52 protein-coding genes and 3 pseudogenes (1 of these 55 cut by a window edge) are annotated in these 57136 nt (G+C 59.7%); 31 read left to right on the forward strand and 24 right to left on the reverse strand.

Annotated features, from left to right (window positions below):
- The first annotated feature begins 106 nt into the window (after window positions 1-106).
- Window positions 107-481 carry a hypothetical protein gene (locus V1T76_RS27740; protein WP_330563911.1) on the forward strand — a complete coding sequence of 125 codons (375 nt, stop codon included), beginning with the start codon at window positions 107-109 and terminating at the stop codon, window positions 479-481.
- A 306-nt stretch (window positions 482-787) separates the two neighbouring features.
- On the opposite strand, the gene V1T76_RS27745 is transcribed toward V1T76_RS27740, so the two are convergent.
- The 3 genes from V1T76_RS27745 to V1T76_RS27755 form a co-directional block, all read right to left on the reverse strand.
- On the reverse strand, window positions 788-1585 hold the full coding sequence (locus tag V1T76_RS27745; protein ID WP_330563912.1) for an extracellular solute-binding protein: 798 nt from the start codon (window positions 1583-1585) through the stop codon (window positions 788-790).
- A 150-nt stretch (window positions 1586-1735) separates the two neighbouring features.
- A complete protein-coding gene (locus V1T76_RS27750) occupies window positions 1736-2500 on the reverse strand; it encodes an anti-sigma factor family protein (RefSeq protein ID WP_330563913.1) in 765 nt (254 codons plus the stop codon).
- The gene (locus V1T76_RS27755; protein WP_330563914.1) at window positions 2497-3006 is read right to left on the reverse strand and encodes an RNA polymerase sigma factor; all 510 of its coding nucleotides are present in this window, start codon (window positions 3004-3006) and stop codon (window positions 2497-2499) included. The genes V1T76_RS27750 and V1T76_RS27755 overlap by 4 nt, the downstream gene beginning before the upstream one ends.
- Before the next feature lie 171 nt (window positions 3007-3177).
- Here V1T76_RS27755 and V1T76_RS27760 point away from each other — a divergent pair, with 171 nt between their 5' ends.
- From V1T76_RS27760 to V1T76_RS27810, 11 genes are all read left to right on the forward strand, one after another.
- Window positions 3178-3609: a nuclear transport factor 2 family protein gene (locus V1T76_RS27760; RefSeq protein ID WP_330563915.1), complete on the forward strand. Its 432-nt coding sequence runs from the start codon at window positions 3178-3180 to the stop codon at window positions 3607-3609.
- Between the two features lie 464 nt (window positions 3610-4073).
- The gene (locus V1T76_RS27765; RefSeq protein ID WP_006938407.1) at window positions 4074-5684 is read left to right on the forward strand and encodes a cytochrome ubiquinol oxidase subunit I; all 1611 of its coding nucleotides are present in this window, start codon (window positions 4074-4076) and stop codon (window positions 5682-5684) included.
- 5 nt (window positions 5685-5689) lie between these two features.
- Window positions 5690-6853 (forward strand): cytochrome d ubiquinol oxidase subunit II, encoded by a 1164-nt coding sequence (cydB, locus tag V1T76_RS27770; RefSeq protein ID WP_330563916.1) that lies wholly within the window; start codon window positions 5690-5692, stop codon window positions 6851-6853.
- A gap of 16 nt (window positions 6854-6869) precedes the next feature.
- A complete protein-coding gene (gene cydX, locus V1T76_RS27775; protein WP_330563917.1) occupies window positions 6870-7007 on the forward strand; it encodes a cytochrome bd-I oxidase subunit CydX in 138 nt (45 codons plus the stop codon).
- 210 nt (window positions 7008-7217) lie between these two features.
- Entirely contained in the window at window positions 7218-7766 is a 549-nt protein-coding gene (locus V1T76_RS27780; RefSeq protein WP_330563918.1) for a YeeE/YedE thiosulfate transporter family protein, read from the forward strand.
- Window positions 7767-7769: 3 nt separating this feature from the next.
- A complete protein-coding gene (locus V1T76_RS27785) occupies window positions 7770-8357 on the forward strand; it encodes a YeeE/YedE thiosulfate transporter family protein (RefSeq protein ID WP_330563919.1) in 588 nt (195 codons plus the stop codon).
- Between the two features lie 103 nt (window positions 8358-8460).
- A complete protein-coding gene (locus V1T76_RS27790; protein WP_330563920.1) occupies window positions 8461-9762 on the forward strand; it encodes an NAD(P)/FAD-dependent oxidoreductase in 1302 nt (433 codons plus the stop codon).
- Window positions 9763-9773: 11 nt separating this feature from the next.
- A complete protein-coding gene (locus V1T76_RS27795) occupies window positions 9774-10187 on the forward strand; it encodes a DUF5368 domain-containing protein (protein ID WP_330563921.1) in 414 nt (137 codons plus the stop codon).
- Window positions 10188-10199: 12 nt separating this feature from the next.
- Window positions 10200-10337, forward strand: coding sequence for a hypothetical protein (locus V1T76_RS27800; RefSeq protein ID WP_330563922.1), 138 nt, complete (start codon window positions 10200-10202; stop codon window positions 10335-10337).
- Window positions 10338-10355: 18 nt separating this feature from the next.
- Window positions 10356-11321, forward strand: coding sequence for an SLAC1 anion channel family protein (locus tag V1T76_RS27805; protein WP_330563923.1), 966 nt, complete (start codon window positions 10356-10358; stop codon window positions 11319-11321).
- A 17-nt stretch (window positions 11322-11338) separates the two neighbouring features.
- The gene (locus tag V1T76_RS27810) at window positions 11339-11782 is read left to right on the forward strand and encodes a hypothetical protein (protein ID WP_330563924.1); all 444 of its coding nucleotides are present in this window, start codon (window positions 11339-11341) and stop codon (window positions 11780-11782) included.
- Window positions 11783-11809: 27 nt separating this feature from the next.
- Here V1T76_RS27810 and V1T76_RS27815 read toward each other — a convergent pair whose 3' ends face one another.
- The gene (locus tag V1T76_RS27815) at window positions 11810-12724 is read right to left on the reverse strand and encodes a hydrogen peroxide-inducible genes activator (RefSeq protein ID WP_330563925.1); all 915 of its coding nucleotides are present in this window, start codon (window positions 12722-12724) and stop codon (window positions 11810-11812) included.
- 101 nt (window positions 12725-12825) lie between these two features.
- Here V1T76_RS27815 and V1T76_RS27820 point away from each other — a divergent pair, with 101 nt between their 5' ends.
- The 6 genes and pseudogenes from V1T76_RS27820 to V1T76_RS27845 all read left to right on the forward strand — a co-directional run bounded on the left by V1T76_RS27820 (window position 12826) and on the right by V1T76_RS27845 (window position 19032).
- Window positions 12826-13488 carry a peroxiredoxin gene (locus tag V1T76_RS27820; RefSeq protein WP_330563926.1) on the forward strand — a complete coding sequence of 221 codons (663 nt, stop codon included), beginning with the start codon at window positions 12826-12828 and terminating at the stop codon, window positions 13486-13488.
- An 85-nt stretch (window positions 13489-13573) separates the two neighbouring features.
- Window positions 13574-14245: a Crp/Fnr family transcriptional regulator gene (locus tag V1T76_RS27825; protein WP_330563927.1), complete on the forward strand. Its 672-nt coding sequence runs from the start codon at window positions 13574-13576 to the stop codon at window positions 14243-14245.
- A 103-nt stretch (window positions 14246-14348) separates the two neighbouring features.
- Window positions 14349-14558: a YgaP family membrane protein gene (locus V1T76_RS27830; RefSeq protein ID WP_330563928.1), complete on the forward strand. Its 210-nt coding sequence runs from the start codon at window positions 14349-14351 to the stop codon at window positions 14556-14558.
- Between the two features lie 188 nt (window positions 14559-14746).
- A pseudogene (locus V1T76_RS27835) lies at window positions 14747-15702 on the forward strand (IS3 family transposase); the annotation flags it as partial.
- A 296-nt stretch (window positions 15703-15998) separates the two neighbouring features.
- Window positions 15999-17975 (forward strand): C1 family peptidase, encoded by a 1977-nt coding sequence (locus tag V1T76_RS27840; protein WP_330563929.1) that lies wholly within the window; start codon window positions 15999-16001, stop codon window positions 17973-17975.
- Window positions 17976-17982: 7 nt separating this feature from the next.
- Window positions 17983-19032: a trypsin-like peptidase domain-containing protein gene (locus V1T76_RS27845; protein WP_330563930.1), complete on the forward strand. Its 1050-nt coding sequence runs from the start codon at window positions 17983-17985 to the stop codon at window positions 19030-19032.
- Window positions 19033-19035: 3 nt separating this feature from the next.
- Here V1T76_RS27845 and V1T76_RS27850 read toward each other — a convergent pair whose 3' ends face one another.
- The 6 genes and pseudogenes from V1T76_RS27850 to V1T76_RS27870 all read right to left on the reverse strand — a co-directional run bounded on the left by V1T76_RS27850 (window position 19036) and on the right by V1T76_RS27870 (window position 31840).
- Entirely contained in the window at window positions 19036-20388 is a 1353-nt protein-coding gene (locus V1T76_RS27850) for a hypothetical protein (protein ID WP_330563931.1), read from the reverse strand.
- Window positions 20322-20867, reverse strand: coding sequence for an SCO family protein (locus tag V1T76_RS27855; RefSeq protein ID WP_330563932.1), 546 nt, complete (start codon window positions 20865-20867; stop codon window positions 20322-20324). The genes V1T76_RS27850 and V1T76_RS27855 overlap by 67 nt, the downstream gene beginning before the upstream one ends.
- Window positions 20867-22645, reverse strand: coding sequence for a hypothetical protein (locus V1T76_RS27860; protein WP_330563933.1), 1779 nt, complete (start codon window positions 22643-22645; stop codon window positions 20867-20869). The genes V1T76_RS27855 and V1T76_RS27860 overlap by 1 nt, the downstream gene beginning before the upstream one ends.
- Window positions 22642-30528, reverse strand: coding sequence for a hypothetical protein (locus V1T76_RS27865; RefSeq protein WP_330563934.1), 7887 nt, complete (start codon window positions 30526-30528; stop codon window positions 22642-22644). The genes V1T76_RS27860 and V1T76_RS27865 overlap by 4 nt, the downstream gene beginning before the upstream one ends.
- Before the next feature lie 402 nt (window positions 30529-30930).
- Window positions 30931-31278 (reverse strand): annotated as a pseudogene (locus tag V1T76_RS29075) (IS6 family transposase); the annotation flags it as partial.
- Window positions 31279-31288: 10 nt separating this feature from the next.
- The gene (locus V1T76_RS27870; protein WP_330563935.1) at window positions 31289-31840 is read right to left on the reverse strand and encodes a hypothetical protein; all 552 of its coding nucleotides are present in this window, start codon (window positions 31838-31840) and stop codon (window positions 31289-31291) included.
- A 138-nt stretch (window positions 31841-31978) separates the two neighbouring features.
- Here V1T76_RS27870 and V1T76_RS27875 point away from each other — a divergent pair, with 138 nt between their 5' ends.
- The 3 genes from V1T76_RS27875 to V1T76_RS27885 are packed head-to-tail and all read left to right on the forward strand — an operon-like array spanning window position 31979 to window position 34058.
- A complete protein-coding gene (locus V1T76_RS27875) occupies window positions 31979-32410 on the forward strand; it encodes a hypothetical protein (protein WP_330563936.1) in 432 nt (143 codons plus the stop codon).
- A 25-nt stretch (window positions 32411-32435) separates the two neighbouring features.
- Window positions 32436-32789 (forward strand): YciI family protein, encoded by a 354-nt coding sequence (locus tag V1T76_RS27880; RefSeq protein ID WP_330563937.1) that lies wholly within the window; start codon window positions 32436-32438, stop codon window positions 32787-32789.
- Window positions 32790-32792: 3 nt separating this feature from the next.
- Window positions 32793-34058: an RNA polymerase sigma factor gene (locus V1T76_RS27885; RefSeq protein WP_330563938.1), complete on the forward strand. Its 1266-nt coding sequence runs from the start codon at window positions 32793-32795 to the stop codon at window positions 34056-34058.
- 30 nt (window positions 34059-34088) lie between these two features.
- On the opposite strand, the gene V1T76_RS27890 is transcribed toward V1T76_RS27885, so the two are convergent.
- Together V1T76_RS27890 and V1T76_RS27895 are read right to left on the reverse strand one after the other, a co-directional pair.
- On the reverse strand, window positions 34089-34586 hold the full coding sequence (locus V1T76_RS27890) for an SRPBCC family protein (RefSeq protein WP_330563939.1): 498 nt from the start codon (window positions 34584-34586) through the stop codon (window positions 34089-34091).
- Window positions 34583-34942 (reverse strand): ArsR/SmtB family transcription factor, encoded by a 360-nt coding sequence (locus tag V1T76_RS27895; RefSeq protein WP_330563940.1) that lies wholly within the window; start codon window positions 34940-34942, stop codon window positions 34583-34585. The genes V1T76_RS27890 and V1T76_RS27895 overlap by 4 nt, the downstream gene beginning before the upstream one ends.
- 174 nt (window positions 34943-35116) lie before the next feature.
- Here V1T76_RS27895 and V1T76_RS27900 point away from each other — a divergent pair, with 174 nt between their 5' ends.
- The 8 genes and pseudogenes from V1T76_RS27900 to V1T76_RS27935 all read left to right on the forward strand — a co-directional run bounded on the left by V1T76_RS27900 (window position 35117) and on the right by V1T76_RS27935 (window position 40022).
- The gene (locus V1T76_RS27900; RefSeq protein ID WP_330563941.1) at window positions 35117-35491 is read left to right on the forward strand and encodes a VOC family protein; all 375 of its coding nucleotides are present in this window, start codon (window positions 35117-35119) and stop codon (window positions 35489-35491) included.
- 68 nt (window positions 35492-35559) lie between these two features.
- A complete protein-coding gene (locus tag V1T76_RS27905) occupies window positions 35560-35991 on the forward strand; it encodes a hypothetical protein (RefSeq protein ID WP_330563942.1) in 432 nt (143 codons plus the stop codon).
- Window positions 35978-36319, forward strand: a complete 342-nt coding sequence (locus V1T76_RS27910; RefSeq protein ID WP_330563943.1) for a TfoX/Sxy family protein — start codon at window positions 35978-35980, stop codon at window positions 36317-36319. The genes V1T76_RS27905 and V1T76_RS27910 overlap by 14 nt, the downstream gene beginning before the upstream one ends.
- A 136-nt stretch (window positions 36320-36455) precedes the next feature.
- The gene (locus tag V1T76_RS27915; protein WP_330563944.1) at window positions 36456-36740 is read left to right on the forward strand and encodes a DUF2461 family protein; all 285 of its coding nucleotides are present in this window, start codon (window positions 36456-36458) and stop codon (window positions 36738-36740) included.
- 320 nt (window positions 36741-37060) lie between these two features.
- Window positions 37061-37480, forward strand: coding sequence for a helix-turn-helix domain-containing protein (locus V1T76_RS27920; protein WP_330563945.1), 420 nt, complete (start codon window positions 37061-37063; stop codon window positions 37478-37480).
- Window positions 37477-38337, forward strand: a complete 861-nt coding sequence (locus tag V1T76_RS27925; RefSeq protein ID WP_330563946.1) for an alpha/beta fold hydrolase — start codon at window positions 37477-37479, stop codon at window positions 38335-38337. The genes V1T76_RS27920 and V1T76_RS27925 overlap by 4 nt, the downstream gene beginning before the upstream one ends.
- Window positions 38338-38550: 213 nt before the next feature.
- Window positions 38551-38976: a hypothetical protein gene (locus V1T76_RS27930; protein WP_330563947.1), complete on the forward strand. Its 426-nt coding sequence runs from the start codon at window positions 38551-38553 to the stop codon at window positions 38974-38976.
- A gap of 279 nt (window positions 38977-39255) precedes the next feature.
- A pseudogene (locus tag V1T76_RS27935) lies at window positions 39256-40022 on the forward strand (IS6 family transposase).
- 117 nt (window positions 40023-40139) lie between these two features.
- Here the strand turns inward: V1T76_RS27935 and V1T76_RS27940 are convergent.
- From V1T76_RS27940 to V1T76_RS27950, 3 genes are read right to left on the reverse strand one after another with little or no spacing between them, the layout of a single operon-like run.
- Entirely contained in the window at window positions 40140-42335 is a 2196-nt protein-coding gene (locus V1T76_RS27940; RefSeq protein ID WP_330563948.1) for a xanthine dehydrogenase family protein molybdopterin-binding subunit, read from the reverse strand.
- Complete coding sequence (locus tag V1T76_RS27945; protein ID WP_330563949.1) at window positions 42332-43306, reverse strand: FAD binding domain-containing protein; 975 nt, start codon at window positions 43304-43306, stop codon at window positions 42332-42334. Before V1T76_RS27945 ends, V1T76_RS27940 begins: the two co-directional genes overlap by 4 nt.
- Window positions 43303-43812, reverse strand: a complete 510-nt coding sequence (locus tag V1T76_RS27950) for a 2Fe-2S iron-sulfur cluster-binding protein (RefSeq protein ID WP_330563950.1) — start codon at window positions 43810-43812, stop codon at window positions 43303-43305. The genes V1T76_RS27945 and V1T76_RS27950 overlap by 4 nt, the downstream gene beginning before the upstream one ends.
- Window positions 43813-44195: 383 nt before the next feature.
- Here V1T76_RS27950 and V1T76_RS27955 point away from each other — a divergent pair, with 383 nt between their 5' ends.
- Entirely contained in the window at window positions 44196-45257 is a 1062-nt protein-coding gene (locus V1T76_RS27955; RefSeq protein WP_330563951.1) for an endonuclease/exonuclease/phosphatase family protein, read from the forward strand.
- Window positions 45258-45332: 75 nt separating this feature from the next.
- Here V1T76_RS27955 and V1T76_RS27960 read toward each other — a convergent pair whose 3' ends face one another.
- The 8 genes from V1T76_RS27960 to V1T76_RS27995 form a co-directional block, all read right to left on the reverse strand.
- Window positions 45333-47102: a BatD family protein gene (locus V1T76_RS27960; RefSeq protein WP_330563952.1), complete on the reverse strand. Its 1770-nt coding sequence runs from the start codon at window positions 47100-47102 to the stop codon at window positions 45333-45335.
- 14 nt (window positions 47103-47116) lie between these two features.
- Window positions 47117-49351 (reverse strand): VWA domain-containing protein, encoded by a 2235-nt coding sequence (locus V1T76_RS27965; protein WP_330563953.1) that lies wholly within the window; start codon window positions 49349-49351, stop codon window positions 47117-47119.
- A gap of 1 nt (window position 49352) precedes the next feature.
- On the reverse strand, window positions 49353-50372 hold the full coding sequence (locus tag V1T76_RS27970) for a vWA domain-containing protein (RefSeq protein ID WP_330563954.1): 1020 nt from the start codon (window positions 50370-50372) through the stop codon (window positions 49353-49355).
- Window positions 50369-50833, reverse strand: coding sequence for a DUF4381 domain-containing protein (locus V1T76_RS27975; RefSeq protein WP_148584051.1), 465 nt, complete (start codon window positions 50831-50833; stop codon window positions 50369-50371). The genes V1T76_RS27970 and V1T76_RS27975 overlap by 4 nt, the downstream gene beginning before the upstream one ends.
- Window positions 50830-51750: a DUF58 domain-containing protein gene (locus V1T76_RS27980; RefSeq protein ID WP_330563955.1), complete on the reverse strand. Its 921-nt coding sequence runs from the start codon at window positions 51748-51750 to the stop codon at window positions 50830-50832. Before V1T76_RS27980 ends, V1T76_RS27975 begins: the two co-directional genes overlap by 4 nt.
- A gap of 17 nt (window positions 51751-51767) precedes the next feature.
- On the reverse strand, window positions 51768-52757 hold the full coding sequence (locus V1T76_RS27985) for an AAA family ATPase (protein WP_442970198.1): 990 nt from the start codon (window positions 52755-52757) through the stop codon (window positions 51768-51770).
- A gap of 284 nt (window positions 52758-53041) precedes the next feature.
- The gene (locus tag V1T76_RS27990; RefSeq protein ID WP_330563956.1) at window positions 53042-54433 is read right to left on the reverse strand and encodes a sensor histidine kinase; all 1392 of its coding nucleotides are present in this window, start codon (window positions 54431-54433) and stop codon (window positions 53042-53044) included.
- Complete coding sequence (locus V1T76_RS27995) at window positions 54420-55097, reverse strand: response regulator transcription factor (RefSeq protein ID WP_330563957.1); 678 nt, start codon at window positions 55095-55097, stop codon at window positions 54420-54422. The genes V1T76_RS27990 and V1T76_RS27995 overlap by 14 nt, the downstream gene beginning before the upstream one ends.
- Before the next feature lie 270 nt (window positions 55098-55367).
- On the opposite strand from V1T76_RS27995, the gene V1T76_RS28000 reads away from it, so the two are divergent.
- Window positions 55368-55640, forward strand: a complete 273-nt coding sequence (locus V1T76_RS28000) for a hypothetical protein (protein ID WP_330563958.1) — start codon at window positions 55368-55370, stop codon at window positions 55638-55640.
- A gap of 136 nt (window positions 55641-55776) precedes the next feature.
- Here the strand turns inward: V1T76_RS28000 and V1T76_RS28005 are convergent, their stop codons facing one another.
- On the reverse strand, window positions 55777-57136 hold the 3' portion of the coding sequence (locus V1T76_RS28005; RefSeq protein ID WP_330563959.1) for a gamma-glutamyltransferase family protein. It continues 233 nt past the right edge of the window; the window shows 1360 of its 1593 coding nt (coding positions 234-1593); its start codon lies beyond the right edge, outside the window; it ends in the stop codon at window positions 55777-55779.

Here is a 57136-nt window from a genome sequence, read left to right on the forward strand (position 1 = left end):
TAAAGTCATCCTTCGACTGGCGTTTCAGTTTTCAACGATTGCACTGAGAATCATGGCCCGGAACCCCATTTAAAGGAGCGCCCTTTCAACAGCCAAATCTCACGGCGTGGTTAACTCGACAAACTTTGCGACACGCCACGCCGCACTGCATTGCGACAGTCTGGGGCTTGACCTGATGGAGGAGGCCGGGGCGCTTGTTCCGCTGGCAAAGCATGTGCATCTTCACGACAGCTTCGGCCGCACCGGCAACATTCCCGTTCATACCCAGCAGGAAGCGCTTGGCCTCGGTGTTGGTGATCTTCATCTGCCGATCGGCTGGGGCAACCTGCCGTTTGACGAGATTGTCTGCCTGGACAGGTTTCCGAAAGACGCAATCTTCAACATCGAACTCAACAAGCACCGCTGGCACGCGATCGAGGAGACCGTTGTTGCGGCCCGGCGCATCGCAAAACTTGCTTTCGAGCAGTCACGCCCGAATTGAACTTATGACTCACTGATCGGCAGGGTAATTTTGATTTCTGTGCACCGGGAACTCGGCATGATCTCAATCGTCCCGCCATGCCGCAGAACGCGATCTCCTGAACGATTGCAAGCCCGAGGCGGCTGCCGGAACCAGGTTCGATCTGCCGAAACGCCTGAAGGCGACATCCGCCAGTTCCGGAGGCAGCCATCAAAGGAGCCCGGAGGTTCATATCCAGTCCCTTACCCGCCTGGTGCGCAGGACCTCTCCGCACCACATCGGGGCACGGGAGCGCGGAGAGGTAACCGGTTGACGGAAAGCGCTGGGTTAGCGCTTCCAGCCTTCTGTCTTCATCAGAGCTTCGGCTTCCGGCGTTACGAGAAATTCGAGAAAGGCCTTTGCTTCCGGATCAGCCTTGGGGGAGAGCACGACATTGACGTCACGCCAGATACGGCGGTTATCGTCCAGATCGACATAGCTCAGGACGTCCGGGTTGTTGATCGGCCAGTTTGGCCAGGTAATCCAGGCATCGGCCTCCAGGTTCTTGAACGCCCTGAAGCTGGCGCCGGAACCCTTTTCGAACGCGACGATGTTCGCACGGAAGGCGGAGATTTCACCGAGAGTGCCTGTCCGGCCGGCAACGTCTTCCCAGACGCCGGTGCCGGAGGTGTTGGCGACGCCAGCACCTTCTGTCACGACGATTTTCATCCCGTCCTTGAGCAGGTCTTCGAAGCCCTCGATCTTTTTGGGATTACCGGCCCGCACCGCGATGATAGCGGGCCGCACGTAGATCGGCTGTACTCCGTCGGACGCAAAACTGCCGTAGGTTTGCAGGAACGCGGTCATCGACTGTTCGGACGTTCCCCACAAAATGTCGGCATCCGCTTGGGCTTTCGCAGACCAAGTAGTTTCCGGACCAGCTGTGATCACGACCTTGTTTCCGGTCTTCTCTTCCCAGGCCGTTGCGACTTTCTGGAAGGCCGTGTGCGGGCCGCCAGCGCCGTAGAGCTTGACGATGCCGTCTGCCGGCTTGTGTTCGATGGACGGATCGGCGAGCGTGCCTTCCTGAGCGTGAACGGGGCTGACGCAAGCCAGCAGCGCGAGGACGCGGATCGTGTTCTTCATGTCGGAGTTCCTGATTTCCGGTTGGTTTGAGGCGCAGGGCGCCGGAGGCGGCATTTCACCGCCTCCGCTGCGGACTACGCCTCCGGGCCGTCAGGTCTTCCCGCTGGAGGTGTCACGAACGCGCGAGGTCTCCTTAAAGCGCGGTCACGCTCAGTTCGACTGTTGCAACGGGTCGAACTGGGTCTGAATCAGGTGGGCGAGATTCAGGAGCTCGGGCCGGGGCATGTCACCAGTCACTGCATAGGTGAACTCGGTGTCGCTCCAGAAAAACGCCTGCTCGGTGCCGGATTTCACGAACTGGAACTTCGGTTCGCCGTCGACCCCGCGGCGCAGATAGACCGTTACCCGCTTACCGTTTTCATCGTCATACATGAGCTGCGCCGCCGGATCGATTCCGCTCGGCAGCAACCGTCCGCCCATCAGCGTCAGCCCGGCAACCCGCAGATCGGGAATGCGAAGCGGATGGTTCAGCCGATTGCCGAGCCAGGTCGCCAGATGCCGCTGGTCGCTGGCGGCAACCTCGACAGGATGGGCAACCTCGACGGTAAAGGTGCGATGTGCCGTAAGGGCATCGGTCAGGAAGGGTTGCTGTCCAGGCTGGCCCGCGTCCGGTTTCATGGACCAGCCTGCGAAGACACCCACGAGCAAGGCCGCCGCGATGGAGGCGGCGATGCCGGTGCGTGGCAGCCATCTGCCCCGAGACGGTGCATCCAGGCTTGGCGGCTCGGCCTTCACGCGGGAATAGGCCGTCCTGAGACTGACCGCGATCTGCCGGTCCGCTTCGACGCAGGCGGCTGCCTCCGGATTTTCCTTGAGATAGGCCTCGACCTCGCGCCTGCGTTCGGCCGACAGCTCGTTATCGACATATCGGACGAGGTCCTCCTCCGCGATGGGAGGCACCGCCTGGGAATTCATGTCACGCTCCTTAGATGGGGACGCTCGGAGGCGCGGGGGGCTTCTCTCAGTCTGGCACGGGCGCGGCTGATGCGCGACATAATGGTTCCTTCGGCAACATTCAGGATCTCGGCGGCTTCTGCATAGGTAAAGCCTTCGACCCCGACCAGGAACAGGGCCTCGCGCTGGTCCTCCGGCAGGGCCAGCATGCGAATGAGAAGATGCTTGAGTTCGGCGCTGTCCTGCTGCGAGGCCGGCGCTTGAAGCTGGTCTTCCAGATCGTCCAGCCCAATGTGGTTAGAATGCCGCCGTAGCCGCCGCCAACGGCTGACGTGAAGGTTGCGCATCATGCGGAAGAGCCATGGTCGCAGCGGAACGGACGGCCGGCGCAGGCTCCACTTGCGCAAGGCTCGTTCCAGGCAATCCTGGACAAGGTCTTCCGCCTCGGTCTGGTCGCAGGTCAGCGTCACCGCGTAGCGATGCAGGGCCGGCGACTCCCTGAGCAGGCGTTGTGTATGGTCGGGCAAGAGCTCTTCCTCGTAGACACTACTGACACCAACGCTCGCGCTGTCCGAATTATTCCATCGGCGGCCAAAAAGAAATTCCCGCTTCATCGGGAAGGAAATCTCCACCGGCGGCGTAGTCACCACCGGATGCGGCAGATCGCATCTCGTATAGTGAACGAATGGAGACCTCAAATGAAGCTGATCAGTAAATTTGCCGCAACCGCTTTTACCGGCACGGTCCTTTTTGCATCCGCAGCCCTGGCCGGTCCGGGAGAAGACCTTGCACGCGCCCATTTCAACAACATTGCCAGCGGCAAGGTCGATGCCCTGAAAGCATCTTATTCCGACAAGGCGGTCCTGGATTGGGTCGGTGGCCCGCTGGACGGTGTCTATACCGGTGCTGCCAGCATCGGCACGGTCTGGACCAAGTTCACAGGTGCACAGGGCAAGCTGAAAGTCGATGTCTCGAATGTCCAGGAAAACGCCAACCCGGCCGGTGTGACCGTTACCGCAAATGTGCGCTTTTCCGGCAAGAACACCATCCCGGTCCGCTACGTCCTGACCTATCGGGGCGGTAAGCTGGCAAGTGAAATCTGGCAGATCGACCCCAAGCTCGCGAAGTAAGCCGGTATCAACCTGCCTGCTGTTCCCGCTGGCAAGGGAGGGAGAACCGGCGCGCAAGCATCCTGCGTTCACAAGAACGCAGGATGTCTTTTTTTACCGAGACAAGTCCAGTGGAAACGCTATCCAAGTTTGTTTCCGGAAGTTTGCTTTGCTCTTCCCTGCCGGCTCGCTGTTTCGGCCGTTGAGATTGATACGCCCGCTGCAAGGCTCTTATTGACCGTCATTTCAACTGCCAGTCCGTTGTCAGGAGAAATCCTGGTGTCGCGAGACCGATTGCTATTACGTTCAGAAAAGCAGCTCACAGGGCGCTTGGCACCTGTTCCTGTTCATCAACACCCGATGCGCGGGAGTTTGGTGACCAAATCACCAAACTCCCGCGCATCGGGTGTTAGGGATCCTCAAATGTGTCCTGTGCTCGTTGATTTTCCGAAAAGCACAGGTCCGCAAACTGAGGAGCACACGACATGGAGCTCGATATTGTCGAGCTGTCACGCCTGCAATTCGCGATGACGGCGTTGTACCACTTCCTCTTCGTGCCGCTGACACTGGGGCTGTCGATCCTGGTCGCGATCATGGAGACCGTTTATGTAATGACCGGCCGGCCGATCTGGCGGCAGATGACGAAATTCTGGGGAACGTTGTTTGGCATCAACTTCGTTCTGGGCGTCGCAACCGGCATTACCATGGAATTCCAGTTTGGCATGAACTGGAGCTACTATAGCCACTATGTTGGAGACATTTTCGGAGCACCCCTCGCAATCGAGGGGCTCATGGCCTTTTTCCTGGAAGCTACCTTCGTCGGGCTCTTCTTCTTCGGTTGGGACAAACTCTCCAGGGTCGGGCATCTGACAGTCACCTGGCTGGTCGCGATCGGCTCCAACTTCTCAGCGCTGTGGATCCTCATTGCCAATGGCTGGATGCAGAACCCGGTTGGGGCGCAGTTCAATCCGGACACGATGCGCATGGAGATGACTTCGTTTTTCGAAGTGGTCTTCAACGAGGTTGCCCAGGCAAAATTCGTCCACACCGTCTCGGCTGGCTACGTCACCGCCTCGGTCTTCGTGCTCGGCGTGTCCGCCTGGTACCTGCTCAAGGGCAGGCACATGCCGATGGCGCGCCGATCGATCACCGTTGCTGCCTCCTTCGGCCTGGCATCGGCTCTTTCCGTCGTCGTGCTGGGGGATGAATCCGGTTATTCGGCCAGTCACACACAGCGCATGAAGCTCGCCGCAATGGAAGGCATGTGGGAGACCCATGAGGCTCCGGCTCCCTTCAATCTGATCGGGCTACCCGACCAGGAGGCGCGTGAAACACATTATGCCATTGAGATCCCCTGGGTCATGGGGCTCATCGGCACCCGTTCGCTCACGGAAACAATTCCCGGCATAAATGACCTCGTCGCCGAAGCCGAGACGCGGATCGAGAGCGGTATTGCCGCCTATGACGCGCTCATGACCATTCGTGAGCAAAGATCAGAAACAGCCCCGCAAGTGCGCGATACCTTCGAGGAAAACTCCGGCAACCTGGGTTTTGCGTTCCTTCTGCTTCGCTATATGGACGATCCGAGGGACGCTACGCCCGAGGATATTGCCCGGGCAGCCGAAGACACCATTCCCGGCGTTGCGCCGCTGTTCTGGTCCTTCCGCGTCATGGTCGGTCTTGGCTTCGCCTTTATCGGGGTGATGATCTACTTCTTCTGGCGTTCCTCTTTCTGCCAGCAAAGCTATCCCCGTTGGGCGCTCCGGCTCGCCGTGGCGATCATTCCGGCGCCCTGGATTGCAGCAGAACTCGGTTGGTTCGTTGCCGAGTTTGGCCGTCAGCCCTGGACAGTGGACGGCATTCTGCCGACGGCCCTCTCCGTCAGCCACCTGAGCATTCAGGACGTATTGCTCACCCTCACGGGGTTTGTGACCTTCTACACGATCCTCTTCGTGGTCGAGATGAGCCTGATGCTGAAATACATCCGCAAGGGCCCTTATCAGGACGTCGAGGAGACGGAAATCTGGAACGCCCGCCACGAACACCGCTTGCGTACCCATGACGGCCAGGTGCCGTTTGCAACCCCTGCGGAGTGACTGTCATGATCCTCTATGAACTTCTTCCCTACGACACTCTTCGCCTTATCTGGTGGCTGCTTTTGGGTGTCCTGCTGATTGGTTTCGCCCTTACGGACGGCTTCGACATGGGCGTGGGAGCGCTGCTTCCCTTTGTCGGTAGAACGGATGTTGAACGGCGCATCGTTATCAACACCGTCGGTCCCGTCTGGGAAGGAAACCAGGTCTGGTTCATTCTCGGCGGTGGCGCGATTTTTGCCGCATGGCCACCGCTTTATGCGGTCAGCTTTTCCGGTTTCTATCTGGCGATGTTCGCTGTTCTAGCGGCGCTCATATTGCGCCCCGTAGCATTCAAGTACCGATCCAAACGTGAAAGCGTCATCTGGCGAAACAGCTGGGACTGGGCTTTGTTCGTCGGCGGTGCGGTGCCGGCCCTGATCTTCGGGGTCGCAGTTGGAAACGTCCTTCAAGGCGTGCCGTTCGAACTGACGCCGGACCTCTTCTCTCGCTACGAGGGCAGTTACTACGGCAAGTTTCTGGGCCTCCTCAACCCCTTTGCATTGCTCACGGGCGTTGTATCCATTGCCATGTTGACGACCCACGGTGCAGCCTGGCTGTCGCTGAAGGCGGAGGGCGTGGTCGCCGAGCGCGCGCGAAGCATCGGTGTGGTAACGGGATTGATGACGATTATCGGTTTCGCGGTGTCGGGGCTATGGTTGTACTTGGTGATCGAAGGGTATGCCCTCACAGGTGACATCGTGACGGACGGGCCGTCGAACCCGCTCTACTCCGAAGTTCAGCGAACCTCTACATGGCTGTCCGCCTATGTGGCCAGACCATGGATCATCATTGCTCCCCTACTCGGTTTCGCGGGCATGACGATGGCTGTGCTCGGCCTGCGCAAAGGCCGCGAAGTCTCTACTCTGCTGTGGTCCAAACTCGGCATTTTTGGAGCAATCTCGACGGTAGGTCTAACAATGTTTCCGTTTATCTTGCCGTCATCTCTCCACCCGAACTCTTCGCTGACGGTCTGGGACAGTTCGTCCTCTCACCAGACACTTTTCATCATGCTGGTGGTCACGGTGATCTTCATGCCGTTGATCCTGGCCTACACCGCATGGGTCTACAAAGTGCTCTGGGGCAAGGTCACCGAAGCGGACGTTACCGGAAACTCGGACACCGTCTACTGAGATAAGGAGCAAAACCATGTGGTACTTCGCCTGGCTTCTGGGTCTGCCGCTCGCCGCGATATTTGCGGTGATGAACGCGATGTGGCTCGAACTGCAGCGGGATCGTGTCCTCGCCGACGAGCACGAGGAACGACCGCCCGCCGTTCAGGGATAAAGGTGATGAGGCCGGCCATGGAACCGGCCTTTACCCGCTGCCGCGCACCCCAGCCTTCAATGCGGAGAGCCGGAAGAAAGGAATCTCCTGTCCGTTGGTGACCAAGTCACCGAGTGATGCCGCCATGACATGCTAGGAAATCGGGAACTGCCGGTGAAATGCGAAATGTTTCGCATGGTCTGCCGGCCCGATACCAAAGGAGATGTCGAAATGACCTGGGACTGGAGACTAGGTGGCGTCCTGCTCGGTGCGGTCTTCTTTGCCGCAGTGCTTCTTGTGAAGCCCATCGGTGTCAGCACGCAGTTCGTGATCCTTGATGCAATCGTTGCGGATGTTGTTACGCCCGATTTCATCACCAAGACCGCAGACGGTTACACATCGACGAATGCCTACATGGCCAAGTCGAACGGCAAATATGCCGGTAATGCCGCAAACCCGTTGAACTACAGTTTTGTTTTTGTGCTGGCCATGGCGGCGGGCGCCTTCGTCTCAACGTTGCTCAAGGGCGGCATCGGACAACAGGAGCGCCGTCTGCCTGCCGTCTGGCGGGCCAACTTTGGCGACACACCGTGGAAGCACTACGCGGTGGCCTTTGCCGGAGGCTTTGTCGTGCTTTACGGCGCGCGTCTTGCCGGTGGCTGCACCTCCGGACACATGATGAGCGGCATGATGCAGACGTCCCTGTCCGGTTACATCTTCGCCCTCGGCGCCTTTCTCGCAGCCGTTCCTACAGCCCTCTTCATGTACAGGGAGGATTGACCGATGACCCTCGTGCTCGCCATTGCAATCGGTGCCGCGTTCGGCTTCGTCCTGGACCGGATCGGGGCCACCAACCCCAATGTCATCATCGGGATGCTGACATTACGGCGCCTGAACCTGATGAAAACCATCCTTCTGGCCATCGGAACCGGTTCGATCCTGATGTTCGGCGGCCAGATGCTCGGGCTTGTCGATGTCGGCCACATGTCGGTCAAGGCGGCCTATGCAGGCGTCTTTATCGGCGGACTGCTGCTCGGTGTCGGCTGGGCCGCTGCCGGCTACTGTCCGGGCACGGCCATCGGCGCCGCTGCTGCCGGTCGAAGAGGTGCATTGATCTACCTCGTCGGTGGTCTGTTCGGAGCCGCCGCATACATGGCGACCTATCCGATGTGGAAGGCCTCCGGACTGCTTGATGACATCGCAGGCGGCAAGGTCACGCTAGGCGCCGTACCCGGCTCTGCCTATGAGGGCATCTGGACCGTTCAGGGAGATCTTCTGGGTATTGCACTGGGGGCAGTCTTTGTTGCCGTCGCGTTCGCCTTGCCGCAGCGCCTGACGGGAGATGCGACAGGCAGGCTTCCGGCTGAATAACTCGGGTGCCACATGGCCACCCCGGAATCATTCCAGCTCTGCAGGGAATGGCAACAACACGAGAAGGTGCTGATTTCAGCATCTTCAAAAGGGAGGGAAAACGATGAACCGGAGAGATTTTCTGTCGCTTGCCGCCATCTCGGGTGGGTTGGCAGTCGCACCGCTGGCCGGCAGTGGAGCAGCCGCCAAACCGATTGCGACAAAGGCTCGTGTTGTCATAGTCGGGGCCGGGGCCGCTGGCACCGCCCTCGCCAATCGCCTGGTGCGACGATTGGACGGTGCAAGCATTACAATCATCGATCCAAGGACCACCCATCTCTATCAACCCGGGTTGTCGCTCGTGGCGACGGGGCTGAAGCCTGCGGATTACGTCACATCTGACGTGGCCCATTGGCTGCCGGACAACATCGTGTGGATGGGCGAACGGGTGGCCGCCGTCGACGGCGAGGCAAAAACCGTCTCTACCGAGACCGGAACCGTTATCGACTACGACTGGCTTATCCTTGCACCAGGCCTCGTGCTTGACTACGGCGCCATTGAGGGGTTCTCCGCAGATCTTGTCGGTGAGAATGGCATCGGCGCTCTCTATGGCGGGCCGGTCGAAGCCGAGCGCACCTGGAAGGCAGCGCAACGTTTCACGGAAGAAGGAGGCACAGGCATCTTCACGCGACCTGCGACAGAAATGAAATGTGCTGGCGCTCCCCTGAAGCACACGTTCCTGATCGATGACCTTGCCCGCCGCGCGGGAACCGCGGGCAAGATGAATATGATTTATGCCGCGCCGCAATCCTCCCTGTTCGGCGTGCCGATCGTGGCGGAAAAAGTCCGCATGCTGTTCGAGGACCGCGACGTCGACACGCTGCTCACCAGCACGCTGACTGCGATCGACCCCGGAGCAAGGCGCGCCGTATTTGCGACTGAAACCGGACAGCAAGAGATCGACTACGACTACATCCACATCATTCCGCCGCAACGGGCACCGGACTTCATCAGGAACTCCGGGCTTTCGTGGGCCGACCGGTGGACAGACCAGGGCTGGGTCGAAGTCGATCAGGCAACCTTGCGCCATCTGAGATACCCCGAAATCTTTGCTCTTGGTGACGTGGCCGGCGTGCCGAAGGGAAAGACGGCCGCGAGCGTGAAGTGGCAGGTGCCGGTGGTGGAGGATCATCTCATCGCCGCCATTGAGGGCCGCGAGGGAACCGAGACCTACAACGGATATACCTCGTGTCCGCTTATCACCCGGATCGGCCGGGCGATGCTGGTGGAGTTCGACTACCGGGACAACCTCGTTCCCTCGTTCCCGGGCATTATTGCCCCGCTTGAAGAGCTCTGGATTAGCTGGCTGATGAAGGAAGTCGCGCTCAAGGCAACCTACAACGCCATGCTCCGCGGACAGGCCTGAGGAGAACGACCATGAAAGAGCTAACTCTTCAGAGCCTGATCGCGGTGTTCGAGGAAATTTTCGGCCGCGGCCTGTTTTGGACCCTGCTTGCCCTCGCTGCAGCGGTAACACTCACCTACTTCTACGTGCTGATCCGTGACCGTTCGGTAAGCTGGAAAAAGTTTCTGCTCGCGCAGCTTTCCATGCCCTTTGGCGCGGTTGCATCGGTCTGGTTCGTATTGACCATGACCAATTCCCGCCTGTCCGACTTTGGCGGACCAGTGGATTTGATCGTGTTCCTTTTTGTGGCTGTGATCGGAGCGGTTGGCATGGCCATCCTCGTCTACACGCTCGAGGCCCTGATCGGGACTGAGCGGACACGTCAGCGCGGGTCTCAAGGTACGCGTGCCGAGACAAGGCATCGTCACCCGGTCTCATCAAATTGAAGGGCGATCATCATGTTGAACGGCAAAATCGCGCTGGACGAAGAATGTCACAAGGGATGGCTCGAACGTCAGCGCGACCTGATCGAACGACCTGGCAAGAAAATCTACTACGCCAAGCTGGCCAGTTTTGGCGAAGACCATTCCGAATAACCGCAGGATTGAAAAACCATGACCGTTGATACCGGACTGGCAGCGCTGCCGTCACGACTGGAACATTTTCCGATCAGCATCTTCGGCGTCACGATGGGGCTATTCGGTCTGGCTCTGGCGTTGCACGCCTGCGGCGTTGCCGGGGCTTCCTCCGCCGTTGGCTGGTCCGCTTTTGCGGTTATGGTGTTTCTTGCGGCGATGTATCTGCTCAAGGCGCTGCGCCACCCGGAATCCGTTGCCGCGGAGTGGCACCATCCGGTAAGGCTCGCCTTTTTTCCGGCGACCGCAATCTCGCTGCTGCTTTTTGCGACTTTCCTGCGTGACCAGAACCCCGCAGCAGCTAATATCGTCTGGATTATCGGAGCGTCGGCACAGGCAGTCTTCACGCTTGTCGTGGTAACGACCTGGATCTCCCATCGCTCCTTCGGCCCAGGTCAGCTCTCTCCGGCCTGGTTCATACCGGCGGTGGGCAACGTTGTTGTTCCGCTCGCCGGTGTCCCGTTGGGCCATTTAGAGGCGAGCTGGTACTTCTTCTCGGTCGGCATCGTTTTCTGGATCGTCTTGCTGACACTTGTCTTCAACCGGCTCATCTTTCACGATCCGCTTCCCGGCAAACTGCGTCCGACACTGGTGATCCTGATCGCTCCGCCCGCTGTTGCCTTTCTCGCCTGGATTCAACTGTCGGACGGCGCCGTGGATGCACCGGCCCGGCTGCTGCTGAACATCGGTTACTTCTTTACCGCGCTTGTTGCGATCCAGGTCCCTGCGCTGTTGCGGCTTCCGTTTGCACTGCCGTTCTGGGCCCTGTCATTCCCACTGGCCGCAATGACCACAGCCAGCTTCCGCTTTGCTGCACTTGATGGCTCCGCACCACACCGCGTGATCGGCTGGACCTTGCTGGCGCTTCTCATTCTCACCATCGCAGCGCTGACCGTCCGAACTATCCGCGCTGTCGTGGCGCGGCAGATCTGCCTACCTGAATGAACCTGAAAGGAAGCCCCATGAAGTTCCTGACCCGTGCTCTCTCAGTCGCGGTAATCTGCGCCGCAACCGTAACCACCGTCACAGCGCAGGAAGCGAACAAACTCGTGACCGTTGTGACCTCGGCCGAACCTCAGACCCAGTTGATGGCCATGGTGCTGACGATGCAGGCGGCGCAAAAGGGTGCCGAAACGCACATCCTGCTCTGCGGACCGGCGGGGGATATCGCATTGCGCGACGCTCCGGAGAGCGCAACCTCCGGCCAGCCTCCGCGTGATATGAGCCCCCAGGGGCTTATGCAGGCAATCCGTCAGAAAACCGGGGCCTCGGTCGAGGTTTGCGCGATTTACCTGCCTGGACGCGGTGAAGACCCATCGGTCCTGCTTGAAGGTATCGGCGTGGCAAAGCCCGACGAAATTGCGGCACGGCTATTGGCAGACGGTACGCGCGTGCTCAGCTTTTGACGCAGGTTTGACCGGAGGCGCCGGCCGTCACCTTGAAGCGGCCTCTTGCAGATGGTCCCTGGCTTCGCGCAGGTGAGCACCTATCCGGCCATAAAGATCACTCTGTGCCGAGGACTTGCGCCAGGCCAGAGCCACCCGGCGCGGACACGCGTCGGGCAGCTCGGACAGGCTCAGAGCGTGCCCCTTTGCAACTCCGGCGTCCAGGGCAAGCTGCGGCAAGAGGGTGATGCCAAGACCTTCATCCACCATTGCGACAAGCGTTGGCAGGCTTGTGGCGGCAAAACTCTGGTCTTCATTGAGCCGAACTTCCGGGAAACTGGACAGCGCGTGGCGCTGAAGGCAATGCCCGCGTTCGAGAAGAAGCAGCTGCCGTCCGGACAAGTCCTCCCCTGCGAGCGATTTCCGGTTCGCCAGGGGGTGACACAACGGGACGGCAAGACGATAGCCGTCGGCAAAAAGCTCCTCGGAGTCAATCTGAGACGGCAGGTCATATGGCAGTGCGATCAGTATGAGGTCGAGCCGTCCGTCAACCAGTCCCGCGATGAGAGCATCAGTCAATTCCTCACGCAAATAAAGCTTCATATCCGGATATGCCGCGCGGAGCAGTGGCATGGCTCTCGGAATGAGAAACGGGCCAATGGTCGGGATCGCTCCCAGCCGAAGCTGCACGGTCCCGGCCGCAATCTCCCGGTCGGCGCGGTCTTCGAAGTCTTTCACACGGGCGAGCACATCTCGTGCACGATCCGCAAGATCTTCGCCGACCAGGGTCATCATGACCGAATGCTTGGTCCGTTCCGCCACCTGCACACCCAGCCTGTCTTCAAGTTCTTTCAAGCCGTTCGAAAGCGTGGATTGCGTGACATGACACAGTTCAGCCGCGCGGGAGAAATTTCTCGTTTCTGCAAGTGCCGTGAGAAACCGAAGCTGTCTGAGAGTGGTCATCTACTGATCGTTTTTTTGAATTACAAAGGACCATTAAATCAATTTCCAATATAACGAGCAAGTGCATACTTTTGGCAGGCAACCACTCAAGGAGCCTATCGATGACTGCTGAAAACCCTGCCTCAAACGATCGTAATGTCGGCCTGCCACGCCTTAACGAACCGGCTCCCGACTTCTGCGCACTGACCACTCACGGAACGAAATCCCTCTCGGATTATCGTGGCAAATGGCTGATCCTTTTCTCGCACCCGGCCGACTTCACCCCGGTGTGCACGACTGAATTCACCGCCTTCGCTCGCCGGGCTGAAGACTTCGCCAGGCTCGATACAGAGCTACTTGGCCTTTCCATCGACAGTCACTACGCTCACATCGCATGGGTTCGCTCGATCAAGGAGACCTTCGACGTCACCATTCCGTTCCCGATCATTGCCGATCTGGATATGAAGGTGGCACAGGCATTCGGCATGATCCAACCCGGCGCATCCGACACACAAGCGGTTCGGGCGACCTTCATAATCGATCCAGAAGGCATTCTGCGGGCTATGGTCTATTACCCCATGACCAACGGCCGCTCCGTCGATGAATTCTTCCGCCTGATCCAGGCCCTTCAGACTTCGGACACGCACAAGGTGGCGACGCCCGAAAACTGGAGGCCCGGCGAGGATGTTATCGTGCCGACACCCCAGACGACAGATGCGGCAGATGCGCGAATGAACGAAGGCTTTCAGACCAAGGACTGGTATTTTTCGACGCGCGCAATCTGACGACCCGCATGCAAAACTGGTATTCGAGTCGCACGGCGGTAGAACCGCCGTGCAACCTGCCTTTATTGGAATGGGAGCGCGCTTCATGAATCACCTGGCAGACAACTGGATTGACCGGTTTCAGGGCCTGAGGGGGCTTCCCGCAGACATTCGTGCGGATCTGAAAAACGGAAGCAGGATCGTCTCGGTTCCGGCCGGCACCCGGGTCTTCGAACCCGGCCAGTCCGCAGACAATCTACTCTTGCTGCTGGAAGGTACGGTGCGTGTGCAGCATCACTCGGCGACCGGACGTGACGTGCTGCTTTACCGGGTTCATGCCGGCGAAAGCTGCGTGCTGACCACCGCCTGCATGCTGGCATTCGAGAACTATTCCGCCGAAGGCATTGCAGAAACAGAGGTGACGGCAGCAGCAATTCCGCGAAAGGTCTTCGACGAGCTCGTAGCACGTTCGTCCATATTCAGAGAGTTTGTTTTCACAGCATACTCCCGCCGGATCACCGACCTTTTCACCCTGATCGACGACATCGTGTTTCAACGCATGGATGTTCGTCTCGCCTCCCGTCTCCTGGAGCTTGCCAGTGCCGACGGCTATGTCCACGCAACCCATGCTGCCCTCGCTTCTGAACTGGGTACGGCACGCGAGGTGATCTCCCGAACGCTCTCGGAGTTTCATCGCCGCGGGTGGATCGAACAGTTGCGCGGCGAAATACGCCTGCTCGGACGGGAGGGACTGGAACAACTTGTCCGCTCTGTTTGAACCAGGCACAGGAACAGGGTTTGCGGACGGTGACCAAGTCACACAAAACCGGCTGCTGGGCATGCGATAGTTCGCTTCCTCGGATTCCATCAAGGAGCAGCACATGAAAAGAAATATGGGAACCATTGATCGCGGCATTCGCGTGTTTGTCGCAATCATTCTCTTGGGCATTACCTTCGGATCGGCGTTCGCCTCAAGCGGCGTCTTGCATTGGTTGTTGATCGCGGTTGCTCTTGTTTTCCTTCTCACAGCCGCAGTTGGAAATTGCCCTCTCTACAGCCTCATGGGCATCAGGACCTGCAAAGCGAGCTGAGTCATTGGGCCTGCCGTCTACATCATCAAGCCCAGCCCAATGAGTTCTCCGGCAGACACGTCAACGCGATTGATCGTTCGCTCTACACGATCGACCGGCTGGGGCGATGCTCCAGCCGTGGCCACGCACTGAATTGCCCCTAGATTTGTAGACGCCTTCTTCCCTAAGTTTGAGGCAAGGAGGCAATGATGGACACGAGCAATTTCAGTGACGAGTTCAAACGGGACGCGGTAGCGCAGATCACCGAGCGCAGTTACCCCGTTTCGGAAGTTTCGAAGCGTTTGTGAGTGAGCGCGCATTCCCTTTATGCTTGGAAGAAGAAATTCTCAAAGCCGGATGATCCGGACGAAGCCGATCAGGTTGCGGAGATACGCCTACTGAAGCAGGAACTGGCTCGCGTCACCGAGGAGCGCGACATCCAAAAAAAGGCAACCGCGTACTTCGCCCATAAAACTTAAGGGGGAGCAAAGTGAGGTAGGCCTTTGTCGCCGAGCATCGCCCGCTGTTTTCGGTGCGCGTGATGTGCCGTTGCCTGCGCATCCATCCAAGCGGTTTTTATTCCTGACTCAAGAACCGCTCAGCAAAAGGGCCCGGGAAGATATTCGCCAGACCGAGTTGCTGAACAGGGCCTGGAACGAGAGCGGCAAGGTCTACGGCTATCGCAAGCTTCATGACGATCTGCTCGATCAGGGGGAGACGTGCAGCCTGAACCGTGTCGCGCGTCTTTCCAGGCTGGCCGGGATCAAGGCTAGATCGGATACAGGCGCCGACCGGGCAGCTATTGTCGCAAACCGTCATTGGTCGTCGACAACACGTTGGACCGACAGTTCGAAGTGATTACCCCCAACCGGATCTGGATAACGGACATCACCTACATCAGGACGCTGGAAGGTTTCGCCTATCTGGCTGTCGTGATCGATCTCTACTCCCGCCGTGTCGTGGGATGGCCAACGCAGAACCGACAGACCACCGACCTCGTGTTGCAGGCATTGCTTATGGCAGTGTAGCGTCGAACGCCAAAACACAAGGTTCTGATCCACCCGGACCAGGGCTCCAGATCACAAGCATGGACTGGGTATTGTTCCTCAAGGCTCACAAACTCGAGCATTCGATGAGCCGGCGCTGGAACCGCCATGATAACGCGGAGCGCTTCAACCTTCAGGAAGCGCTGCTTGAACCACCGCGCCATAGCGAGGTAAAGTCATCACATGACCAAGGCGGAAACTTCAATCCTCCAAAGCGCAAAAAGTCTCTGATAATTCGACGACAGACATATGCGGTTTTCAGATTAGTGACAACCTGACAGGAGCGGTTATGACTAGTTCGATACGCGCAAATTCATGTGAGGCGTGGAGGACTGATGAAGGACGTCATGGGCTTTCGAAACCTTTCGCGCAGGCGATTCAAAAGGCGCTTTTCGGCAAGCAGTCGTTTCCATACGTGCTCAATGCACGTCCTGACACCCCGGATTTCCGCGACTATGTCTACCAGTCGTCACTGATCGAAATCCCAGCGTTCAAGGCACCGTTCCAGGTTCCGGGCCGCACAACCGGCGATCTGCTTGCCGTGCGCAACCAGTTGACGGAGGGATCGTGTACCGGCCAGGCGTTAGCCACTGTCATCGACATGCAGAATGTCAAACGACGGCGCCAGGGTGCAGCCGTCCCCTGGCGTGTCAGTTCGCGCATGCTTTACAGCTCGGCCCAGACCTTCGACGAGTTTCCCGACGATGATCTGCCCGGTTCCTCCGTGCGCGGCGCTATCAATGGTTTCTGGAACCGGGGTGTGTGCAGCGAAGACACCATGCCCTACCTGCCGGGCCTGAAGAACGATACCATCACCATCCCGGTCGCCAAGGACGCACGCAAGGTCGGATTGGGGGCGTATTTCAGGCTTGAGCATGTTCTCAATGACTATCATGCAGCCCTAGAAGAGACCGGAGCCATTCTGGTTTCGGCCATGGTCCATGACGGCTGGTGGCCGGAGAATGTCGAGCGCCATCGCGGGACGATCAAGCTCGCCAGGCAGCCTGAACTTGAAGGGGCCCATGCTTTTGCGATTGTCGGTCACACCCCCGAAGGGTTTCTGATCCTCAATTCTTGGGGGCCTGACTGGGGCGGATATGATCTAGCGGCGGCGCTTAAACGGCACTGGCGCAAGAACCGCAAGGATTTCGACAAAAACGCCATCGAGCAGGCCCTGTCGGTAGGTGGTGTTCACAAGGGTCCTATGCCCGGCATTGCGCTGTGGACCTATGAGGATTGGAAGACCCATGTTCTCGATGCCTGGCTGCTTCGCCTGTCGGCGCCGACAAGGTTACCGTCGGGGACCACCGGCGGCTATGCGGTCAAGAGCGGCAGGGAAGATAGAGACCGGCAACAGACTGTTTCGGTGCGCGAAAATGACGTAGCGGGCCACATCATCCACATCCGCAACGGCAGGCTAATCGATGCTGGACTTTACGCCAGCAGCCTTGACAGTATAGCGGAGACGGCGCGCCATATAGCAGCCAATAGAGAAAAGAAATATGACCATGTCATATTTTATGCCCATGGCGGGCTGAACACACGCGATGTCGCCCTGGCCCGAGCAAAGGCCATGATTCCGGTTTTCAAACGCAACCGCATCTACCCAGTTTTCTTTGTCTGGCGTAGCAGTTTCAGCGACACGATTGGCGACATTCTCAGTTCGCTTGCACCACGCATCAACGAGCGGGCCGGTTCTGCGCTGACCGAAATCCGCGATATTCTCGCCGAACGCCTGATTGCGCCTGTCGGCTCGGCGCTCTGGCATCAGATGAAGGAAAATGCCCGCGACATGTTTGTCAGCCGCACCCAGAGCCATACTGCACTTCTCACATTGTTTGATGCCGCTGGACAAAGCGCCCAGCCGCTCAAGGTCCATCTTGCCGGACACAGTGCCGGATCCATCCTGCTGGCTTACCTGATCTGCTCGATCGAGCAGAAGCAGCGTTGCCAGATCGCGTCAACAACTCTGTTTGCCCCTGCCTGCACCAGGGAGCTGCTGGCGTCTCACATTATGAATTACGCAGAAATCAGGCGCGGCTTGCAACTCATCAACCTGCCCGATCACCTCGAACGAAGTGCAGATCCCTCATTGCCGATCTATGGCAAGTCTATTCTTTGGCTTGTGTCACGGGCTTTCGAGGAGCAGGTTCAGGGCAAACCAGTCCCGCTTGCCGGACTCGAGGAGCAATGGCCAGATGGCGGTGCGGCTTCTCCTGACCGCATAGTGTCAAACCCGGCAAATGGCCACAATTCGCGATCGGCAACGCATGGCGGCTTCGACAATGATCCGGTGACGATGAATTACCTGCTCAAGCGGATTATCGGCAGAGCACCGTCCAACGGACACGAATTCCGCCTTGCGGAGATTTCCGAAGCGAACGGCTTTTGAGGGTGCCATGGCCGCTAAACACGACAAGCTAAAAACAACGGCGCAGCCAACCGCCAAGTCCGGTTTCTCGCTGAAAGGGCGTACCCGCAGCATGGTGTTGCGCGATGCCATGCGCGCGCGTGCCGTGATGAAAGACAATCTTCCGGCGTTGAGGGTTGCTGTAGACTATACCGTTACAGTGCCCGACCCGGGCAATCCCGACATGGCCGCATTTACGGCAGGAAATACGGTTGACGGCAGTACCTTGCTGACAATGCTGGCGGTGGTCAGCCGTTCCGTTTGCCGTATCGACAGGGTTATAGGCGACGACCGGCTCCCCGTTGGGACAGGCATCCTGATTGCGCCCGACAAGATCATGACATGCCGTCATGTTCTGCGCGACTGCAATTGCAGCCTGGCCGACTTTGGAGAGAACGGACGCAGGTGGCAAATGCCGAACACCGGTTCCATCGAAGCTGTGTTCGGCGCGCAGCCGCTCCAGGCGTCTGTCATCCGGCCAATCGATTCAGTCATCTATGGCGATAACGACTCAGGCCGCAGGGTCAAGGATACGGTTCTCGAAGTTGCGATTGCCAAACTGGGCCCTTTGCAAGATGGCGAGCTCCAACCCGGTGATCCATTGGCGCTGTTCAAAAACGACAGCCAAATCGCAAGCAGGGCGGCGATCGCCGTAATCGGCTTCCCAGGTCCCGACGCCGAAACTGCTGCCCAGCTCGACCTTCAGTTTAAACGGGACGATGATACCCAACCCGTAACGGAAGCGATCCGCCGCATCTTCGGCACCAATCCGGATCTTGAAAAGCGGAACATGCTGATTGGGGTAGGAACACTTGAAGAAACCGGCAGCTCCCGCGAGGCAACCCGCTACTGCAAACATTTCGCTCCAACCATGCCGGGCATGTCGGGCGGCGCCGTGATTGATCTGGCGACCGGTTCGTTGATCGGGCTCCATGCCGCCGGCAGCCATTTTCGGGACAACCGGTTTCACTTGTTTGGGCCTATGCTGCGGTTCCTTTCGATCAATGATCCGTGCCGCAAGGACATTGAGGCGCTTTGACCATCAAGGCGCGACACGGACCACCGAAACGGACTGTGTGCCGGTCAGCTTCACGACACGATAATCAAGCTCGGGCAGGCGCTCGCCCGTCAGACGAAGCGCGTCGAACCCCTCAATAAACCGGGCGCGTGTCACCTGAGGGCCGGCAAAGCGGGCAGCCTCCTGCAACAACATGCGAAGCATGCGTACAATGTCCGGAGAGGCAACCGGCATGCCGTCCGTCGTAACCGGTGAAACAGAAAGTTCAAGTGCTTCGCGGTTGCCGCTGCCGGACAGTTTGCGCGCGGCCTTGATCGAAAGTGTGGCAGGCGCATAAATTGTTGTCCCCACAGGAAGATCAGTGGCATGGTCAAGGCCAAACGGCACAAGGATATGACGCGCTTTGGCCAGCACTGCGGGATCGGACGGCTTCATGCCGGCACGCCGCAATGCGCGCGCCTGCCATTCCGGTGCATCGGGAGCAAGAAGGATTGCGGCATCCGTCCCCGCCTTGTCGAGCAATGCCTTCCATTGCCAAAGCAGGCTTGCTGACATGGAGCGGACATCATGCGCCTGCTCGGTGCCGATCAGGGAACCGAATGGCACGATGACTGGAACGCCGCACAGCACCGCCGTTTCCAGCAAGGGTTCGAAATCCGCCAGTCCGGCAAGGACAAGGGCAAGCGCGCCCGCGCCCGGACAGCTGTGCTGCTGTGGATCAATCACCTGAAACGCGAATGCACGGCCATATATAGGATCTGTGGATCGAAAAGCCCTCGTCAACTCGGCTGATAGAGCCGTCGCTGCGGCTCCACCCTGTCCGTCTGCCACGGCAAAAAGCAGCCGGTCACTCGTCACGCCCTGCCGTTGGAAGGAAGGCAGCGCTTCCAGCCATGACCACAAGGCCCGCGTATCATCGTGGTCTATGGCGTAACGTGGCATGCGGCCCGACAGGGTGCGCCCATCGCTGCCGATCCCATCCGCCAAGGCGGAATGGAAACTGCCGACACTATAAGCCGGGCGAAGCGCGCCCTCACCGGTTATGCCAATCCTGTCGAGCCCGCCTTCGCCGAGGACGATTGCTGGCGCAATGGCATCCGCTTCTCGGCGCCCCTCTCCGTCGCGACCATGACAGCCGGAACATCTCAGAATTGCTGCGTTGCCAGGCCTGCCATTGACCACGGCGGTGACGGCGGTAGCCGCACTGCCGCGTCCCTCAAAAAGGGCGCGGCCGCGCTCAAGCGTTTCAGATCCGGCACAGAGTGGCTGGACCAGAACGAGGTAGAGAAAGGCAGCCAGAATGGCTGGCCTCAGCGCAATCCCGCAATTTCCCGGGCTGCCGCCAGGATGGTTTCGGCTGTCGCTGTCGTTTCCCAAAGGCTTAAGGCCTCCGTCGCGTTCTTGCTTGCCACGATAAAGTAGCTTTCATGATCGTCCAATGCACCGGCATCCATGCCGAGCCTATCCAGCACATGCCAGACCTCTCCCGGTTCCCCGGTGATCCAGCGCCAGTTTTCATTTTTCTCAAAGCCGTATTTCTCTCGATGCACCTCCAGCACCGCCGGGCTGTCGTTAAGTGGATCTATCGTGAAGGTCAGAAGCGCGACGTCAGTGCCGGCCTCGTCAGCCATGTCGGCTAATTGGCTCATGACCAGGTCGGACACCGGGCATATCGAGCGACAGCCGGTAAAGGTGAAGGAGATGACCGTGACAGGCGAGTCAAACAATTCATCGGAAAATGTCACCCTCTCTCCGGATGCGGTCAGCAGCTCTGTGCCGTCGAGATCAAGCCCGCCGGCATGGGCTATGCCGCAAGCGACAGAAAACCCCAGGATAGCCATGCAAAGGCGTTTCATCAGCGTTCCTCCACAATCAAGAAAACCGGCTTGCGAAAGCCGTCGGCCTCAGCGGTTACCGGATACTGACCGGGCGCACTGATGGTCATGTCAAAGCGATAGCTCCCATCTTCATGCTTGCGGGCGATCCTGTCAGCCCGATTGCCGAACATGTCACGGACCGTGACGTTGAGGACCGGTGGCAAGGCCTGCATGCCCTGGGGCCGTTGCGCGATTTCTAGGGCCACCGCGAATGGCTCACCGGCAACCGCTTTAAAATCCGGCGCAATGGCCAACGCGGCCTCGGTCTCCGGCAGCGGTGCGCTGCTTGCCACGTCGAAACAACGGATTGTCTTGTAGTCGTCGGTCACCGTCACCAGTTGCACCGGGCCCCGCATCGGCAAGCGCCCAACTGCGGAATAGCTGCCGAGTACGGTACGCCGGAATGTCCGGTCTAGCGTCATGATTGCCTTTGACCGAGCGCCACGAAGCGGAGTTGTGGTCATTGGCGCTGTCGGATTGCCATTGCCATACACATTGGCAACAGAAAGCCCTGGCGGCATTGCAACGATCCAGCCCCCATCGGCATCATGGACCGCCATTGGTGTGGCACGACCCACTGCTTTTATCTCATAGATACGGATCGCTGCCTTGGTGCCGACCCCGGAGAGCGGACCGGTGTCGATCAGGGTAATGCTGGCATCATCGCGATGGTTGACAAACAAGCTACGCCCCGCAAACAGCGCTCCAGCCGGGACGGCAGGCAGGTCAAACCGGTCTGCGACCCGTCCGGCCACAAGATCTATAAGTGCACCGGATGAACCGTCGTCTGACCAAACGAACCCGAAACGGCCAAACCCGTCGGCCACAAGCCCGCCAGGTCTGAAACCGGGATCAAGCCCAACCGGGGCGCGGCCCCTGGCGTGGAGTAGATGCAGAACACCGTCCCGCTTGAGCAGGAGCAAGCCCGATGCATTCCCGGCGACGCCGGCGACATTCGCCTGTGTGGGGAAGCCGCCCGAAGGCCTTCCATCGAGAGCTCCGATGACCGAAAGCCGTCCGTCCAATTCCAGAATGGCAAGCATCGGTATTTGTGTTTCACCGGTCTGGCCATTCTCCAGAACCGTGACGGATGTTACACCCCCCTCGGTTTCATGCTCAAAGAGCCTTTCGCCGCCGGGGCCGAACCCGGCAACACGGTTTCCGGCGACAACAAACATAGCCGGCCCCGCAACTCCGAACGCCTGTACATCTTCAAGCCCCTGCACAATTGATCGAACATGACCGCTCGCGTCAACGGCCAGGACTTCGCCGCGTGCCTTGAGTAAAATGGCAACCTCGCCTGCAAAGGGCACAATTGCGTCAGCAATCCCGGGCAGTTGAACAAGCTCGAATATATTCGCGCTTTTCAGGTCGGATAACGGATCAACAAAGCTCAGCGTTGCATCGGCATTTGCCGTCACGATAAGACTTCCTGTCAGCGATGATGCGTCCTTGAACAAGCCCTTGTTGAGCGAATACGCGCGCACTGCCGTGGCACAATCATCGTTGCCGGCCCTGATTGTTCGCATAAAACCGATTGGCCGCACCGGTCCGGACACCACCTTGCCGGTCGCCGGATCGAGATAGGCAATTTCGATCCGCACCATAGCGCCGGGACCGGGAAGGCCTCCATCGACCGCAGTGACCTGAGCTTCCACATCATACTGGGGAAGTGACTGCGGCAATGCCGGGGAAACCGTGGCCACCATCAAAATCCCGGCCACAATCCCACCAGAAACGGTGGAGGGTAGTTTCAATTCTCGCCTCCCGCCGGTTCCGTCTTGCTGCTTTTCGGCACAATGCGCATCAAGCCCCAGGTTCCGCCGGACATCAGCTGGCGCGGACCGTCAAACCAAAGATAGTCGCCCGGCGTGGCCGGTGCCTTCATGGCGGCCGTCACCCCTTTGCCAGGTGCGATCAGCGCGCTGTGTCCGGAACCGAATCCCGGAAACATGTCATGATAACCGGTGCCGGTTGGCACGAACGCCCGTTGGCGTGCCCTGCCCTGCGGCTCGACAATACGCACCATGATCTCCTGCTCCGCCTTGGAGTTGATCAACGCCGTATCATTGCCGAGCCTCTCATCGTCGAACAGGTCGGAGGGCAATGGCCATGCGCTCAAGTCAGATGTCAGATCAATCACGGGAGCCCAGGGGCATGACCCCTCACCCTTTCCTTCGCGTGGCTTGATACTGCCGAAGTAGATCGGCCATCCGCACTGTGACGACCAGTCCTTCGGACCGACGGTCTGAGGGATCATGACGGATTGCGGGGAACCGCTATGATCCTGCTCGATTGCCCTATCGCCACGCACGCGGGCAAAGAGCGCGTTGGTATCGTAAGAGACACCTTTCTCGCCTCGGTCATAGCTGTCGTCACAGATGTCGCAATCGGGGATCGGGCCGCCGGGACGCTTGCCCGCGGCAAGGCAAGAGTCCGAAGCCGGACTGTCTGCTGTGATCCGGCAGCCGCCCTGCCGGGCGTGATAGAAGGGCCTGCGCCGACCATCCCAAAGGTTCAGCCCGTCCTGCCACAACAGCGACATCTCTGCGACAAGCGATTTGGGCAGAATGAGCTCCTGGTAGTCGGCCATGCCCGACACCGCCGGAAGCGTGACCTTCTTATAGGTTACGGTCGTGCCCGGCTTGGTCGAATCACTGCCGCTGTAGTCGACGGTCTTCCAGTTTTCGGCAGCATAGCCGTAAGCCGCCCCGCCCTGCCATTGCGGCTTGATGCGGACAGTCGCGGGCGCCGAGCCGTTGTAGCTTCGCCGCACAGGGTCTCCCCTGCCAGCATACGTAGCTGAAAGCGGCTCGATGATCATCGTCCCAGCCAGCCCATGAACGCCATGGCTGATCGGATCGCTGACCGACTTGACCGGCAGGGTTCCATGCGCATGGGGAATGACGCGCAGCCGCGTGTCGACTTTGGTTTCCACATCAACAATGCTTTGACGGATCAGGCCCGAAACACATTGCTGGATGTCACCAGTATGAGGGATCGGGCTCAAGGCCGGCAGCGAGCTGTCAGCTTCAAACGCGGCGCAATAGGTTCGGCCAAGCACGTTGAGGCGGGCTTCTTCACCCAGACGGCAGGCCCGTACTGCGGATGGCCACATGACTACATTGCGCATCTTCCCGCCCGCATCGGCAACGTCGCAAACGAAATGACTCTTCTCATAAGTCGGAGCAGCAGGCAGCAGCGCGTTTTCGCACAGGGCCTGATACCTCTCCCGCAAGTCCGGCGTGCCCAACGATGCCTTGTCATACAGGCCGCAAAATTCTGCATTGTTCAACAAGCTGTCGAGCTGGTCGATCGCATAGCCGATGGTCCCGGCGAACATGACATCGATGGCATATGAAACCTCACCATCCGTCATAGGCGGCAATGCACGCCGCGGATTGACGCCAATCGGTTCGGGTGAATCGTCGACATTGGACATTTTCGACATTGGAATGGCAACAGCCAGTGACGCTGAGCCGCTGATTTCACCGGTCGACAAGTCCTGTTCGTCGGAGTCCCCATCCTTGATCTGGTCTGTATTGAGCCGCGTAATCCGGGGCAGGAAAGCATCGCCTGGCAGGTCGCGAAGGCCATCGCGGTTATTGCCCGACATTTCACCGTAGCGGCCGGCGGTCGAATTGGCTTCCGTTGTGCTTGTTTCGGTCAAGGCATTGACCACGACCAGATGAATACAGTCACCCGCATTAAAGCGCTGGACATAGGGTACGGCACCGCGCTTGGCTACCACCCTGCTCGCTTCCTCGATCACCTTCTTCCAGGGCAAAGTTCCATAACGGCCGTTTTCATCGCCGCCCAGCCTTTCGGCACGCAGGATCTCCTCCACGCTCAGGCCAAGTTGCGCGATCGGCACCGGAACGAACATCAGCCCGTCGGGATCGTAGATGACACCATTCTTGCCATAGGCAACACGACCGTTTGCGTAGGGCTTGTTAAGAACGGTGCCGTCGGCGGCAACCTCCCGGAGATGCCGCGCCTCAATGGCAACCAACGCCGAGAAGGCATGTGGTGCCTTGAAGCGCGCACCGGTTACGCGAATGTCCTTCTGGTCAATGCTTTCCTTTGAGAACCCGGCAGCGGAAAGCGCTGTCTTTTCTTCCGCAGTAAAGGGAAGATCATCACCATCAAAGAACGGGCAGGCGAGATCCGGATAGGAGGGAAACACGCTTTCAAGGCTTGCGGCTTCCTTGTCACCGGCTGTTCCGTAAAGAAGGATCTCCCTGTCTTTCCCCAAATCCAGATCTGTTGTCTGCGCTGCGGCAATCGCACGCTTTCTCTCAAGTTCTTCGCTCTCGTCAACCAGCAACCGTGCTAGGCTTGCAGCACTCAGCGGATGGCTTGCAAGCGGTTTCAACCGGTCGCCGACCCTGGTTTTCAGTTGTTCGCGGTCACTGCAGGTGTCGCTCCAAGCTTTCGGCTCGGCAAGTCTCAGGCAATCGGTCACATCGAGGGTGTCCGGCGCATTGTGGATGCGCAGCACGCCCCAGGCACCGTTCCAAAGTGCGTCGACCGTCCCGAAATGATAGAGCGAATCGCGAACCGGAAGGGCGGCCATACGCACCTCGCGGAAGTCGCCGGAACCACCAAACTTCATCAAATTGCCGGACTCCGGCGCACGGCCCGAGTCGGACGAGAAGACGCCCGCCATTTCGAAGTGCTCGGAAATGCCGATTTCCTGCGCCGTGACGAGGCCGGTTATGTTGTCGCACTCGGCGACAAGCTTGCGGTAGTACTCCAGCCAGTCAACGCTTGGCGGCCTTTTTTGGAGATCGCTCTTATTGTCGAACCATTGCACGTGCTGCCAAGGCCTGCCCGTCTCTGCTGCTTGCATGCAGGCATTCCAGCGCGTTGGTCCGTTGCTCTTGCCCTCGTCCGCATCGAGGCGGGCAAGAAATGCGTAGGCCTGGTCGACATTGCGGCGGAACTGGCGGCCTTCGAGAGTGAAGACATGCTGGACTTCCTGCGCACCTTGGATCAGGCGGAACATCACGCGTTCATCGGCATAGGCTTCCAGGACCGGTGTGCACGGATCGCCATGCACCATCGAGCGGAAGACATTGGCCATGTCGCCGGACAACTCCTTGCCTTTTTGCCGGCTGATGCTGTCCGCACGGCCATCGGCAAGCAAACCCTCGACGCTGTCACGGCTCTGGCCAGCAAAATCGGGACACTTTCTGCTGCTGATCAGATCCGTACCGCCCTCGCTCTCGCCGACACGAAGCGGCATTGGCTCGTTGCGATAGTTCACCAGATAGGGGTCGTGGTGGGTCTGCGAGATCGCCTCGGGACGGTCCGGCGGATAGACCGGACGGCCGTGCGCTTCCCGGATCGGCTTGAAGTAGTTCTCGGTCAGCTGCGTGGCCGCCTTGGCCAGCCATTCAACGGCTGTCCGCTCTTCGTGGATTTCGCAAGCCACCGCCTGCGCAGGCGGCAGGGTTTCCACACCTTCCGGCCGGGTCAGCTCATTGCCACCCTTGTCATGTTCCTGTGCGCGGCCACGATTGTATTCGCAAATGTCGCTGGCGCGCCTGAGGGGCTCCGTTTGCTTCGCATTGGCGTCATCAAGGGCTGCGCGGTAATCGACTCTCGCCTCCTTGATGAGGCGATCGAGCCCTTTGGCGTTGCCGCCGCCATCAAGCCCGGCATCGTCGCTGTCTGCCTCAAGTGCTGCCTTCGAGTCTGTGACATTGTAGCCGTCGTAGAGAAGCGCGAAGTCGGCGATGGCGAGGGCAAACTCGCGATAGTCAGGGTGATAGGGATCCTGCGCCGAAATCGCATCATTTGCCGTTTCGGTCGGGGGCGTCTCCACACGCGCCTTAGCACCCACGCCCTTGCCGGCCTCACCGACATCGATGAGCTCCGGTTCATGGGCGCCCGATGCGCTTCCAGCCACGGGCACCCACTTGCCAGCCTCAACGGTCTGCTCGGTACCGGATTCCGCCTGCGAGGACTCGTAAACCCTCACGATCTTAGTTGCCGGTTCTATTAGCAACGCATTGTAGAAACCGTGCTGCTGGATGTTCGACGGAGCAAAATGGTCATGGGTGAAGACCGTGCGCAAGGTACGGTCTGCCACGGGTGCCGCGTTGCCCCCATTCTCGCCCGTGTTGGCAAGGATGGGATCCGCAAACCATCGCTGGACGGTTGTCTGGAAACAGGTCGGGTTTTGCATCCGCCGTAGTTTCCAGATTTCCTCATGACGGCCGCATTTCTCTTGCCATGGAGAACCGGGCGCAACAGAAGCCTTAAACGCTATGGGATCAACGCCAAGCATCGGATCAAGTGACAAGAGGTAAGCATTGTCGGGATGTGCTAACCAGCCGGTGCCATCGCCATCGGTCTTATCCTTGCGATTGGCGGCGTGGATGCGCTCTTTCAGCTCATCGGGCGCAAAAGTGCCGTCTTCATAGTTGAAGCCGTTGCCGGAGCCGTCCGAGGACGTTACGTCAAACTTCACCAGGTGGATATGCTGGCCGATCGTATCGGTCGGAACTTTAGTCTGGAAGTCATCCAGGTCGAGTTTGTGCGGCGTTTCGTTGGTATGGCGGAACTCGATGCAATCGCCGGAGAAGGCACGGAAGTAAAACGGTTCTTCCTCGCCGCTGACTGCGCGTGGTCCTGCCAGCTGGTCGGCCACAGCCGGCTTGTACTTGTCGCTGTTTTCCGTCAGCACATTGATGCGCGCCATCGGATCATGCCAACCGGCTTTGTTGACGATCATGTCGAACTGGACAACCGAAGCCTCGAAGCGGCGGAAACCTGACAAGCCGGGATCGTAGGTCATTTCCTTCGGCGGGTAGGAACCGAAGGTATTACCGAACTTGTCCGCACCGCCTGCGAGAATCGAGCGGTAAGGTTTGTGGCGCTTGTTGAAATAGGGATAGGCATCGGATCCGGTGGAGCCAGCCGCCTTATAAGGATCCCTGAATGGCGAGTTGCGCAATCCATCGGGCGCGCCGCACGGATCTGCAAACGGCGAGCCGGGCCGGGGTGCCGCGCCATTGACCGCAAACACGCCGATCGGATCGGCAGGGTCTGATGGGCCGGCAAGAGGCGACGGCAGGTAGACAGATGCATAGCCGGAAGCAGCAGCACGAGCTTCAACAGCACTGTTGTAAGCTGCTCTATCGGTTGCCGGGGCACCGGGCGCCGGTACCGGCGGTATGACTGGCAATGCGCCTGAGCTGTCACCGGGAACACTTGCAAGTGTCACGCCATTGGCGTTGCGCAGCAGCAGGCGGTCACCGGTCACACCTTCGCGCAATCCCTTGTGATGGAATGCCATCGCATTGCGCTCAAGCACGGTGCCGTCCGGCGGCAGCAGTTCGATCTCGAGCTTGTGGTAGGCCTCGGTCAGATCACCGAGCGCCAGCATCTGCGCGACGGTAACCGGGACGATTTTGTGGTGATAGTAAGGAACACCGTCCTTGATTTCGAGCCCGGCGGCCTCAGCTTCGGAAAGACTGATTTCGCCTGCCTTCCATCTGGTTGCAACATCGCGGATGCGCTCGCCGCCAGTGACAATGTGTCGGCCAAGACCACCGTCCATACGTTTGTCTTTTTTGACTGCAATATCCATGGGCGGCTGCGGTGCGCGGTGCCCCGCCTCGCCTGCCACGTAGAACGGATAACCGGGAAAACCCCTGAGGTCCGCAATTTTGGTTTCGGCTGCATCATAGGTCGGCAACAGCGGTGCTGCCTGTGACGGCACGGGCAAGAGGCCGGGGATAGGTGTCCCTTCCTGCAGATAAGAAGCCTTTTCTGTGTCAGACAGTTGTTTATCATCCCATGCAGCCCATAAGACTGGGCCCTCGCCACTCGTCGGCGTCCCACTGCGCACCATCTTGCGTTCATCAGGATCCCTCCGGGGATCCAACGACAGCCCCGGTTTAAATTGCCCGTCGGGCAATGTGCGGGTGCCATCCTCCAAGACGTCATGGACCCGCCACAACTCCCACATGCCTTGCGCAAAATGTGGATAGAGATGGCAGTGGAAGATCGCATCGCCGGGCGTGCGGTTGCGATTTCCCGAACCCAGTGTTTCATACCAGCCCTTCTGCAGCTTGCCGTCGACCTTGGGGCCGGCGCGATATATCTCGGTGCCGCCACCATAGATATCGTAGCTCATGCCCTGCTGCGGGCCGATCGTCTGGCTGTCGAGATATGCGCCGCGGTTCCTGTCATTGCCGGCAAACCACTGGTGCGAATGCAGATGGAAGACGTGGGTCTCCTTCGGCCCCGCATGGAAATTGCGGAAGACGACGCGGTCATTGAGATAGGAGTGGTGCACGTTCGACGGATCGTCGACGAAACTCTCCAACAGCGCCGGATCACCATTAGCCCAGCTGCCGAGGAAGAATTCCTCATAGGCGCATTCCGGGCAATCGGCGGCCGGACCGATCTTCAGTTTGTTGGCCAGCACGATCGAGCCGGCGCCTGAAGCACCATAGTTGATGCCGAAACCGTCGCCGATGCCCGAAAACTGTTCGAAGCTGCCAAGCGATTCCATTTCCTTCGTGTAAAAGGATTTCAATTCGTCATGAAAGATGACGACAAACTCGCGGAACGGTTCGGCAATCGGCTTTTCATAGGGGTTGTTCTGATTGAGTGTCCCGGCACCACCCGGTTCGGCAGCTGGGGCCAGTGGTGGCACAATGATTGCGTTGATGTCGCCATGGACGATTTCACGGACCGGAAGCGTCTGGCTTTCGCGGCCAGGAAGCGAAATCACATCGGTTCCGCAATCGCGCAGCATGTTGGCAACGGGCATCATCGCGTCCGCGTCGCATGGGCTGGAAACACCTAGCTTCTTCACGGTTGGCGCACGATCGGCGTCGAGTTTCATTTCATATTCAGGCGTGCCCACCCGCGCATGAACAATGGCATCGTTGCGTTGCCACACATTGTCAAACGCTGCCATCGGCACCTGGCTGCGGTAGAAGGATGATCCCTTAGGCTCGACAATCAAAGCGCCGAACAGGCCATGAGTGAAGGAACCGCCATCGCCCTCCCCTCCTGCGGCTGCTGCCATCGACTGGAACAAATGCGTTCCTTCCCGGTCGAGCCGGTAATGGCATGTAATCGTGTCGTCCGGCTCGATGGCTCCAAGCCCCTTGCAGGCAACAGGGATGATCCCCCCATCCTTTGGGCCGGGAATCGGCTCAATGCCGGGAACCACGAAAGAAAGGGTGCGCGTGCGCGGAAAATCGGACCCTGCGCCGGCCACGTCCGCATCGAATTCATGGGCCTCTTCATCAGCCTTGGCGGCATCTTTGCACAAGGGTGCCGCATCGCCCGCGGTGGGATATGTGCTGACATGGGCGCGAATATCGGTGATGTTCGGCAGAACGCCATTGCCCGGCTGCGTCCTGCAAAAGGTCTTCGAAATGCCCGGCTGTGCCGGGCGAAGCAGATTGGTCAGGTTTATACGCAGGATATCACCCGCGCGTGCGCGCAGCACCAGCGGCCGCGGGCGCTTGCAGTCCTTCAGGCGCACTTTGCCGGCAATGAGTGCGCCGGTTCCAGGTTCTACACCGGTGCGTGTCGCGCAATCGCCTGCATTCCTCTTATCACCGAGTTCGCCGGCGCTGCTGACATCGCGCCGAAGCGCAAACACCATCCCGTAAGGGTCGAAGGATCCAAACCGATTGTAAACGATTAATTGATCTAGCGCGACAACATCGGCATGAACAATACTTGGCCCGGTTGAAACATTAACATCGCGGGCCGCCGCCATGGGACTGATTGCAACGAGGAGTGGCAACAGAAAAAGGATACCAAAAATCGCACGCGCAAGAGCCATGAGTTTGCTCCATTTACCAGCCAAGTTAAAGAAAATTCAGCGCATTTTGTAGTATTGCACCTTCGTCATGAACAATTTACGGCGTGGCGCCGTACAGGAACAAGCATAGTAATAATTTAGAAATCTACCGACAAACTCCCATTTATGCAAGGTTTACGTGTAATACGGCGTTGTTACGTAAAGTTTGCCGAGGCAAGAAGGATCCGAAATTCCTGTTTTTCAGGCGATGCAGGACGCAATTTTCCATGCCTCGAATGCTTCGAGGCGATGGTAGCGAATTGTTTGTGCTGCTCGGCGGCGGGGCGGAACTAAAAAGCAATTGCGGGCAGCGGGTTGCATTGAGGCGAACCTTTGTAGCGCTCCCGGCGACCAGGGGCCTTGCACGGCTCGTTCCCGTTTTCGAAATGGCAGGTGGCTGTTTTCGCTCCGATTGTCGGGTCCCTTGTGCGACCAATGGTCGATTCCGGGTGCCACGTCCGCCTTTGCTGCACCATAGGAGCGAAGTTTGTCGTTGATGGTCTGTTTGGGAACAAACCCATAGCGTTTCATCAATGCCACCCGCAGGCAGCTGGCCACGCTACTCCGCGCAAACATTATGTTCGGCAAGCGAGCTGCGTTCAGTAACCCTCTCGACCTCATTGCCGCGCACATCACAGCACCAGCCCATGCAGGGATTTGTGGAGGTGCAATTTGCCCTCTTCGGGGAAGGCCTGGCGAGAGCGTCGGCGCCAATGGCGCTCGCCAATCCCGTTCGCAGCGCCGTCAAGAACGAGCTTTCCAAAACGGCAAGCGGTCGCCCGTCGTTCAGGTCTTTGAGGATGAAGGGACCCTGTATGGTGGGATTGCTACCAGGAAACTTCGCGTGCACCTTGACTGCGTATGCGGGGATTGCGTCCACCAGACCTGGTGCGATGACGATTCCGGAGGCATCGAGCGGAACGCGATCCGCTGGAAGTGGAATGGGGACGCGCAATGCATCGATTGTCCTCTTGGAATAGGATATGAAGCCTTCCCAAAGTGCGCCCAATAGCGCGGTGGTAGAAACCAACCGCTGCACGTCACGCCGGCTGAGAAAAAGGATATCCTGGACCATGTCGCAATGATGCGTACGCCCAGTTTCATCTTTCACGATCTAAAGTGTCAGACCCCTGAGGAGTTCGCTGCTGCGAGGCCCTGAAAAGAGGCCGGCCAAACAAAAATTCTTCCCGTCTTGTCCGAAACCCGGCCTCGCGCACGTCCTTGACGAGAACGCCACTAGGGGATGCACATGTTCGTTCGTAGCCGGTCGATGGTTCTGCTGGATATCGCTCTTTATTTCATCGCCACGTTGGGCTTCGCGATGCTGTGGCACCTTGTCTGGTTCTCCGGCGCCTATACCGCGCTGAACTGGCCGGACCCGTCGGATGCGGACGTTCCACTCGGAGCTCTAGCCGTCTTCGTTCAAGCCGTCGTACTGGCGCTCACCATCGACTGGGCGCTGGAGCAAAGCCGGAACCGGAGTGCAATCTTCCGGGTTGCGATCCTTGCCTTCGCGTTCCTTTGGTCGAGCCACGTTATTGGCGACGCCGCAAAATGCGGGTTTCTTCCTAAGAGCCGTTTCGTGGCGCTGGAAAGCGTCTATTTGGCCATCCAGTTCGTGGTCTATGGCGCCTTGCTTTGGATCGGACATTCGCTTTGGGATCGGCGCTTCAAGGTGTAATGTGCAAATGAAGGAGGCACGGCCCGTGCTCTACTCAGTCTTGATTTTCGGCGTTGAGGGCGTCGCGGAGCGCCTGCCACGGGAAGAGCATGAGGCCTTGCTGGACATGCACCGCAACCTGCAGGCCAAATTGCAAGCAGAAGGTAAATACCGTGGCTCTGTCCAACTGATGCCGCCATCAACGGCCATGACGGTAGGCGAAAAAGGCGGTGTAGTCACCGTTCTGGACGGCCCCTTTGCTGAATCCAAGGAACAGATACTGGGTTTCTATCTCATCGAATGCGACACGATTGACGAGGCGATCGAAGCCGCGAAGGCCCTTCCACAAGGTGTCGCCACGATGGAGGTTCGACTGGTCAGTTGGACGGGCGGTCTTTAGGCCATGAAGCCTGGCCTGACCGAGGCGATTTTCGCTTACAGCCGACCGCGCGCACTCGCCGCACTTCTACGCTCGTTTCGCGATCTGGACATGGCCGAGGATCTGTTTCAACACGCCTGTCTCAGAGCGGCGGAGCGTTGGGCGGCAGACGGCACGCCGCGTGACCCGACCGCCTGGCTCATCCACGTGGCGCGCAACGCGGGCCTCGACCTCGTCCGCAAGGATCGACGGTTGTCTTTCGGGGATGTCGAGGCGGCGTCCGACGCGTCGGATCTGGCCGGAGACCCTCACGACGACGCTGCCGAGGCGCTAGATCGCGCCGAATACAAAGACGATGTCCTGCGCTTGATGTTCCTATGTTGCCATCCGGACCTGAAGAGACAGGAGCAACTCATCCTGGCGCTCAGGGTGATTGTCGGCCTGTCCGTGGGTGAAATCGCACGCGCTTTCGTTGTGACACCCGACACGATGCAGCGACGCATCTCGCGGGCAAAGACGCGTGCCGGCACTCTGGCGCGCGTGCTGGAAACGCCCGGCCTCACGGAACGGGCCGAGCGCCTGAACACCGTTCAGACGATGATCTACCTGCTATTCAACGAGGGCTATTCCGCAAGCCGTGGCGACGAGCAAATCCGGAATGCGCTGTGTGAGGAGGCGATCCGTCTGGCGCGCCTTCTGCTTTCTCTCTTTCCGGGGCAAGCAGAGACGATGGGGCTTCTGGCGCTAAGCTTGTTTCAACACGCCCGCAGCGCCGCGCGCATTGACGCAGAGGGCGGACTGGTGTCGCTGGAGGATCAGGACCGAACGCGCTGGGACCAGGCAATGATACAAGAAGGGCGTGTCCTGATCGAAAAGGCATTACGTCACGGGCGTCCGGGGCCGTTGCAGGTGCAGGCAGCGATTGCCGCTGTGCACTGCACGGCCAAACGCGCCGCAGATACTGACTGGGCCGAAATCGCGCGGCTTTATTTGGCGCTTGAAGCCATCGCACCAAGCCCGGTGGTCCGCCTAAACCGTGCCGTCGCTGTCTCCAGGGTGACGGGGCCTGCAGCCGCGCTGGATTTGCTGATGCCACTGGCCCACGACCTTGCCCGCTATCGACCGTACCACGCGGTGCGGGCGGCGCTTCTGGAGGAAACGGGCGCCTTGAAAGCGGCGATCAAAGCACTCGAAGCCGCGCTTGGCTGCTCGCCCACTAGCCAGGAGGCCGACTATCTGATCGCGAGGATCACGCTTCTCCGAGAAAAACTGGCCCCTTCGATTGCATGATGCGAAGCGAAGAGGCCTTCATTCGAGAAATCAGGCTGCGGCCAGTTCGGCCAGAAGTTCCGCCAGCAGCTCCATACCAACGCCCCAACCTTTGCCGATATTCTCCATAGCGTTTTCGAAACATGCGATCTCCGCGGCGCTCGCATCGTGCGGCGTCCATTCGAGGCGCATCTCGGTCTTGTCCGCCATCTCCTTGAAGGTGACCACCGTCAACAGGGTTTTGGGCCAGTCCGGCATCATAGGATTGGAGGCGATGTTCCAGTCATCATCGGCATTGGACATGATGCAGACCAGTTTTTCCGGTTCCTGAACCTCCGTGAACTCAGCCCTCTGATAGCTCGAATTCCCTCCCATCTTCATTTCGCTAAGCCACAGCCCACCTGGCACCACGTCGAGCTTATGGATCACTGTCTCGACATTCGGGCCATACCAGCGCGCGAGCAGTTTCGGGTCGCTCCAGGCTTTCCAGACCAGAGCCCGTGGCGCATTGAAGGTCCGTTCCAGAACGTAGGTTGGTAATGATCTCATTTTCCCTCTTCACCTTCTTTCATTGATTGCAGCAGTTCATCAAGCTGATCGAAGCTCGATGACCAGAATTGCCTGAAGGCTTCGAGCCATTTTACGGCCTCGGCCAAGGGTTCAGGATTGAGGTGCGAAGGCCTACGGGTCTTGTCGACTGCACGTTCGATCAGACCGGCCCGCTCCAGAACCTTCAGATGCTTCGATACCGCAGGCTGGCTGATCTCGAAGGGGGCCGCGAGTTCTTTCACCGTCGCGTCACCCGCAACGAGGCGCGTGAGTATGGCCCGGCGCGTTGGATCGGCAAGCGCCGCGAAGACCGCATCAAGGGTTTGGTTTGAACTTTCATAACCATTTTGTTTCATAACTGTTTGGTAATATTGTTTTGCCAGGCAGTCAACCGCTTTTTAAGCCAGGCCTGGACCTGCGCGGCGCAGAGAAATTCGGAGAGGGCTGTCCGTATTGCACCTCGCCAGACGTCCTTTGGCCAAGCGCTGAGAAAGCGGCGCTTGAAATCGCTAAAGACAAGGAGAATTGCGATGACCGATCCGAACACCGCACATGGCACGCCAAGCTGGATCGAACATTCCAGCACCGACACCGAAGCCGCGCGGAAATTCTATGAGGACGTGCTTGGCTGGTCCATCGGCGAAATGCCGATGAAGGATGGGTCCACCTATCCGATGATCATGGTCGGCGACAAACCGGTTGGCGGCTTCCCTCCCATGCCCGGCCAGGGCGGTTGGCTTCTCTACATTACCGTCGATGATGTCGATGCGCGGGTCGCTAAGGCAAAGTCCGCAGGCGCACAGGTTGTCCGCGAGGCAGTGACCGCACCGGGCGTCGGCCGTATGGCGGCCATATCAGATCCGTTCGGCGCGCAGATCGCCTTCATCGACTACAGCGAGGCATAAAGAGCCAGCCGCCGACCAGCGACTGGGGTCATCGGCCGGCGGCTCGCGTATACAAAGGGACAAAGACCATGCGGGCCCATATTCTGTCTGTCGTCGCCTATTTCATCGTCACCTTCGGGGTTCAGGCTGCGAACCATTTTGTCATCAACACTGCGCATTATGCGCGCGAGAAAATCATTGCGCCCGAGCCCGTTCTTTGGGGCGGCCTCGCGGTGATTGTGATTCAGGGCGTGATCCTGACTTTCCTGTATTCGCGTCTGCGGTCCCGCTTCGCCGGCCCGACAGGCGGTCTCGCCTTCTCCCTTGTGATGGGCGCATTCCTGGCGAGTTACATCGCACTTACCGAACCCTCGAAATACCTCATCTCGTCCAAGCTGGAATGGGCGCTTGTCGAGGCTGGTGCCTCCACCCTCCAGTTCGCCATTTTTGGAGTGGCTCTTGGACTGATTCATGCGACGTTTGGAACACCGGCCGTGGAGGGAACAGATGGCAGTCGATGAAGGCTTGAACGAAGTCTATCGCAGCGCGCTCGTCGGCGTGCCCGGCGTGACTGAGAAGAAGATGATGGGCGGTGTTTGTTTCATGGTGCACGGCAACATGCTGGGCGGCGCGCATCGCGAAAAGGATGGAACCGGCTATTTCATGTTCCGTGTCGGCAAAGAGAACGCTGTGGCTGCCGAAAAAATCGGCGGTGGCGAAGTCATGAAACAGGGTGGCCGCGTCATGAGCGGGCTCTATTTCGTCGAGGCCGACGATTGTTCCGACATGTTGTTCGAAGACTGGAAATTACTGGCGCTTAGCCATGCGCTTTCACTGCCAGCAAAGTGAGGACTGATGCTTAGCCAAGAGACCACCTGTTTTCCTCGCCGATCTGAAAGATCACAATGATCGCGATTGGTTTCGGTCGCAAAAGCAGTGCAACGAAACCCATGTATAGACGGCGTCGAAAACGTTCGCCGCTTCTTTGGAGGGGCAGCTGTCAGATCGCTATGATGTCAGCGTCACCGCGAAACTCTATCGCATCAATCGCGATCTGTGTTTCTCCAAGGACAAGACGCCCTACAACACACACATCCATATATCGTTTCCCGATCCCGCAGCAAAGGCGGCATGGATGATCGGCCTCGAAACGGATCGGCTGGTGCTCGGCGATGGCGCCTTCGCCTTCGACCCAAATCGGCTTGCGCAAGGTCGCGAGCAGGTCTCGGGCCGGCAGGGGAGCGATTGCAGGGCGGTCTTGAAGAATTAGAGGTTCGGCTGGAGCCGCCCGAGCTGAAGCAAACCCCTGCACCCTGTGCGGCCGATCATCCGGCCTCTGACCTTCTGCGGTGCAAAGTATTTGCCGTATGGCTGCTGGACATGCCGACCGAAGCGGCATTTGGCGAAGACGCGACGGCGCGACGGCTTGAAAGGCTCGCGACGCTTGATCCGGTCCGAAGCTGGTTCGTCGATGAGCTAGGCTAGCCTTGGCGCAAGCCGCTCGTTCCGCTCTTGCGAGAGCGCAGAGACTCCTCAAAACTCCATAATGTTCCCATTGACTGCGCAATATAGGGAATGATATGGTAGTTTATGACCCAAAACCTCCTCACTGTGGATCAGGCGGCAACCCGGCTCGGCGTTCATCGCAAGACCGCCCTTCGCTACATCCATGAAGGGCGGCTGAAGGCGACACGCGTCGGCAAAGCCTACCGGATCTTGCCAGCGGATCTCGACTCGTTTGCCGGATTGCCTGTTGCAGGGCCGAAACCGTCGGGCGTGCGGGTGACGAGCATCGTCGAGATGCCCGAACTCTCCGTGCATGACTCTAGCCGCATCGTCACGGCGCTTCAGGCTTTGCTGACAAGCCGGACTGGCCATGCGGAATCCGTGCATCTGCAAACCGCTTATGATGTCGAGGAGCGGCAGCTCAAGCTTGTTTTGATCGGCGACCCGGGAGCGGTCAGCTCGTTCATGGCATTTCTCGCAACGCTGTTGGAGGGGCGAGGATGAACACGCTTTACCGCACGGGGACGGCGCAGGAGGAAATCGAGATGGCCTATCGGGCCTTGCTCGAAGATTGGCCAATTGAAAACCACAAAGGATCGGTATCGACCCGGTATGGCGACACCTTTGTCATCTCGTCCGGACGGGAGACTTCCCCGTCCCTGCTTCTGCTGCATGGATCGATGGCCAATTCCGCATCCTGGATGCGCGATATCCCGGACTATGCGCGCCACTATCGCTGCCATGCGATCGATATGATCGGTGAGCCGGGGCTTTCAGCGCCGGCACGTCCCGCATTCGGCTCCGACGCCTATGCGCTTTGGCTCGATGATGTCCTGGCAGCGCTGGGGGTCAACCGAACCGCTATCGTCGGCCTTTCGCTCGGCGGTTGGCTAGCGCTCGACTACGCCATCCGGCGGCCCGGTCGGGTGAGTACCATGGCGCTGCTCGCGCCGGGTGGTGTCGGGCGTCAGCGGAACATCTTGCTGCGCGCGCTCCCGCTCATGCTCCTCGGACGTTTCGGTAAGAACCGGCTGAAAACGATGATCACCGGTCCAAGGCCCAAGGATCTCTCGGCATCCGGCCGTGCCTTCTTCGCGATGATGGACCTCATCCAGAATCAGTTCCGGCCACGGCGCTACTTGACGCGCTTCAGTGACAATCAGTTGCGGACGCTCGACATGTCGATCCTGGCCATTCTTGGCGGCCGCGACGTGATGATTGATTCCGAGGAAACGCGGGCACGGCTCGAAACGAATGTGCCGACCGCGCAGATAGATTTCCGACCCGACGGACGGCACTTCATGCCCGACACCGTAAGGGGGGTGCTTGCATTCCTTTCGACCGATGAGGCCCCGGAATGATGGAAAAACGCAATGCTTCACGAAGTGTCGTTTGCCGATTCCGATACGCGCAACCAGGAAAGTCGGCGACGTGTTGAAATATGCGCCCGCCAATCAGAAGGTCAAAAGTAACTATCTATAGTATATTTTATGGTCTATGAACTTCTATTGGCACGACTATACTTAGAACCGAACCACTTCTGCAAATCATTTCTTGATTCCAGAGAACTCTTATTGCCACTAGAAACAAAAGCAGCCCAGGTGTACATGACCGAAACCATAGCACAGATTGCTGGCCCCTATCTGATCTTGACGGGGATCGGATTTCTTCTCAGCTCTGATTTCTATCTGAAGATGATCCTCGACCAGACCAAGACCGATCGCGTTACCGTTAATCTGTCAGGCGCGACGCATTTCATTGTCGGGATGGTCGCTCTCGTCCACCATTTCCGATGGTCGTCCGCATTCGAAAGCGCAGTCACCATGGTAGGGGTCGCCGCCGTTTTGAAAGGTGCCGGATTGATCGCTATTCCCGAGGCAATGATGAAATCGCCGTCAATGAAAAAATCGGGTGTTGCTCTCTCGGCTGCCGGGTTTCTTGCGGCCGGGATCTATCTCAGTGTAATGGGTTTTAGGCTCTACGCCGTCAGCGTTCACTAAACCGATTGAGGGATTTAGTTAGAGGAGGATTTTGGTAGATCGTGGGAGGAGCGAAGATGGGTCAAAAATCCGTGCCTGAAGGATCGGCGGAAGAGACCGCTAAGACATCCGTCGCGCGACGCGCAGGTGCCACGACAGATGAGAAGATCCGCAGGCATTGCCTCGCGTGAGGCGCGTGTATCGCGACGAAAGGGAGAATAGGTACCGGCGTGAGCGCTCCGTTGCAAATTTTTGTCCTTGGTGTGAGAAGCGGCTTTTGCAGAGCAGGTTGTTGATTTCATGAATGCATTCAAGGGCCGTCCTTTCACAGGCGAAGTCGTATTGTGGGCGGTTCGTTGGTATTGCCGTCACGGGATCAGTTACCGGGATCTTTAACAGATGATGGCTGAGCGCGGTGTGCGGGTTGATCATGCCACGATCTACCGGTGGGTCCAGACCTATGCGCCTGAAACGGAAAAACGGTTGCGCTGGCAATGGCGCCGGCCGGTCTCTCGCTGTTGGCGTGTTGATGAGACGTACATCAAGGTCCGAGGAAAATGGACCTATCTCTACCGGGCCGTGGACAAGTTCGGCAACACCATCGATTTCTATCTCCCGACCACCCGCAACACCAGGGCGGCGAAGCGGTTCCTGGGCAAAGCCTTTAGGGGCTGAAAGACTGGGAAAAGCCCTATGCGATCAATACCGATAAGGCTCCCACCTATGGCGTGGCCATTTCCGAGCTGAAGGCGGAGGGCAAATGCCCACAGAACACTGAGCATCGCGAGGTCAAATATCTGAACAACGTCGTTGAGGTCGATCACGGCAAGCTGAAACAGCTGATCCGGCCAGTGCGCGGGGTCAAAACCTTGAAGTCTGCCTATGCGACCATCAAAGGATTTGAAGTGATGCGTGCTCTGCGCAAGGGGCAGGCCGGCATCTTCTACTTCACAAATGACATTCTCGGCGAGGCTCGCATTGTCGAACGAGCGTTCGGCATCGGTCCCTGTGCTCTGGCTGAAGCGATGACCATTCTCGAAAACCACCTTCAAGATGCTGAAGCTTGAACTGGATTGCCGGAATAGGCCGAAATCTGTCAGGACGCAAAGTTTGCAACAGAGCCCAATGACTGGCTCCACGGCGAGCCCATCTGGAATGGGGTCGCTGGGAGAACGAGTGCTGGACTAGGTGTTTCCGGCCAGCACCTTGTCGAGGGTCGCCGGATAGTCGCGCACCCGCACGCCTGTGGCGTTGTAGATTGCATTCGTGACGGCAGCCGCCGCACCGCAGATCCCGAGCTCACCGAGGCCCTTGGCCTGCAGCGGGTTCGCCCAGTCGTCGCGCTCGTCGAGCAGGATGACGTCTATCTGAGGCACATCGGCATTCACCGCAACGTGGTACTCCGCGAGATCGTGATTGACGATCTGGCCGTAACGCGGATCGTGCACCAGATCCTCGGTCAGCGCCATTCCGATGCCCCAGACCATCCCGCCAATGCACTGGGAGCGCGCTGTCTTGGCATTGAGGATGCGGCCTGCCGCGAAGGCCCCGGTCATCCGCCGCACGCGTGTTTCGCCAGTGACCGAGTTGACCGCCACTTCGGCAAAATAAGCGCCGTAGGTTGCCTGACGCACCTTTTTCTGGGCCTCGCCCGGCTTGACATGGCCCTTCGCCTCGAAGTTCTGGCCATCGAGAACCTTCGTGAGCGGCGTCGAGCGGTTGCCGGCAATCGCCATTCCATCCTTGAGGGTAAGATCGGTCTCCGTGCAGCCGACGGCGTCCGCGATGCGTTCTCGGATCTCCTCACAGGCGAGAAACACGGAGGTGCCGCTTGACGCAGCGCCAAAGGAGCCGCCTGAACCGGAGGCCGGCGGATACTCGGTGTCGCCAAGCCGCACGGTGACATTTTCAGGCGGGAGACCAAGCATCTCGGCCGCGATCTGCGTCAGCACGGCGTAGGTGCCGGTGCCAATATCAGTCATGTCGGTCTCGACTTCGGCTGTGCCGTCTGCCTTCAGGGTGACACGCGCTTCGGATTCAATCAGCAGGTTGACGCGGAATGCCGATGACATGCCCATGCCAATCTGCCATTCGCCGTCCCGAACTGCACCCGGCTTGGCGTTTCGCTTGTCCCAGCCAAATGCCTTTGCCCCCTCATCGAGCGCCTCGGCGAGCTTGTGAGAAGAAAACCGGATATTCTGCGAGGGAACTTCGTCTGGGATGTTGATCCTGCGCAATTCAACCGGATCGATACCGACCTTTTCTGCAAGCTCGTCCATGGCGTTCTCAAATGCGGTCACGCCAACGGCCTCGCCCGGCGCTCGGACCGAACCGGCACAGGTGCGGTTGAGCCGGGCGACGGAGTTGCCGATAACCCGGTTCTCGCCGCGATAGAGGAAGGGGGTCGCCTGCGTTACCGGCTCGGTGAAACCCTCATCGAACAGGCTCGAGACCAGCGCCTCATGGCCGATGCCGGTGAGCTTGCCGTCGGCACCGGCGGCGAGTCGGATGCGCTGGCGCGTCTCGGAGCGGCGCATGGTTGTCTCGAAGACCTGCTGCCGGGTCATGGACACCGAGACCGGACGGCCGAGTTCCTTCGCCGCGAGCGCCGCGGCAATCGCTTCCGGTGCGATGCCGAGCTTGGAGCCGAAGCCGCCGCCGACATAGGGCGACAAGATCCGCACGTTCTTCGGGTCGATACCGAGGCTGTCGGCCAGTTCATTACGGTTGAACTTCAGCATCTGGTAGCTGCCGTGCAGCGTCAGACTGTCGCCATCCCATTCGGCGATCGAGGCGTGCGGCTCCATCGATGCACTCGAATGAGCAGGCGTCGTGTAAACGGCGTCGATGCTGTGGGCGGCATCGCGCATCGCCGTGTCGAGATCCCCCGTCGAGGACTGCTTGTCTTCAGGCACCTCCGGTTCCACTGCGTTGGGATCAATGGCGAAATCCTCGTCGCGCTCGATCTCGAGTTTCAGCGCCTGTGCACCGTGGCGGGCCTGCTCGAATGTCTCGGCAACGACGAGCGCTACTGGCTGGCCGAAATAAACGATGTCCTCACTGCCCTGAACGGGGGCCTCGTTCGCCATGCCCTGCGCGGGGTTGCGCAGCATCTTCTCGCCGCTGACCACCGCGAGCACACCGGGCAACGCCTTAACTGCCTCATCGGAAATCGCCTTCAGCCGCCCCTTGGTGACCGGTGCACGCACCAGCACACCGTGGCAGAGATCGGCGCTTTGCCATTCTGCCGCATAAGGCGCCGTCCCGGTGACCTTGAGCGGCCCGTCGGGACGGTCGAACGGAGTGCCGAGTGTCCCCTGCACCATGTCGTCAAGCCTGCGCCTGGTATCGGCTTCGTCCATCGTGAGGTGGCGGGTCATCGTGTTGCTTCCTTCAGTACGGATATCAGCACCCGGCGCGCGAGGGGTATCTTGAAGTCGTTGCTGCCCTGGGGCTTGGCGTCTTTGAGCAAAATATCGGCGGCGGCATCGAATGCTGCCTCGGACACCGGCTTGCCGACGAGCGCCGTCTCGAGGGCCGCATCTCGCCAAGGCTTGTGGGCGAGCCCGCCAAAGGCGAGATCGGCTCGTGCAATCTTTTCGTCCTTAACGTCAACCACCGCAGCGATCGAGACCAGAGCGAAGGCATAGGAGGCGCGGTCGCGCACCTTGCGGTAGATCTGCCGGCCTTGCACCGGGGCCGGTAAAACAACGCCGGTGATCAGGTCGCCCGGCTCCAGCACGGTTTCCTTCTCCGGTGTGTCTCCCGGCAGCAGGTGGAACTTGTCGAGTGAAACAGTGCGGTCGTTGCCGGCCCTGTCCGTGATCTCGACCTTCGCGCCGAGCGCCAGCATGGCCACCGCCATGTCGCTCGGATGTGTGGCGATGCATTTTTCGCTGGCCCCGAGGATCGCGTGAATCCGGTTGAAGCCACCGATCGCGGCGCAGCCCGACCCCGGCTCGCGCTTGTTGCAGGGCATTGCCGTGTCATAAAAATAGTAGCAACGGGTCCGTTGCAGCAGATTGCCGCCGGTCGTCGCCTTGTTGCGCAGTTGGCCGCTCGCACCGGAAAGCAATGCCTTGGCCAGCACCGGCCACCTGGTGCGCACCCTCATGTCGGCGGCAAGGTCGCTGTTGGTCACCAGCGCGCCGACCCTCAGGCCGCCGTCGTCGGTCTCCTCGATAGCCTTCAGGTCGAGCCGGGTGATGTCGACGAGACGTTCCGGTGTCATCACCTCGAGCTTCATCAGGTCGAGAAGATTGGTGCCGCCGGCGATGATGGCTGCTCCCTGCTGCGCGGCGGACGCGACGTCTGACAGGGTGCGCGCGCGCTGATAGTCGAAAGGTCTCATTCCTTGCCACCTCGTGCGACTTCGCGTATCGCGTCCACGATGTTGGGATAGGCGGAGCAACGGCACAGATTGCCGCTCATGCGCTCGGAAATTTCGGCGTCGGTCAGGTCGGGCGTCGAGGCCATATCCTCGGTGACGTGGCTTGGCCAACCGGCCTTCGCCTCCTTCAGCATGGCTGTCGCGGAGCAAATCTGGCCCGGTGTGCAGTAGCCGCACTGGAAGCCATCGTGCGCGACGAACGCGGCCTGCAGCGGATTAAGGTCGTCTGGAGTGCCGAGACCCTCAATCGTCGTGATCTCGTCGCCGTCATGCATACAGGCGAGCGTCAGACAGGAATTGATCCGCCTGCCATTGACGATCACCGTGCAAGCACCGCACTGGCCGTGGTCGCAACCCTTCTTGGTGCCGGTCAGGCCGATGTGATGACGCAGCACATCGAGCAGCGTCGTGCGGCTGTCCAGGTCCAGCACGTGTTTGTCGCCGTTGATCTTGAGTTCGGTTTGCATGGAATGTTTTGCCTCGCGCATGTGAAATTGACGGCAGAGGCACTGCCCCTCCTGAATTAACAGCGCGGTTGGAAAGAGGTTCCATGCGGACAGCCGATTGGGCAGATGTCCCCTGTCGTCTTGCCCATACGTTCCCTTGGTAAGGCCCTGTCGAAACTTGGCGCTGGCGGTCCCTCGACTTCGATGGCGTTGCAGTTTTCTTTGGCGTGCCACCGGCCTTTCCTGGCCTTCGAAAATGGTCCATCGAGGCTCTGCAAAGTATGAGTTTTCAGAAGCGAGCCATTGCTATTCAAGACTTCCGCTTGTAGCGAAATCCGGCCTGTTCGGGAAATGTTGCGGGCGCAAACTTGCCGGGAACAATGCGGGTGCTTAACTTTGTCCGCATGCGTATCCTCCTGTCGCTGTTCCTCTGCGTTGCGGTGGTCGGCCTTTCTGTCGTGACGTTTCTCGCGCTGTGGCCGACCAACTTGTGGTGGGTACGGATGACCGATTTCCCACGCCTTCAATACGGAATAGGCCTCTGCGCGGCTGTGATAGCGATCGTCCTCGCGCGGCGTATGCTCGGTCGGCCATGGCTGGCGCTTGCTGCTCTGGCCCTCGCCGCGCTGATCTTCAACGCGGTCAAGCTGATCCCCTACATATTCCCTGAAGATCGGCACACAGCTGCCGCTTGTGATCCGGAGCGGCAATTCAAGGTAATGGTCGCAAACGTGAAGCTGGAGAACCATCGTGCTGATGAGCTTCTGCGGATCGTCCGGGACCGCGATCCGGACCTGCTGCTCGCCCTTGAGACAACGGAATGGTGGGATCGCCAGCTCTCCGCACTTGAGGATGAAATGCCCCATGCAGCTTCTCGCATCACCGGCAGTCATTTCGGCATGCACCTTTTGTCCCGGCTGCCGCTGGAGGATACAGAGATTCTTTCGCCTGCGGGACAGGACACGCCGGTAATCAGGTCCAACATAAGCCTCCCCACGGGTGATGAGGTCCGCTTCTACGGCATCCACCCCCGCCCGCCGCACCCGGGGCAATCATCGGTCGGAAGGGATGCACTGCTCATGTGGGCGGCGCTGCAAACCGCCGAGACCGATGGTCCGGTCGTCCTCGCGGGCGACCTGAACGCAGTGCCATGGGAGCGGACGGTCTCACGGCTGCAGCGGATCGGCGGCCTTATCGATCCGCGCCGGATTTTCGGATTCCAGGCCACCTACGATGCACATTCCTGGTGGATGGCCTGGCCGCTCGATCAGGTCCTGCACACCCAGGACCTGTCTGTCACATCAATGGTGGTGCTGCCTGACTTCGGCTCTGACCATTATCCGGTCGAGGTCTCGTTCTGCTATCTCCCGACCGAAATGTCGCCACCTGAGCCCCGCCCAGACGACCTTGACCGGGCCCGAGACATTATCGCGGCCGCCACGCGCGCTGTCTTGCCCACCCAATGATCCCCGCAGACACCTGACGCCAACTGCCAGCCATGACAGGCTGGCAGTTGGCCCTTTCCTGGCCGCAAGCTTGCCTCAAGCAGGATAAAGCGACGGCAATTGCGTCGACGACAGGTCCTTTTGCGCAGAACCGATCTTGCGGTCTTCCTTTACAAGGATGTTGAGCCAGTCGCGGCTCCGGCCGCCGGCGGTTTCGGACGCGGGTGCAAAGGCTGCTTGCTCCAGAGCTGCAATGGCATCTCTTGCGGCAGCGGTCATCGCCGGCTGGCCACCGGCCAGTCGGCGCCAGGCCAGAACGCAGCCGTAGCATCCGCGCAGATCACCGGCTTTTTCCTTGGTAGATGCAAGGGCCAGTTGCTTGCGGCGCTCGGATTGTCCGTCCGCCTGGGTCTGCTTCCGCGGTGTCGCTGGTGCGGGCTTGCGGCCATTTTCGGCAGGTCTTCCAGTTCTCCGGAAATAGACAGCGGCCCCGCCAAGTGCGGCAAGAACCGCGGCAGCACCCAGTCCGGCCAGCAGATAGATGCGCTGATTTCCAGCGTCCGACTGCTGAAGCTGCGGCGCTGCATTCGCAGTTGGTGCTGCCTCTGGCGAGACGGCGGCCGACTGGCCGGCCTGCGGCACCGTTCCTTCCGCAGTGATGACTTCGCTCGGCAAGGTGACGGTCTTTGCTTCGCCGCTGACACTGTCGGTCCAGTTCACCTTGATCTCCGGGAGCGTTATCTTGCCGCCCCGTGTTGGCACGACCGACAGAAGAAAGTCCTTTCTGGCGACCGTGCCTTCAGCCGTCTGATCCTCGCTCGTCTGGACGTCATCCAGATAGATCCGTGCGCCATCCGTGTTTTCGAACGAGAGGTCCGGAAGCTGAACGGCGCTCGCGCCGAGAGCCAGAAGGCTGACGCGCCGGCTTACCGCCTCCCCTTCCCGGAAGACCGGATGCGCGGGCGACCATTCGGCGGTCAGTCGGACATCCTTTGCCGGCAGGAACCACTGATGCTGTCCCGAACCTGCATTGGGGTCCGCCCGCACTGTCAGCTTGATCGGATCAGAGCGAACAGCAAACGGTTTGCCCGGATCGAACATGTCGTTGAACATGGACGATGGGAACCCGGAAAAGCCCTTGAAACCGAAGCCCGCGAAGGGATCGCGCCGCCGCGCATTGGGGTCCTCGACGGAGCCGCGCAGGACGAAGGGCGGGATTTCGATTGCGCCCTCCTCCTGGGGCTTGAGCATATAGGTACGCTCGATCACGTTGACCGTGCGTCCGCCCCGCGTGGCCTGGCTTACCCGGTCCTCTCCGCGCTGAACGAGGTCGAAGGCGCTGGAATGCGGTGCGATCAGTTCAGCGCTCTTTATGGGTTGGCTGGTCTCGATACGGACGGTCAGAGGCGTTTCCTGGAAAAGAAACGGTTCGCCGTCTTCAAGTGTCGCCGAAAGACCGATCCCGGATGCGCCCGTTGCCTTCGGCATGGAACCGGCGTCGACCACCTTGATGGCGACAGGAGAACTGCTCAGGCTTCCCGCGCTGATCGACGGAATTTCGACAGTACCCTTCGTTTTCGGCGACAGCGACACGATCCAGCTCACGCTTTGCGAGCGTTTGCCATTGATGATCTGCGTCGAACTGGATTGCGATGTGCCGAGGATATCGAAATCCTTCTGCAGCGGTGCGAGATCCGGGCTGGCGTTTACCTGGCCGTCGGCGGTCAGGGTCAGCTGGATCGCGTCCCCTTCGGCCACCGTGCCACTGTTCACGTGGGCGGCCAGTCCGCCGGCCCAGGCTGGGACGGCAAGCGCGATGGAAAGAACAGCGGCGCTGACGGTGGTTTTAAGCGTATTGAATGTCATGGTCCTGTTTCCTCTCAGTTGGCGCCAGACCGAAGCTGGACATAGTGTTGGCGGATGCGGGCGCGCAGCAGGCCGGACGGATCGTCAGGGACTTTGCGCAACTGTTGCTCGACCGCCTGATCGACCACAGGAGCAGCGCCCGGAACGGAGGCCTCCACCGGCTCGCCGCTGGTGACCTCGCCATTGCCGTCCAGCATGCTGGAAAGCAATTTCGACAGAGGGTTTTCACTCTCCTTGCCGGCTTCGCCGGTATCGCTTCCAGAAGCGCTTGCCTGCTGACGAGCCTTGGCAGCTTCCTGTGCGGCGCGGTCTTCCTGGGCAAGGCCCTCGGAGCCGGCCTGGTCTTGCTGAGCGGCCTGCTCGCTGCCGTTTTCCTGGCCCTGCGGCCGGGTTCCGGAAGCTTCCTGCGTCTGCTCTTCACCAGCACCTGCCTTTGTTTCGTCAGCCTTTGCAGCGGAGCGTTCCTCTTCGCCGGCCTGGGGAGACTGGCCGTCTTGCTTGTCGTCGGAGGAGGCAGAAGCTTCGGCAGATGCCTGGTCTTCCGCTTGCTCGCCTTGCGACGCGCTTTGCTGGCCAGCTTCTTCAGGCGAAGCGGTCTCCTGTCCCGACTGAGAGGCGGACTGCTGCTGATCACCAGATTGCTGCTGCGCACCGGACTGCTGCTGTTCGCCGGATTGGCCGGACTGCTCGCCGTCCTGTTTCTGCGAGCCCTCGGAGGCCTGCTGCTGCTCGCCGGACTGGCCATCAGCGTTTTGCTGATCCTGCTGGCCCTGCGAACCGGACTGCTGTTGCTGCTGATCCTTGTTGTCGCCCTGGCCGGACTGCTGCTGTTGCTGCTGGTTCTTCTCCTTCTCTTGTTCTTCCTGCTTTTTCTGTTCGTCGAGCAGCTTCTGGACCAGATCGCGATTGTACTTTGCGTCTGCATCCTGCGGATTGGCAGCCAGCGCCTGATCGTAGGCTCCAAGTGCGTCTTCAAGCTGCCCGGACTTGGCAAGCGCGTTGCCGCGGTTGTAGGCGTTGGCGGAAAAATCCTGTGCCGCCGCTGCATAGTCGCCTGCCCGGTAGGCGGCACTGCCGCGCCAGGAAGATGTCTCGAACTGGCGGGACGCCGTGTCGTAGTCGCCGGACGCGAAGGCTTTCTGTCCCTGCTGGTCGGAGGTCGACCAGAGATCCTGCCAGGTTCCTGCGTGAGCAGGCTGGGGCGCAATTCCGGGGACCAGGCCCAGGCATGCAACCAGTCCGATGCTGAATACGAGCCCGCGGCGGAACGCGAAGGGCAGCAGCAGCACGGGCAGGATCAGGAGCCAGTAGCCCATGTCGACCCAGCTGTCGGCCTGGAAATCCTCTGCCTTGCCAGCGGTTTCGATCCGTTCGGCCTTCGGCAGGATGCGGTTAAGGTCTGCGCTGTTGGCCGTCACGCTGGCATAGGTCCCACCACCGGACCGGGCAACCTGGCCAAGCCCTTCGGTATCCAGGGACGTCGTCAGCTTTTCACCAGAGCGTCTGGTGATAGCCTGACCGTCCGCGGTCTGCAGCGTGGCGCCCTCTTCGGTGCCGATACCCAGAACGGAGACGGTGTAACCGGCCTTGCGCGCTTCGCTGGCTGCCTTGGCGGTTGCGGCCGTATCGCCCGCGTTATCTGCGATCAGAACAATCTCGCCACGTCCCGCATCAGCTCTCTCCAGCACGGAGACCGCCTCGGAAATGGCAAGGTCCGGCCGGTTGCCGAGAACCGGCATCAGTTTGGTGGAAAGTTCGGGGATCATCTGCGAAATCACCTTCTTGTCACTGGTCAGGGGAGCTGCGACGAAGGGAATATCCGAATAGATGACCAGTGCGCGCTCGTCCCCTTCGGTCCGGGCGAGAATATCGCGCAGCTTGTGCACCGCGCGCCGCAGGCGGCTCGGCGACAGGTCGTCGGAATTCATGGATTGCGCCAGACTGAGGACTGCGACCACCGGCTCACCGCCGGTGAAGGAGGGAACCTCGGCCTTCTGCCAGGTCGGCCCGGCCAGCGCTGTCACCAGAACGACAATCGCGGCGGCTGCCAATGCCGGCAGGACACGCGATGCGCGGGCGGTGGCCCCGCTGATCGCCAGATGCCGCAGCAGATGGGCGTCCACGTATTTGCCCCAGTTGCCGCCTGTGGCGCTTTTGCGGGATCGCAGGACGAGCCAGAAGAGAAGGCCCGCCGGGACCAGTGCCCAGAACCATTCCGGGCGCAGGAAGTGGAACAGATCGTTTTCCATGTCAGGCTTCCTTGTGTACGGGGCGTTGCGTGATGAGGGCCGGAACCGTCGCGAACAGCGCGGCAAGCGCCGTCAGGAGCAGGGCCAGACCGGCCGGCCAGAAATACAGGGCGACTTCAGGGCGCACATGCACCGGGTCGGCACCGATCGGCTCCAGCTTGTCTATTGACCGGTAGACCTGTGCCAGACCGTTGACGTCGGTTGCCCGGAAGTATTCCCCGCCGGTCAGTTCGGCGATCTTGCGCAAGGTGCCTTCATCGAGGTCCGCGGACGGATTGACCATCTGGCGGCCCATCGGGGTGTTGACTGCCATCGGACCTGCGCCGACGCCGATGGTATAGATCCGGATCCCCAGTTTCGCGGCAAGTTCGGCCGCCTGGATCGGGTCCATCTTGCCTTCGTTGTTCGCACCGTCTGTCAAGAGAACGAGAACACGTCCTTCCGCCGGCCTGTCTTTCAGGCGCTTCAGGGAAACCGCGATGGCGTCGCCGATAGCCGTTTTCTGGCCTGTCAGACCGACTTCCGCCTGATCGAGCAGATCACGGACCGCCTGACGGTCAAAGGTCAGAGGCGCTTGCAGATAGGCGCGGTTCGAGAAAAGCACGAGGCCAACCCGGTCGCCTTTCCGGCGTTCGATGAACGCGTCGGCTGCATCCTTGACGACGCCAAGGCGGGTGGTCGGCTTGCCGCCGACAGCGAAATCCTGTTCGGCCATGGAACCGGAGAGGTCGATGGCCATCATGATGTCACGGCCTTCGACGGGAAGCGGAACTTCGGGACCGACATAGGCCGGCCGGGCCACTGCCGTGACCATCAGCAACCAGACAAGCGAGGCAGCAGCAAGCTTCCACCAGGATGTTGTGATCCGGTCGGCACGGCTTCCCAGATCCCGCGACAGGCTGGCAAAGAACGGCACCTTCAGCGCGCCGCCCAGCCCCTTGTCAGCGGGTTTGAGAAAATAGCGCAGCACAAAGGGCAGCGGCAGCAGAAGAAAGGCCAAAGGCCAGAGAAAGGTAATCATCCGTTCCTCCTGATCCAGGTGGCGGTTTCGGCGCGTAGCGCCTCCGGTTCAAAATTCTGGTTGGCCGGCGGGCCGTAGGGACCGGTGGCCAGAAGCGCCGCGGTATCGCGGTCCATGCCGTGTTTGCCTTCCATCAGGAACGCGCTCCACGCCTCGCCGGTCAGCACGTCGGCACCGGCCGAGCGGCGACGGGCAACACGCCGGAGCAGGGACGAGATCTGCGTGAGGAATTCGTCTTCCCTCTCCGATTTGATCGCCTCAAGTTCGCGAAGCGCAAGGAAACGTGCGCTGCGGCGGCGGAGCCAGGTCCAGACGACAGCGGCCACGACGAGCGCGCAGACGAGGGCGAGCAGTGCCCACCAGCCTGGCGCGACCGGCCACCAGCCAACAGGCTCCGGCAGGTGGATGTCGCGAAGCTGGTCCAACTGGGCCAGCATCTGCGGAGAGAGATCTGTGCTCATGCTGCCATACTCCGGTTGAGATGCGGGTGGAGGATCCAGGACGGATCGTCAGGGGTCTGCAGGAAGTGGCAGACCATGCCGTGATGACGGCTGACCAGTTCCAGCCGCTCTCTTCGGGCTTCGAACTGCTGTGCGTAGTGCTCGAGCTTCCGCCCGCCGAGAGCCGAAATGGCCAGCGCATGTTCGCCATCGGTGATACGCCCACCGCGCGGCGGCAGCGCCGCATCGAAGGGATCGCTGACCTGGATGTTGGTGACATGGGCATTCACCGCCAGATGCCGCAGCTCTGTCTCCGCGTCGTCGCCGAAATCGGAGAAATCGCTGATGACGAAGGCAAGCGTTCCGGGGCGGTTCCGGTGACGCAGGCGGCGCAGGGCATGTGCCAGCGTCACCTCCGTTCCCAGGGCGCGCTCCGGCCGCGTTTCTTCCGCAAGAGCTTCCAGATATCCGAGCACTGAGCGCCGGGTTCTGGAGGCACGAAAGTCCCGCAGGCCTTCCCGCGTCATGACAAGTCCACCGACACGGTCGCCGCCGTCATGCCCGGTCCAGGCCATCATGGCAGCCACTTCCGCTGCCAGGTTTGCCTTGAAACGGTTTCTGGTGCCGAACTGCATCATTGCGCGCATGTCGGTCAGAATGACGATGGGCCTCTCGCGCTCTTCCTGAAAGAGCTTGGTGTGAGCCTGGCCCGTGCGGGCCGTCACGCGCCAGTCGATGGATTTGACGTCGTCGCCGGGCTGATAGATACGGCTTTCGGCGAATTCCATGCCGCGTCCGCGGAAAACGGAGCGGTTGGCGCCCCACTGGTGGGTCGCAACGCGACCCGAGGGCGCAAACCCTGTGAGGCCGCGCTGCGGGCGCACCCTCACCAGTTCGGGCAGGGTCGCGACGATACCTTTGAGTTCATGGTCTGTCATGACGGTCCCCCGTGTGTTCAAGCAACCGGAACCCTGTCGATCAGGGCGTCGATGAAACCGTCCGCTGTCTTGCCTTCCGCTTCTGCCTCGAAGCTGAGGATGATGCGGTGGCGCAGCACGTCATGCAGGACGGCCTGCACGTCGGACGGGGTGGCGAAATCCGCGCCGTTCATCCAGGCATGGACCCGCGCACAGCGGTCCAGGGCGATGGTCGAACGGGGCGAGGCGCCGTAGGAGATCTGATGGGCAAGGTCGTCGCCATACATCTGCGGACGGCGGGTCGCCTGGATCAGCTGAATGATGTAGTCCGTGAGCGCATCCGAGACGTGGGTTTTCAAGGCCGCCTGTCTGGCGTCGAAGATCTCCTTCTGGGACACCTGGAAGGTGGGCTTCACGTTTTCGGCCATGGCTTCGCCACGTACGATCCGCAGCACCTCGCGTTCGGCGTCTGCTGACGGATAGTCGATCTTGACGTGCAGCATGAAGCGGTCGAGCTGGGCTTCCGGCAGCGGATAGGTGCCTTCCTGTTCGATCGGGTTCTGGGTTGCCATCACCATGAAAAGATCCGGCAGACGATACGTCGCTCCAGCGACGGTCACCTGACGCTCGGCCATGGCTTCGAGCAGGGCCGACTGCACCTTGGCCGGTGCACGGTTGATCTCGTCCGCGAGGATCAGGTTGTGAAACAGGGGGCCGGAATGAAACTCGAAGGTTCCTTTTTCGGGCCGATAGACTTCCGTCCCGGTCAAATCGCTGGGGAGCAGGTCCGGCGTGAACTGGACACGGCAGGGCTCGCCTTCGATAAGTTCGGCCAAGGTGTTGACGGCCTTTGTCTTGGCAAGGCCCGGCGCTCCTTCGAGCAGAATGTGCCCGTCGCCGAACAAACCCAGAAGCAGCCTGTCGACGAACTGCTCCTGGCCGACGATCCGCTGGTTCATATGATCGCGGAGCGCGTCGACAAGCGCGTTGTTCGGGCGGGCGGCGGTGTGAAGTGCATTGCTGGTCATCAGAGTCCCTCGCAATCGGGCCCGGCATCGTGCCGAGGCGCCGCGGTTTCAGGTTCAAAGCTTCAGTGAAAACGAGAACCAGCCTGCGGGTGGCTGCAAGGCCTCCATTCGCCTTGCTTAGGGGCACTGGTGGGCCGTGCAATCAGGGAGATCGCTGAAAAGGAATCAGACTTCTCAGTCCGACCGACCTAAATGGTTCTCGCTTTCAAGGTTCACTTCCCGAAGTCCATGAACTGCGAAAACCCTAAGCGGCGGAGTTTGAGGCAGCTTGCGGCGTTCTTTAATTATTTTTGAAGTTGGCGTTTGGGGAACGAGACGGTGACCTGCAGCCCCGGATGATCGGCAGAGTCGGGGTCTGTCTTCGACAGCGCTATGGCAGCCTCGTGATGGTCGGCAACGGCTTTGACAAGGGCAAGGCCAAGACCGCTGCCCGGCTTGCTGCGGGCGCTGTCGATCCGTTTGAACAGGTCGAAGACTTCATGCCGCTGCCCGTCGGGAATACCCTCGCCCGTGTCCTCCACGACGAGATCAAGCCTGTCGGGCCGGTTCTCGAGACGCACTCGGACCGAAATGCCGGGGCCGCCATGCACGATTGCGTTTCCCACAAGGTTGGCGAGCATCTGCTGCACCATGTTCTTGTCGCACAGAAGCTGGCAATCGCCGGCTTCCCCGGGCAGAAACGCGAGTGTCTGACCGTTCTCCTGTGCCAGTGGCGTGAAGAACTCGACCGTATTCTCGATGAGACTGCCGAGGTCGTTCATCTGCATATCCTTGCGCGGTGAGCCCGCGCGGATCCGGGTGATCCGGAGAATAGTATCGATGATGTCGTTGAGCGACCCCGTCTCGGTGAGTGCCCGTTCGACTTGAGGCTGCCCATTGCCGCCGGCCTCGATTTCATCCAGAGCATCGTTCAGCACGAGGCCGACACGAGCAAGCGGGGTTTTCAGGTCGTGCGCGATGGCAGTGGTTGTCGCGCGCATGCTGTCCATCAGGCCGGAGAGCGCGTCGAGGTTGGCGTTGATCTGGATGGAGATCCGGTCGATCTGGTCCTTCCTGTCAACGATCGGAACGCGCGCTTCGGACTCTCCCTTCGCCACGCGTGCGAGAACGCCCTCGATCGACCGAAGTTTTGCGAAACTCTCACGGCTCGCTGCCAGACCCAGAACCAGCGTTCCGAAGGTCAGCAACACCGTCATGACGACGAGGCCCGCAATCATGTGGGCCCGCGTCTCGTCGACACCCTTGAGGCTTCGGCCGACAACAAGCGTTGCATCGTTGAACTTCTGGACCGACAGCACGAAATGGCCTGCGCTCCCTTTCGCGGAGACAGATTGCAGCTTGGTGTCGCGGAGACCGATGAATTCCGGCATGGCAAGGTCAGCCCCCGCCAGATTGACGCCCTTTTCATCGAACACAGCAGAGACCCGTTCCTGACTGTTGACGAGGTCGCTCAAGGTGCCGATTGCCTTCACCAGGCCCTTGCGCCCTTCCGAGGAATAGATGTCGCTCAGTAGGACCGCTTCCTCCAGGGTCTGCTGCTCCGTGGCATCGCGCAGGGCCTGAGTTGCAGACCATATGAACAGCGTTCCGCCCAGGCACATGAGAACCAGAACACCTACCGCGACCTTGGCGGAGGTCCGAAAGGAGCTGCCCGACAGGAGGTCAGTGAGGCGCACGGATCCGGTATCCCATGTTGCGAACGGTGTGGATCAAGGGTGTATCGAATGGCTTGTCGATCTTCTGGCGCAGCTTGCTGATGTGGGTTTCAACGACGGTCGTTCCCGGATCGAAGGAAAAATCCCAGATGCTCTCCAGGATCATCGTCCTGCTAACGACCCGGCCCTCTGCCTCCATGAGAAGTTCGAGCAGGGCAAATTCCTTGTTCTGCAGATCGATGACCTGCCCCTGGCGCACCGCGATCCGCTTGAGCAGGTCCAGCTTGAGATCGTGACACGTGAGTTCGGTCTTGTGGTTGTTCTGCTTGGGACGCCGCGACAACGCATGAATGCGGGCAAGAAGTTCTGAAAAGTGAAACGGTTTGACGATGTAGTCGTCACCGCCCGCCATCAGGCCCTCGACCTTGTCTTCGACATCGGAAACCGCCGTCAGAAAGATAACCGGTAGGGAGCTGTTGGAGGCCCTGAGCGCCTTGACGAGCGAAAGCCCGTCAAGCCCGGGCATCATCCTGTCGATGATGGCAACGTCGCAGGTATTGTAAAGGCAATAGGTCAGCGCTTCGCGGCCGTCGCTCACCCAATCGACCGAAAATCCCTGTTCGAGCAGACCTTTGCGGACGTATTCCGCCATTGTCTCGTCATCTTCCGCAACAAGGATTTTCATATTTCAGACCCTTCGACAGGCATTCTCTTTCCGTTTCCTGAGATACAATTTCCCCTGGAACCATGGAAGCAATGCACAAAGGTAATCAAACGGCAGGTTTGTCTATTGCTAACCCCTCACGGCTGTTTAGTAAATTGGGGCGACAGCTACCGAATAGCGCATAGGTTCGGAGACGCCTTCTGATATGTACCCGTCAATTTCCTTCTGTTTGAGTTAGTGGTTTCCGCGATTTTCTTTGAAGAAGACTTTTTCGATCTGCAGAGCCGGAAAATGGCTAAATCAGCAAAAGAGCAACTTGTCTTGCTGGATCAGGCTGCACTGGAAAGTGAGCAAGGTCGCAAATTAATTTATACGAAAATCGCTGACCTCTACCCAGTGCCTGAAAGCCCGTTTTTTGACAGGTGCGTGCTGTTCCGCGATTTCGATCATCTCACCTCATGCGGTGAAAAGATTGTGGCGGAATGGATCGTCGCAAATGAAATGCTCAACGCTTTGAGCGTGAAGAAGGCCGACGTTCCGAAGGGGCTTGAAGCAGGGTCATAAATGACCCTGCACACGCCAGCCCACACTGACAGCCGCCAGCAATTCCAGAAGCAACGGACGGACAGATTGCGACAGAACCCGTCAAACGTAATCCAGCGTGTCGCCTCCGTTCAGATTTCTCGCAAACGGTTAGGCTCTAGAACCCCAGTGCCATTCCGTCCTTGCGGCTGTCGCTGCCGCCGATGAGGACGCCGTTTTGCGTGTCGATACGGATTGCCTGGCTGCCTCCGAGGGGGCTCTCCACCACCTTGAGTTTGTGACCGCGGGCGGCAAGGTCAGCGCGGGTCGTCTCGCCGATGCCCGGTTCGATCTGCAATTCGCCGCCAAAAGCGAAACTGCGCGGTGCGTCCATGGCAGCCTGCAGATCCAGCCCGAGATCCAGAACACCGGATAGGAAGGCTGCGTGACCAGACGCCTGGTAATGGCCGCCCATGACGCCGAACGGCATCACCGCTGCGCCATCCTTGCACAGCATCCCGGGAATGATCGTATGCATCGGGCGCTTCTTCGGGGCGATCACATTGGGGTGTCCTTCGATCAGGCGGAACGAGCTACCGCGCGAATGGAAGAGCACGCCGGTCTTCGGATCGACCCGCGTGGAACCAAAACCATGGAAGATGGAATTGATGAAGGAAATCGCGTTGCCTTGCGCATCGACCACGCTGAGGTAGATCGTATCCTTGTGTTCCGGTTCATCCCAGAGGGTCGGCGGCAGGGCGCGGTCCATTCGGATTCGTGCCGCAAGCGTGTCGATGACGCGATCGGATAGAAGCGTCTCCGCCAGTCCCTCGCAGGCGGCTGGGTCAGCCAGAAGCACGTCGCGGTGATGATAGGCCAGTTTCGTCGCCTCGGCATGCAGGTGAATACGGTCTGCCTCGGAAAGCCCCTGCCCCATGTCGAACTTCGAAAGCAGCCGCAGGATCACAAGTGCAACAAGCCCCTGGCCGTTGGGCGGGCATTCCAGCACGTCATATCCGCCGTAGGAAGCCGAGATCGGCTCCACCCAATGCGCCTGTGTGCTGCCTTCGTTGAAATCTTCTTCCGTATGAAGACCGCCGAGCGACCGCAGATGCGCAGCCATGTTTGAACCGGTTTCGCCTTCGTAGAAACCGGCAGCGCCTTTTGACGCGATCTCCTTGAGGCGTCCTGCCAGAAGAGGCTGCGCGTGCCGCTCCCCTGCAACCGGGGCTTTTCCATTCGGCAGAAACACCTTGGCAGCATGAGGATCGCTTCCGATCAATGCTGCATGCGCGCTCCAGTCCATCGCAACACGTGGTGTCACGGGATAGCCATTCTCAGCATAGCCGATTGCACGGGCAAAGAGCCGGTCCAGCGGCAGCGACCCGTGGTCCGCATGAAGGAGGCACCAGGCGGAAATCGCTCCTGGCACGGTGACGGAATGCGGGCTGGTCTGCGGTATTTCGCCTTCGAGACCTGCTGCCTGCAGCGCCTCCAAAGTGGCCGCGGCCGGCGCACGGCCCGAACCGTTCAGTGCC

The organism is Roseibium sp. FZY0029 (assembly GCF_036350355.1).
Lineage (GTDB): Bacteria > Pseudomonadota > Alphaproteobacteria > Rhizobiales > Stappiaceae > Roseibium.

Bases quoted from the DNA above. Each gene is read 5' to 3' on its own strand.
- V1T76_RS27745 (WP_330563912.1), bottom strand. From the start codon at position 1,585: ATGAAGAACACGATCCGCGTCCTCGCGCTGCTGGCTTGCGTCAGCCCC.
- V1T76_RS27750 (WP_330563913.1), bottom strand. From the start codon at position 2,500: ATGAATTCCCAGGCGGTGCCTCCCATCGCGGAGGAGGACCTCGTCCGA.
- V1T76_RS27760 (WP_330563915.1), top strand. From the start codon at position 3,178: ATGAAGCTGATCAGTAAATTTGCCGCAACCGCTTTTACCGGCACGGTC.
- V1T76_RS27765 (WP_006938407.1), top strand. From the start codon at position 4,074: ATGGAGCTCGATATTGTCGAGCTGTCACGCCTGCAATTCGCGATGACG.
- cydB (WP_330563916.1), top strand. From the start codon at position 5,690: ATGATCCTCTATGAACTTCTTCCCTACGACACTCTTCGCCTTATCTGG.
- cydX (WP_330563917.1), top strand. From the start codon at position 6,870: ATGTGGTACTTCGCCTGGCTTCTGGGTCTGCCGCTCGCCGCGATATTT.
- V1T76_RS27780 (WP_330563918.1), top strand. From the start codon at position 7,218: ATGACCTGGGACTGGAGACTAGGTGGCGTCCTGCTCGGTGCGGTCTTC.
- V1T76_RS27785 (WP_330563919.1), top strand. From the start codon at position 7,770: ATGACCCTCGTGCTCGCCATTGCAATCGGTGCCGCGTTCGGCTTCGTC.
- V1T76_RS27790 (WP_330563920.1), top strand. From the start codon at position 8,461: ATGAACCGGAGAGATTTTCTGTCGCTTGCCGCCATCTCGGGTGGGTTG.
- V1T76_RS27795 (WP_330563921.1), top strand. From the start codon at position 9,774: ATGAAAGAGCTAACTCTTCAGAGCCTGATCGCGGTGTTCGAGGAAATT.
- V1T76_RS27800 (WP_330563922.1), top strand. From the start codon at position 10,200: ATGTTGAACGGCAAAATCGCGCTGGACGAAGAATGTCACAAGGGATGG.
- V1T76_RS27805 (WP_330563923.1), top strand. From the start codon at position 10,356: ATGACCGTTGATACCGGACTGGCAGCGCTGCCGTCACGACTGGAACAT.
- V1T76_RS27810 (WP_330563924.1), top strand. From the start codon at position 11,339: ATGAAGTTCCTGACCCGTGCTCTCTCAGTCGCGGTAATCTGCGCCGCA.
- V1T76_RS27815 (WP_330563925.1), bottom strand. From the start codon at position 12,724: ATGACCACTCTCAGACAGCTTCGGTTTCTCACGGCACTTGCAGAAACG.
- V1T76_RS27820 (WP_330563926.1), top strand. From the start codon at position 12,826: ATGACTGCTGAAAACCCTGCCTCAAACGATCGTAATGTCGGCCTGCCA.
- V1T76_RS27825 (WP_330563927.1), top strand. From the start codon at position 13,574: ATGAATCACCTGGCAGACAACTGGATTGACCGGTTTCAGGGCCTGAGG.
- V1T76_RS27830 (WP_330563928.1), top strand. From the start codon at position 14,349: ATGAAAAGAAATATGGGAACCATTGATCGCGGCATTCGCGTGTTTGTC.
- V1T76_RS27845 (WP_330563930.1), top strand. From the start codon at position 17,983: ATGGCCGCTAAACACGACAAGCTAAAAACAACGGCGCAGCCAACCGCC.
- V1T76_RS27855 (WP_330563932.1), bottom strand. From the start codon at position 20,867: ATGAAACGCCTTTGCATGGCTATCCTGGGGTTTTCTGTCGCTTGCGGC.
- V1T76_RS27865 (WP_330563934.1), bottom strand. From the start codon at position 30,528: ATGGTGTTTGCGCTTCGGCGCGATGTCAGCAGCGCCGGCGAACTCGGT.
- V1T76_RS27875 (WP_330563936.1), top strand. From the start codon at position 31,979: ATGTTCGTTCGTAGCCGGTCGATGGTTCTGCTGGATATCGCTCTTTAT.
- V1T76_RS27885 (WP_330563938.1), top strand. From the start codon at position 32,793: ATGAAGCCTGGCCTGACCGAGGCGATTTTCGCTTACAGCCGACCGCGC.
- V1T76_RS27890 (WP_330563939.1), bottom strand. From the start codon at position 34,586: ATGAGATCATTACCAACCTACGTTCTGGAACGGACCTTCAATGCGCCA.
- V1T76_RS27895 (WP_330563940.1), bottom strand. From the start codon at position 34,942: ATGAAACAAAATGGTTATGAAAGTTCAAACCAAACCCTTGATGCGGTC.
- V1T76_RS27900 (WP_330563941.1), top strand. From the start codon at position 35,117: ATGACCGATCCGAACACCGCACATGGCACGCCAAGCTGGATCGAACAT.
- V1T76_RS27905 (WP_330563942.1), top strand. From the start codon at position 35,560: ATGCGGGCCCATATTCTGTCTGTCGTCGCCTATTTCATCGTCACCTTC.
- V1T76_RS27910 (WP_330563943.1), top strand. From the start codon at position 35,978: ATGGCAGTCGATGAAGGCTTGAACGAAGTCTATCGCAGCGCGCTCGTC.
- V1T76_RS27920 (WP_330563945.1), top strand. From the start codon at position 37,061: ATGACCCAAAACCTCCTCACTGTGGATCAGGCGGCAACCCGGCTCGGC.
- V1T76_RS27925 (WP_330563946.1), top strand. From the start codon at position 37,477: ATGAACACGCTTTACCGCACGGGGACGGCGCAGGAGGAAATCGAGATG.
- V1T76_RS27940 (WP_330563948.1), bottom strand. From the start codon at position 42,335: ATGACCCGCCACCTCACGATGGACGAAGCCGATACCAGGCGCAGGCTT.
- V1T76_RS27945 (WP_330563949.1), bottom strand. From the start codon at position 43,306: ATGAGACCTTTCGACTATCAGCGCGCGCGCACCCTGTCAGACGTCGCG.
- V1T76_RS27950 (WP_330563950.1), bottom strand. From the start codon at position 43,812: ATGCAAACCGAACTCAAGATCAACGGCGACAAACACGTGCTGGACCTG.
- V1T76_RS27955 (WP_330563951.1), top strand. From the start codon at position 44,196: ATGCGTATCCTCCTGTCGCTGTTCCTCTGCGTTGCGGTGGTCGGCCTT.
- V1T76_RS27960 (WP_330563952.1), bottom strand. From the start codon at position 47,102: ATGACATTCAATACGCTTAAAACCACCGTCAGCGCCGCTGTTCTTTCC.
- V1T76_RS27965 (WP_330563953.1), bottom strand. From the start codon at position 49,351: ATGGAAAACGATCTGTTCCACTTCCTGCGCCCGGAATGGTTCTGGGCA.
- V1T76_RS27970 (WP_330563954.1), bottom strand. From the start codon at position 50,372: ATGATTACCTTTCTCTGGCCTTTGGCCTTTCTTCTGCTGCCGCTGCCC.
- V1T76_RS27975 (WP_148584051.1), bottom strand. From the start codon at position 50,833: ATGAGCACAGATCTCTCTCCGCAGATGCTGGCCCAGTTGGACCAGCTT.
- V1T76_RS27980 (WP_330563955.1), bottom strand. From the start codon at position 51,750: ATGACAGACCATGAACTCAAAGGTATCGTCGCGACCCTGCCCGAACTG.
- V1T76_RS27985 (WP_442970198.1), bottom strand. From the start codon at position 52,757: ATGACCAGCAATGCACTTCACACCGCCGCCCGCCCGAACAACGCGCTT.
- V1T76_RS27995 (WP_330563957.1), bottom strand. From the start codon at position 55,097: ATGAAAATCCTTGTTGCGGAAGATGACGAGACAATGGCGGAATACGTC.
- V1T76_RS28000 (WP_330563958.1), top strand. From the start codon at position 55,368: ATGGCTAAATCAGCAAAAGAGCAACTTGTCTTGCTGGATCAGGCTGCA.